Source organism: Paenibacillus sp. FSL P2-0089 (assembly GCF_038595095.1).
Taxonomy (GTDB): Bacteria; Bacillota; Bacilli; order Paenibacillales; family Paenibacillaceae; genus Paenibacillus_AQ; species Paenibacillus_AQ silagei.
In genome coordinates, this window is sequence record NZ_CP152006.1 from 7,667,454 (window position 1) to 7,725,124 (window position 57,671).

The 57,671-nt window shown below is 55.0% G+C and carries 45 protein-coding genes (1 of these 45 only partly in view); 31 read left to right on the forward strand and 14 right to left on the reverse strand.

The genetic code is table 11. The annotated features are described in order from the left end of the window. From NST69_RS32825 to NST69_RS32845, 5 genes are all read left to right on the forward strand, one after another. Positions 1-1,421, forward strand: partial view of an ABC transporter substrate-binding protein gene (locus NST69_RS32825; protein ID WP_339252957.1) — the 3' portion only. It extends 133 nt beyond the left edge of the window; only the last 1,421 of its 1,554 coding nucleotides appear in the window; the start codon falls outside the window, past its left edge; it ends in the stop codon at positions 1,419-1,421. Positions 1,422-1,554: 133 nt separating this feature from the next. Continuing rightward, on the forward strand, positions 1,555-5,085 hold the full coding sequence (locus tag NST69_RS32830; protein WP_342548135.1) for a carbohydrate-binding domain-containing protein: 3,531 nt from the start codon (positions 1,555-1,557) through the stop codon (positions 5,083-5,085). Between the two features lie 138 nt (positions 5,086-5,223). Continuing rightward, a complete protein-coding gene (locus tag NST69_RS32835) occupies positions 5,224-6,915 on the forward strand; it encodes a glycoside hydrolase family 3 N-terminal domain-containing protein (protein ID WP_342548136.1) in 1,692 nt (563 codons plus the stop codon). A 35-nt stretch (positions 6,916-6,950) separates the two neighbouring features. Further along, on the forward strand, positions 6,951-8,336 hold the full coding sequence (locus NST69_RS32840) for a glycoside hydrolase family 88 protein (protein ID WP_342548137.1): 1,386 nt from the start codon (positions 6,951-6,953) through the stop codon (positions 8,334-8,336). Beyond that, on the forward strand, positions 8,333-10,384 hold the full coding sequence (locus NST69_RS32845) for a hypothetical protein (protein ID WP_342548138.1): 2,052 nt from the start codon (positions 8,333-8,335) through the stop codon (positions 10,382-10,384). The genes NST69_RS32840 and NST69_RS32845 overlap by 4 nt, the downstream gene beginning before the upstream one ends. 648 nt (positions 10,385-11,032) lie before the next feature. Here NST69_RS32845 and NST69_RS32850 read toward each other — a convergent pair. Then, the gene (locus NST69_RS32850) at positions 11,033-12,532 is read right to left on the reverse strand and encodes a dienelactone hydrolase (protein WP_342548139.1); all 1,500 of its coding nucleotides are present in this window, start codon (positions 12,530-12,532) and stop codon (positions 11,033-11,035) included. A gap of 227 nt (positions 12,533-12,759) precedes the next feature. Further along, positions 12,760-14,031: a GTPase HflX gene (gene hflX / locus NST69_RS32855; RefSeq protein WP_036723729.1), complete on the reverse strand. Its 1,272-nt coding sequence runs from the start codon at positions 14,029-14,031 to the stop codon at positions 12,760-12,762. Between the two features lie 567 nt (positions 14,032-14,598). Between hflX and NST69_RS32860 the strand changes: the two genes are divergently transcribed. Continuing rightward, a complete protein-coding gene (locus NST69_RS32860; RefSeq protein ID WP_342548140.1) occupies positions 14,599-15,393 on the forward strand; it encodes a hypothetical protein in 795 nt (264 codons plus the stop codon). Between the two features lie 123 nt (positions 15,394-15,516). On the opposite strand, the gene NST69_RS32865 is transcribed toward NST69_RS32860, so the two are convergent. Both NST69_RS32865 and NST69_RS32870 read right to left on the reverse strand, forming a co-directional pair. Further along, a complete protein-coding gene (locus tag NST69_RS32865; protein ID WP_342548141.1) occupies positions 15,517-18,558 on the reverse strand; it encodes a DEAD/DEAH box helicase in 3,042 nt (1,013 codons plus the stop codon). Beyond that, the gene (locus tag NST69_RS32870) at positions 18,555-20,192 is read right to left on the reverse strand and encodes an SWIM zinc finger family protein (RefSeq protein WP_342548142.1); all 1,638 of its coding nucleotides are present in this window, start codon (positions 20,190-20,192) and stop codon (positions 18,555-18,557) included. The genes NST69_RS32865 and NST69_RS32870 overlap by 4 nt, the downstream gene beginning before the upstream one ends. 185 nt (positions 20,193-20,377) lie before the next feature. On the opposite strand from NST69_RS32870, the gene NST69_RS32875 reads away from it, so the two are divergent. The 4 genes from NST69_RS32875 (at position 20,378) to NST69_RS32890 (ending at position 26,035) form a co-directional block, all read left to right on the forward strand. After that, positions 20,378-22,696 carry a helix-turn-helix domain-containing protein gene (locus tag NST69_RS32875; RefSeq protein WP_342548143.1) on the forward strand — a complete coding sequence of 773 codons (2,319 nt, stop codon included), beginning with the start codon at positions 20,378-20,380 and terminating at the stop codon, positions 22,694-22,696. 241 nt (positions 22,697-22,937) lie between these two features. Next, positions 22,938-23,888, forward strand: a complete 951-nt coding sequence (locus NST69_RS32880; RefSeq protein ID WP_342550247.1) for a tripartite tricarboxylate transporter substrate binding protein — start codon at positions 22,938-22,940, stop codon at positions 23,886-23,888. Positions 23,889-23,931: 43 nt separating this feature from the next. Next, positions 23,932-24,936: a 2-keto-3-deoxygluconate transporter gene (kdgT, locus tag NST69_RS32885; RefSeq protein ID WP_342548144.1), complete on the forward strand. Its 1,005-nt coding sequence runs from the start codon at positions 23,932-23,934 to the stop codon at positions 24,934-24,936. Between the two features lie 466 nt (positions 24,937-25,402). After that, positions 25,403-26,035, forward strand: coding sequence for a copper amine oxidase N-terminal domain-containing protein (locus NST69_RS32890; protein ID WP_342548145.1), 633 nt, complete (start codon positions 25,403-25,405; stop codon positions 26,033-26,035). A 5-nt stretch (positions 26,036-26,040) separates the two neighbouring features. Here the strand turns inward: NST69_RS32890 and NST69_RS32895 are convergent, their stop codons facing one another. After that, positions 26,041-26,886 carry a copper amine oxidase N-terminal domain-containing protein gene (locus NST69_RS32895; RefSeq protein ID WP_342548146.1) on the reverse strand — a complete coding sequence of 282 codons (846 nt, stop codon included), beginning with the start codon at positions 26,884-26,886 and terminating at the stop codon, positions 26,041-26,043. A gap of 197 nt (positions 26,887-27,083) precedes the next feature. Then, positions 27,084-27,962 (reverse strand): AraC family transcriptional regulator, encoded by an 879-nt coding sequence (locus NST69_RS32900; protein ID WP_342548147.1) that lies wholly within the window; start codon positions 27,960-27,962, stop codon positions 27,084-27,086. A 268-nt stretch (positions 27,963-28,230) separates the two neighbouring features. Here NST69_RS32900 and NST69_RS32905 point away from each other — a divergent pair, with 268 nt between their 5' ends. Genes NST69_RS32905 through NST69_RS32915 form a run of 3 tightly spaced genes read left to right on the forward strand, consistent with a single transcriptional unit; the run spans position 28,231 to position 30,266 of the window. Further along, on the forward strand, positions 28,231-28,821 hold the full coding sequence (locus NST69_RS32905; protein WP_342548148.1) for an Ada metal-binding domain-containing protein: 591 nt from the start codon (positions 28,231-28,233) through the stop codon (positions 28,819-28,821). Then, positions 28,802-29,386, forward strand: coding sequence for a methylated-DNA--[protein]-cysteine S-methyltransferase (locus NST69_RS32910; RefSeq protein WP_342548149.1), 585 nt, complete (start codon positions 28,802-28,804; stop codon positions 29,384-29,386). The genes NST69_RS32905 and NST69_RS32910 overlap by 20 nt, the downstream gene beginning before the upstream one ends. After that, positions 29,367-30,266, forward strand: a complete 900-nt coding sequence (locus NST69_RS32915; protein WP_342548150.1) for a DNA-3-methyladenine glycosylase — start codon at positions 29,367-29,369, stop codon at positions 30,264-30,266. The genes NST69_RS32910 and NST69_RS32915 overlap by 20 nt, the downstream gene beginning before the upstream one ends. Before the next feature lie 328 nt (positions 30,267-30,594). Here NST69_RS32915 and NST69_RS32920 read toward each other — a convergent pair whose 3' ends face one another. Then, entirely contained in the window at positions 30,595-31,020 is a 426-nt protein-coding gene (locus tag NST69_RS32920) for a VOC family protein (protein ID WP_342548151.1), read from the reverse strand. 115 nt (positions 31,021-31,135) lie between these two features. Here NST69_RS32920 and NST69_RS32925 point away from each other — a divergent pair, with 115 nt between their 5' ends. Further along, positions 31,136-32,098, forward strand: coding sequence for a YafY family protein (locus NST69_RS32925; protein WP_342548152.1), 963 nt, complete (start codon positions 31,136-31,138; stop codon positions 32,096-32,098). A gap of 339 nt (positions 32,099-32,437) precedes the next feature. On the opposite strand, the gene NST69_RS32930 is transcribed toward NST69_RS32925, so the two are convergent. After that, positions 32,438-33,880: a PLP-dependent aminotransferase family protein gene (locus NST69_RS32930; protein WP_342548153.1), complete on the reverse strand. Its 1,443-nt coding sequence runs from the start codon at positions 33,878-33,880 to the stop codon at positions 32,438-32,440. Between the two features lie 106 nt (positions 33,881-33,986). On the opposite strand from NST69_RS32930, the gene NST69_RS32935 reads away from it, so the two are divergent. The 5 genes from NST69_RS32935 to NST69_RS32955 all read left to right on the forward strand — a co-directional run bounded on the left by NST69_RS32935 (position 33,987) and on the right by NST69_RS32955 (position 40,285). Next, positions 33,987-34,541: a GNAT family protein gene (locus tag NST69_RS32935; RefSeq protein ID WP_342548154.1), complete on the forward strand. Its 555-nt coding sequence runs from the start codon at positions 33,987-33,989 to the stop codon at positions 34,539-34,541. A gap of 213 nt (positions 34,542-34,754) precedes the next feature. Continuing rightward, complete coding sequence (locus NST69_RS32940; protein WP_342548155.1) at positions 34,755-35,231, forward strand: Hsp20/alpha crystallin family protein; 477 nt, start codon at positions 34,755-34,757, stop codon at positions 35,229-35,231. A gap of 248 nt (positions 35,232-35,479) precedes the next feature. Then, positions 35,480-36,472: a DnaJ C-terminal domain-containing protein gene (locus NST69_RS32945; RefSeq protein WP_342548156.1), complete on the forward strand. Its 993-nt coding sequence runs from the start codon at positions 35,480-35,482 to the stop codon at positions 36,470-36,472. Between the two features lie 76 nt (positions 36,473-36,548). Next, complete coding sequence (gene clpB / locus NST69_RS32950; RefSeq protein WP_342548157.1) at positions 36,549-39,191, forward strand: ATP-dependent chaperone ClpB; 2,643 nt, start codon at positions 36,549-36,551, stop codon at positions 39,189-39,191. A gap of 668 nt (positions 39,192-39,859) precedes the next feature. Beyond that, on the forward strand, positions 39,860-40,285 hold the full coding sequence (locus NST69_RS32955; protein WP_342548158.1) for a hypothetical protein: 426 nt from the start codon (positions 39,860-39,862) through the stop codon (positions 40,283-40,285). On the opposite strand, the gene NST69_RS32960 is transcribed toward NST69_RS32955, so the two are convergent. The 5 genes from NST69_RS32960 to NST69_RS32980 form a co-directional block, all read right to left on the reverse strand. Further along, the gene (locus NST69_RS32960; RefSeq protein ID WP_036723638.1) at positions 40,282-40,731 is read right to left on the reverse strand and encodes a GNAT family N-acetyltransferase; all 450 of its coding nucleotides are present in this window, start codon (positions 40,729-40,731) and stop codon (positions 40,282-40,284) included. The genes NST69_RS32955 and NST69_RS32960 overlap by 4 nt on opposite strands. Before the next feature lie 120 nt (positions 40,732-40,851). Further along, positions 40,852-41,556, reverse strand: a complete 705-nt coding sequence (locus NST69_RS32965) for an MBL fold metallo-hydrolase (protein WP_342548159.1) — start codon at positions 41,554-41,556, stop codon at positions 40,852-40,854. Positions 41,557-41,952: 396 nt separating this feature from the next. Next, positions 41,953-42,174: a hypothetical protein gene (locus NST69_RS32970; RefSeq protein WP_076077403.1), complete on the reverse strand. Its 222-nt coding sequence runs from the start codon at positions 42,172-42,174 to the stop codon at positions 41,953-41,955. Continuing rightward, positions 42,117-42,458, reverse strand: a complete 342-nt coding sequence (locus NST69_RS32975; RefSeq protein WP_036723635.1) for a sigma factor-like helix-turn-helix DNA-binding protein — start codon at positions 42,456-42,458, stop codon at positions 42,117-42,119. Before NST69_RS32975 ends, NST69_RS32970 begins: the two co-directional genes overlap by 58 nt. A 210-nt stretch (positions 42,459-42,668) precedes the next feature. Beyond that, on the reverse strand, positions 42,669-44,537 hold the full coding sequence (locus tag NST69_RS32980; protein WP_342548160.1) for a glycosyltransferase: 1,869 nt from the start codon (positions 44,535-44,537) through the stop codon (positions 42,669-42,671). A 231-nt stretch (positions 44,538-44,768) separates the two neighbouring features. Between NST69_RS32980 and NST69_RS32985 the strand changes: the two genes are divergently transcribed. The 8 genes from NST69_RS32985 to NST69_RS33020 all read left to right on the forward strand — a co-directional run bounded on the left by NST69_RS32985 (position 44,769) and on the right by NST69_RS33020 (position 51,444). Beyond that, positions 44,769-44,987: a hypothetical protein gene (locus tag NST69_RS32985; RefSeq protein WP_036723633.1), complete on the forward strand. Its 219-nt coding sequence runs from the start codon at positions 44,769-44,771 to the stop codon at positions 44,985-44,987. Next, positions 44,984-45,409, forward strand: a complete 426-nt coding sequence (locus NST69_RS32990; protein ID WP_036723630.1) for a peptidylprolyl isomerase — start codon at positions 44,984-44,986, stop codon at positions 45,407-45,409. Before NST69_RS32985 ends, NST69_RS32990 begins: the two co-directional genes overlap by 4 nt. Before the next feature lie 96 nt (positions 45,410-45,505). Further along, entirely contained in the window at positions 45,506-47,119 is a 1,614-nt protein-coding gene (locus tag NST69_RS32995; RefSeq protein ID WP_342548161.1) for an ABC transporter substrate-binding protein, read from the forward strand. 85 nt (positions 47,120-47,204) lie between these two features. Further along, a complete protein-coding gene (locus NST69_RS33000) occupies positions 47,205-48,155 on the forward strand; it encodes an ABC transporter permease (protein ID WP_036723626.1) in 951 nt (316 codons plus the stop codon). A 4-nt stretch (positions 48,156-48,159) separates the two neighbouring features. Next, positions 48,160-49,005: an ABC transporter permease gene (locus NST69_RS33005; protein ID WP_036723623.1), complete on the forward strand. Its 846-nt coding sequence runs from the start codon at positions 48,160-48,162 to the stop codon at positions 49,003-49,005. A gap of 14 nt (positions 49,006-49,019) precedes the next feature. Then, the gene (locus NST69_RS33010; protein WP_036723621.1) at positions 49,020-50,030 is read left to right on the forward strand and encodes an ABC transporter ATP-binding protein; all 1,011 of its coding nucleotides are present in this window, start codon (positions 49,020-49,022) and stop codon (positions 50,028-50,030) included. Then, positions 50,027-50,944, forward strand: a complete 918-nt coding sequence (locus NST69_RS33015) for an ATP-binding cassette domain-containing protein (RefSeq protein ID WP_339253020.1) — start codon at positions 50,027-50,029, stop codon at positions 50,942-50,944. The genes NST69_RS33010 and NST69_RS33015 overlap by 4 nt, the downstream gene beginning before the upstream one ends. A 53-nt stretch (positions 50,945-50,997) precedes the next feature. Beyond that, complete coding sequence (locus tag NST69_RS33020; protein ID WP_340956643.1) at positions 50,998-51,444, forward strand: hypothetical protein; 447 nt, start codon at positions 50,998-51,000, stop codon at positions 51,442-51,444. A 58-nt stretch (positions 51,445-51,502) separates the two neighbouring features. Here NST69_RS33020 and NST69_RS33025 read toward each other — a convergent pair whose 3' ends face one another. After that, complete coding sequence (locus tag NST69_RS33025) at positions 51,503-52,342, reverse strand: SDR family oxidoreductase (RefSeq protein ID WP_342548162.1); 840 nt, start codon at positions 52,340-52,342, stop codon at positions 51,503-51,505. Positions 52,343-52,577: 235 nt separating this feature from the next. Here NST69_RS33025 and NST69_RS33030 point away from each other — a divergent pair, with 235 nt between their 5' ends. The 4 genes from NST69_RS33030 to NST69_RS33045 all read left to right on the forward strand — a co-directional run bounded on the left by NST69_RS33030 (position 52,578) and on the right by NST69_RS33045 (position 57,623). Then, positions 52,578-53,612 (forward strand): AI-2E family transporter, encoded by a 1,035-nt coding sequence (locus NST69_RS33030; RefSeq protein WP_339253024.1) that lies wholly within the window; start codon positions 52,578-52,580, stop codon positions 53,610-53,612. Positions 53,613-53,783: 171 nt separating this feature from the next. Beyond that, positions 53,784-54,800 (forward strand): S66 peptidase family protein, encoded by a 1,017-nt coding sequence (locus NST69_RS33035; protein WP_342548163.1) that lies wholly within the window; start codon positions 53,784-53,786, stop codon positions 54,798-54,800. 121 nt (positions 54,801-54,921) lie between these two features. Further along, positions 54,922-55,485, forward strand: coding sequence for a DegV family protein (locus NST69_RS33040; RefSeq protein WP_342548164.1), 564 nt, complete (start codon positions 54,922-54,924; stop codon positions 55,483-55,485). A gap of 218 nt (positions 55,486-55,703) precedes the next feature. Further along, on the forward strand, positions 55,704-57,623 hold the full coding sequence (locus NST69_RS33045) for an AraC family transcriptional regulator (RefSeq protein ID WP_342548165.1): 1,920 nt from the start codon (positions 55,704-55,706) through the stop codon (positions 57,621-57,623). Positions 57,624-57,671: the final 48 nt, after the last annotated feature.

Consider the following 57,671-nt stretch of genomic DNA (forward strand, 5'->3'; position numbering starts at 1 on the left):
CGGCGGCAACGAAGGAAGCGACAGGAACGGAAGCGGCTGGAACGGAGGCGCCGGGTGCGCTTGCGCCGGTGGAGCTGTCCCTGTATCTGCCCGGCGGACCGGATAAGGATGTGGCGTCCGTAGAGCAGGAGATCAACGCCTACCTGAAGGATAAAATCAACGCCACCCTCAAGATCAACCAGCTAAGCTGGGATAAACCGGCCGACAAGGTCAATCTGATGATCCAGTCCGGCGAGGTGTTCGATATGGTCTATACCTGGAACTTCATGACCAACGCCGCGAAGGGGGCGTATCTGCCGCTGGAGGAGCTGCTGGACACCTATGCCAAGGAGACGAAGGCACAGATTAATCCGGCTTACCTGCAGGCAGCTACCGTCAACGGACATTTGTATGCGGTTCCAACTGAGAAGGAGTTGGGGCAGTCGGTCGGGTTTGCTTTTGACAAGGCGATTGTGGATAAATACGGCTTCGATGTGAACAGCCTCCAGAAGCTGGAGGATATTGAACCGATGCTGAAGACGATTAAGGAGAAGGAGCCAGCCCTCTCTCCGCTGTTCATGAACCATACCGACAGCCTGCACTGGTTCACCGCGTATCCTGACAGCGAGGATCTGGACGGCAGCAATGATATCCCGACCCTGCTTGATTACAAGACGATGAAGGTGTTCAACGAATACGACACACCGGCAATGACGGAGCGGCTGAAGCTGATCCGCAGCTGGTATGAAGCGGGCTATATCAACAAGAACGGCGCCACCGACAAGACCGAGCTGAAGGATGCGGTCAAAAGCGGCAAAGCCTGGTTCGTCTACGGTAACATGAATCCGACCTCCACCAATGACTGGACCCGGCTCGCCGAGAAGCCGATGATCATCAAGACGCTGCTGCCTGTTCAGGTCAGCACCAAGAGTCTGCAAGGCTCCATGCTCGCCATCTCCAGAACCTCGAAGAACCCCGAGCGGGCCATGATGTTCATGAACCTGCTCCACACCGATCCGGTGCTCTACAACCTGCTAACCTTCGGCATTGAGGGCAAGCACTACAAGAAGCTGGAGAACAACACTGTGGAGTTCATTGCGGACAGCGGCTACAACTCCGTATCCTCCTGGATGATCGGCAATGTACTGCTGAACTACCTGAATAAGGATGAGGATCCGAAGCGCGTGCAGCTCTATACGGACTGGAATAAGAACGCCACCGTGTCGCCGGTGATCGGATTTGTCTTCGATTCAACCAAGGTGCAGTCACAGATCGGGGCGCTGATCAATATCACGAAGCAGTATAAGAACACCCTGTTCTCCGGGGAAAAGGACCCTGAACCGGTCCTGAAGGAGATGAACAGCAAGCTGAAGGCCGCAGGCCTGGACGCTGTGATTACGGAAATTCAGAGTCAGCTCGACGCTTTTCTGGCCGCCAAATAAGCAGTAGAGGCCATAGCACGCCCGGTTCCCTGCCGCAAGCAGCCATAGCGGCCGCCTGCGGCAGGTACCGGGTATTCTCTTTCGCTAATCCAGCCTTTGGGGAGCCCCTATCTGATCAAGAGAGGGTGTTACTATGCGAATTCAGAGAATCACAGGCAAATTGCTCATTGCAGCTCTGGTATGGATGTCCGCCTCATTGCCCGGAGTACAGATCAGCTCCGCCGAAATGCCGCCTGCACAGGCGGTTATTGAAGACAGCGAATCCGCTGCGGTGTTCCCGCCTCCGGGGTCTGCGGCTGAACCGTTACATGAGAGTACACTCAGTGCAGCCAGTACAGTCACAGAGGATACCTACCAGCCGTCTCCGCTGCTCTGGCAGGTGGGCGAGCAGGATAACAGCTCCGCAGAATTTACAGTGTATCAGGATGTGTACAGTGAGAATATCACCCTCCCCGTCAATCCCCTGAACTGGAATACGATCTCCCGCGGCATGAAGCTGGACCGCAACGCTGCGATGGAGCTGAGCTTCAATCTTACGGAAATCCCCCTCTACGGTGTAGAGTTCAGCTTCAAGGTACTGGATGCAAGCACCGCAATTCCGCAGCTGGCCGTATTCACGAATGGCAGCTTCAGCGGGCTGATTCAGATTACCGGGCTGAACGATGGAGAGACCCCCCTTACGAACACATGGAAAGAAACCTATAGACTCTATATTCCCTCAGAACAGCTGAAGACCGGCAGCAATAAGCTGAAGCTGACCGTGGACCGCGGGCTATACGCTGATCCGCAGTCGCCAGGATATGACGGTGACAAGTATCTGTGGTTCGAATGGGATTATCTCAGGCTGGAATCATTGACTGAGCCGGCTGCCGAGCCTATCCACGGACGGTATGTCCACCTGGGAAGCACGATTGCCGCCTCGACCTTCCGGTATGACGAGCATGCGATCCGCCATCTGGCCCCGATGGCCAAGTGGCTGGGCATTGCCTACAGCGGCAACTGGATGCGCACCTCCTTCTGGTCCGATACCAGCGCAGGCTGGGACCCGCAGGGCCGCAAGTATCTGGAGACGCTGCGCGACCTCAATCTTGCGCCAATGGTTAATATCATCGGCGGCAACTGGAAGACTAACAGCGAGCTGGCTGCAGGGACGATCAGCTCTGCGCTGAGGAGCTATTACAGCGGCTTTGTCAGCAAATTCGGTGATCTGTACCAGTATGCCGAGACGGGCAATGAGCCGGGATTGTTCGGCTGGGCACAGAAGGCGGTGCTGGCGCTTCATGAAATGATGGACGAGGAGAGGCAGACGAACAGCCAGCCTTACTTGAAAATTGTTGCTCCCGGCTGGGCCTACTGGCCGTATAACGGAACCCCTGACGGCTGGGAACGGGATGCTGCCCAGCGTGCGCCGATTGAAGCGCTGTCGGATGTGACCAACGGACACAGCTATGGCGGGACCGGCGTCCAGCCGCTGCCGGGCGGAAGCCTGTATGAGAATCTGCGGGTGTATAGCGATTCGGAGGAAGGCTTCGGCAAAGAGATGGCCATGAGCGAGACCGGCAGCAACGACAATCATTCCGACAATACGAAATACGGGACGTATGCTTACCGTTTTGCTTCTGCTTTTGACCGGGAGCTGCGGGGGAATATCGGTTATGCCGACCATATTATGCAGCACGCGGCCTTCTTCAATGACGGGACGGAGTTTGGCCTGTTCAATTCAGCGATCAACTGGAACACACACCGTTATGAGGATACAGCAGCGGTACCGGCTAATATCAATGAATCCGGGGAGACCCGGCTGAAGACGTTCCGCAGATTGGCCGCCGCTTACGCCACCCATGGAAGCCCGCTGGGCTACGAGGTACTGAATGCAGCTGAACTGACCGGGCTGAAGGCGTATTTCCGCGCAGTGGATACCTCGGCGCTGGGCACTTCGGCCATCGGGGCTTCGTCCGATAAAATCCTGCTGAACTTCGTGAATTTCGAGAAGACGCCGGTCACGATGCAGGTCCGGGTTGCTATGCCGTCCAGCGGGGTGTATTCCGGGGAGCGGTTCGGTCCAGGGGAGACGTACGCCGCCGCCTACTCCCGGGTGGAGCTTACGGCAGATCCCTACCTTACCCTTACAGTGGCACTGGACGCGGGAGAGACGGTCCAGTATATCCTTGATGAGCAGGGCAACACGTTGCCTGCTTCTCCGGGCAATCCTGCGGCAACAGCCGTAAGCCATGAGCAGATCCGGCTAACTTGGACGGCTTCCACAGACAACGCTGCTGTCGTCAGTTATAACGTCTACCGTGACGGCGGAGCGGCTCCGGTGATGAATATTCCGGGACGGTTGACCTTCTGGAATGACTATACCGTAGCGCCGCAGACCACTTACAGCTACACAGTGCAGGCCGTGGATGACTCCGGCAATGCATCGCCTCTTAGCACAGCCGTATCAGCGACTACACCGGTCATGCCGATTACACCGCATGCCGCAGGAGATCCGGCCAAGTTCGAGGCCGAAGCTACCGCCTTTGCCTTGCCACTGAAGACCGGCAATAACAGCAGCGCCTCAGGCGGCAAGGTCGTGGAGCAGACGCACAGCGGAGGCTTAACGATCCAAGGCTTCCATTCCGAGAATGGTGGCAGCTACACCTTAACAATTGTATACGCTTCCAATGAGGAATCGAAGAAAAATATTCTCGTGAACGGCGTGAAACAGTCCACAATAACCCTGCCTTCAACGGGCAGCTGGACCGCGAATCTGACCGCACGGCAGTATGGGATTACCCTCCAGCCGGGCTATAACATGATCAGCTTCACCTCCGCCGGGAAGGGGGCAAATCTCGATTATTTCAGGCTGGAGGAAGGGCTGTATGTTCCGCTCTCCCACTGGTATCCGGCCGCACATGATCATCCTTACATTGACTATACCGGGTTCGAGACTGCACCGAATGGAGTTTCCCATGTGACCTATGAGGAGGATGCTACGGCTGCCTTCAGCTTCAATGGCATCGGTGTCCGCTGGAGATCGGATATCAAGAGCGATATGGGCAGTGCGGATGTCTACGTCGATGGTGAGTTTAAGGAGACTATAGTCATTCCGCAGGCAGGGCTGGAAGGCGATCACAAAATCGTCTACGAGCTGACGGGCCTAACATATGGGCTGCACCGGATAGAGATTGCAGGCAACGGCGGAAAGGTGATGGTCAGCGGGCTGGAGTACGAGAGCTACGAGTCTGTATTGCCCGTACCGGGACCGGATCTGACGGTGACGGATATCGGCTGGCATATTGTGAACAGCGACGGCAGCCCTTCCGCGCACAGCACACCGCAGCTGGGCGACTCCCTGATCTTCTGGGCCAAAGTGAAGAACATCGGCGTCCGTCCCACACCGCTGAATGCCTCAACCGGACTCGGACAGATTACCGGCGGCGCCTTCTCGGTTAACGGTGGAGTGGTCTCGTGGACGGACACGAATACCAGTGTGATTCAGCCGGGCGAGGAGATAACATTGACGGCTAACGCCAGTGCGCAGGGCACCCCCCGGTGGACGGTGCCGACCATCGGCGAGTTTACAGTCAGCTTTTTTGTGAATGATATCTGGCGGTATGCGGAGATGAACAAGGAGAATAACAAGCGGGCACGGGCGCTGGAGATCAGCCTGCACTGACGGGCTAATCAGCCGGTTGGCGGATCGGTGCAGGCAGTTTGTAGAATTTTGAACTTATATTATAGCTGGCTGTATGTAGAGCAGCTTCGTGATCCGGTACACTGGATTTAGAACAGAACCTGCCGGGAGGAGCCTTAAATGATGCAGAAGCCGTTAAGCAAGGAAGAACAGGAATGGGTGGAGGAGACGCTTGAAGCGATGAGCCTCCGTGAACTGATCGGGCAGACGATGCAGGACCATGCGGGCAGGCTGCCGTTCAAGGGGGATGATGAGGCCGCTCTCCGCCGGTATTTGGAGCAGTATCCGGTGGGCAGCTTCTTCATCGGCGGGGAGGTTATTCAGAAGGCCGCAGGCAAAGCGGAGGATTACCGGGACTGGGCGGGACTGCTGCAAGGTATCAGCAGGTTCCCGCTGCTGTTCTCCGGTGATCTGGAATTCGGGGCAGGCTCGGCCGTGAGAAGTCTCACGGCCTTCCCGCCGCTCCTTGCGCTTGCCGCCGCCGACGATGAAGACCTGGCTTACGAATACGGCAAATATACCGCGCTGGAAGGCCGGGCGGCCGGGTTCACCTGGGCGCTGGCCCCGGGCACCGATCTGCTGCTGAATTGGATGAATCCCGTCATTACGACCCGTTGCCTGGGAGATGACGCCGGGCGGGCGGCGCGCCTGTCCGCCGCTGTCATGCGGGGCATGCAGGAGCATGGCCTTGCGGCCTGCGCCAAGCATTTTCCCGGTGACGGGGTCGATTACAGGGATCAGCATATCATTACTACGGTGAACAGCTTATCGGAAGAGGAATGGTTCTCCACCTACGGGCAGGTGGCCGGGGAGATGATCAGCCAGGGGGTCATGTCCTATATGACCGGACATATTGCCCTCCCCTGGATCGAAGACGGGGCAGGCGGTGCTGGATCGGGGCCGGTCCCGGCAACCGTCTCGGAGCGGATTACAACAGGACTGCTGCGGGAGCGGCTTGGCTTCGACGGAGTGGTGTTGTCGGATGCGCTGGATATGGGCGGATTCTTATCCTGGGGAGACTATACGCAGCGCATCATAGACTGCTTCAATTGCGGTACGGATGTGCTGCTCTGGCCGGGAGTACGGTACTTCGCAGTGATGGAGCAGGCGGTGGAGGACGGACGCGTCAGCCGGGAACGGCTGAAGGCCAGTGTCCGGCGGATTCTGGAGCTGAAGGCACGGCTTGGTGTGCATGCTGCCTGCGATGGGAGAGAGGACGCAAGGGCCCAGCCGCTGCTGGACGACAAGCTGCCGCCCGGTCTCGACCGGCAGGTTAGACAATTCAGCCGCGAGCTGGCCGGGCGCTGCATTACCCTGGTGCGCAACCGCACCGGCCAGCTGCCGCTGAATCCGCAGGAGGTCCGCCGGGTGCTGGTCATCATGATGAACAAGGTGACGGAGGGGCGCAGATATGAGCGGATGAATCTTTTTGTGGAGCAGCTTAAGGCCAGGGGGCTGGAGGTCGATATTCTGGATGAATTCGAGCCGCTGACGACGCTGCGGCAATGGGAGCTATCCGGGGTCCGCTGGGATGCCGCCTTCGCCCCCTATTTCCTTCCGCTGCACGGAATGATGAATACCGCCCGTCCGGTGGGTGAAGCGGCCAAGGCCATCTGGGCCATGCAGCATGCGGAGACAGTCCGGCCGATCGGTATTTCGTTCGCTACGCCATATCTGCTGCAGGACATTCCCTTCTTAGATACCCTGGTGAATGCGTATTCTCTGCATGAAGATACAGTAGAGCTGACGGTTAAGGCGCTGTTCGGAGAGATTCCTTTTCAGGGAAGCTCCCCGGTGAAAGCGGAGATTTGAGAGGGCGATTACGGTTCGGGGAGGCTTCAGACGTCTTGAGTGCGAAACAGGAATCAGAGGCAAAACGGGCAGCGGGCAGGCAGCGGGAACTGGAGGCGAAGCTGCGCCAGATCTTTGAATATATGCGTCTTGAACGGCATCAAGGGAATTGGGGAATGGATATTAACCACTGGGACTGGGTGCCCGGTGTCGGGGTTATCTCTATGCTTGAATATGGCACAGGGACTGGTCAGGATGAGGTGACGGATTACCTGCTGCACTGGGTGAACCGGAATAAGCAGAAGGCCGAAGGGGTTCGGGTTATCAATTCCCTGGCTCCCTACGCGGTCTTTCCTGAGCTGTACCGGCTGACCGGGGACCCGTGGTTTCTCAGCCGGGCGCAGGAGGTTGCTGTATGGATGCTGGAGACTGCCCCCCGGACGCGGGAAGGGGCGCTGGAGCATACCGTGACAGAGGCCGTGGAATTCCCGGAACAGGTATGGGCCGATACGGTGTATATGGCCGTGCTGTTCCTGGCCCGGCTTGCCGGTCTGACCGGCGACCAGGAGCTTGCTGCCGCCGCCGTGCAGCAGACCTTGCAGCACCTTCGGCTGCTCCAGGACCCGGCGACGGGGCTGCTATTTCATGGCTGGAACAGCCGGGCAGGCAGCCATATGTCGGCAGCCCGCTGGGCCCGGGCCAATGCCTGGGTGGCACTTGCGGTCCCGGACATTGTGGCCGGGACCGGAAGCCTGACTGCTATTCCACAGGAGCTGTACAGCCGCTACCGCAGGCTTGCTTCTGCCCTGCGGCAGGCGCAGGGGGCCGGCGGCTTGTGGTATACGGTGCTCGACCGGCCGGATTATTACGAGGAGACCTCGGCCAGCGCCGGTATTGCCTGCGGCTTCCTGAAGGCGGTGAAGAGCGGACTGCTGGAGGATGCCTATCTGGAGAGCGCGGAGGCGGCACTTGCGGGGATTCTTCCGCTCATCCGCGAAGACGGTGAGGTGCAGGGGGTCTCGGGAGGCACTCCGGTTATGCCGTCGATAGCGGCCTATAACACCATTGAGAGATATCCGGCACTGTATGGGCAAGGGCTGGTGATGCAACTGCTGACAGAGGCATTGGATCTGGGGGAAATGAAGCATCGGCTTGAGAGGCAAGAGCATGAGGAGCGTCAGGAGCACCAGGGACGACAAGAGGACCAGGGGCGTGAAGAACATGAGGAGCGCCAGGGACGACAAGAGGACCAGGGGCGTGAAGAACATGAGGAGCATCAGGGAGGACAAGAGGACCAAGGACGTGAAGAACATGAGGAGCGTCAGGGAGGACAAGAGGACCAAGGGCGTGAAGAACATCCAGAGCGTCAAGGGGGCCAGCGACGTCAGGAGCAATCTGAGGGGATAGGTTCATTAATTGTTGAAGGGGAGGCAGGGGGATGACGGTGAAGGATAACGCAGAAGCTGCGGGTGGAGGGCTGGATCAGCGGCAACGGCTGATTCATAAGATGACCGGACTGGAATCCCGCTATGACTCGGCCATTTGCATGCTGCGCTCCCCGTTCAGCACCCCGGGGTATCATACGACGCTGAAGCAGGCGGAGTTCATCCACTCCACCAGAGACTCGCTCAGCTATGCGCTTGGACTGCTCGACACGGAGCTGGCCTGTTATGAAGAGCGGGCATTCGATATTATCCGGCAGGTCATCTCCTTGCAGGATACGGACCCGGCGCATGATACCTTCGGCATCTGGTCCTGGTTCTATGAGGAGCCGCTGGACCAGATGGCTCCGCCGGACTGGAATTGGGCGGACTTCTGCGGCAGCCGACTGGTGCAGGCCCTTTCGCGCCACGGCCACCGTTTCCCGCACGATCTGCGGGAAGCAGCCGTCTTGTCCATAGAGTGTGCCTGCGAAGCCATTATCCGGCGCAATGTCGGACCGGATTATACCAATATTGCAATTATTGGCGCGTTCGTGACCCGAATTGCCGGGGAGAAGCTGGGGCGTCAGGATTATGCGGACTATGGGCTGGAGCGGCTTAGGAGGCTGCATGCTCATACCCTGAAGCATGGGGCTTTTCAGGAATATAACAGCCCTGTCTACACCTACATTGCCATTCTGGAGCTGTCGAAGCTTCAGTCCGAGACCTCGGACAGCAGGGTTAAGGCATGGACCAGAGAGCTGCTAGAGCTGACCTGGAGGACCGTGGCCGGGTATTACCACCCCGCCACGGCCCAGTGGTCCGGCCCGCATTCCCGCTGTTACGGAGTGCTGCTGGAGGACCAGAGCAAGGCGTTTCTGCAACTGGCGACAGGAGGAGCCGTGATGTTCTTCCCATGGGAGGAGCTGCCCTACGAAGAGGAATGGTATATGAGCGGCATTCATTGTCCCCCTGCCTATCTGAAGGGCTTCAAGGTTCCTGAGACGAAGGAGATAAGGCAACGCTTGGAAGGGGAGGAGAAAGGGCAGGAGCAGGGGACAGGGAAAGAGCGGAAGCGGGAGTTGGGCCAGGAACAAGGGCGGGATCAGGAATGGGATCAGGAGCGGAATGGGGAGCAAGGTCGGGATCAGGTGCAAGGTCGGGATCAGGTGCAAAATCAGAATCAGAGGTATGACGGCAAGTGGGCGGTCACTTATATGACTCTGCAGTGGAGCATGGGCTCCTTCACCCATAGTGATCTGTGGAACCAAAGACGGCCGCTGCTGATCTATGCCAATAATAACGGACAGCCCTCATATCTCCGGCTCCGCTGCCTGCATGACGGCTATGACTACTGTTCCGCACGCTTTCAATCGCTGCAGGAAGCAGGCCATGTGCTGTTCGGGATCGATTTCATAACGGATGGCGGGGATACCCATCCGAATCTGGACCGGACCGGCGGTGTGATTGCGGCTTCGGACCTGCGGCTGCGGCTGGAGGTTGGCGGCGCTCTGGAGGGAGTTACAGCCGCATTAACAGAAGAAGGTACGGTTATCACCATTGCAGGAACGGAGTTTCGCCTGACAACCTGGTTCGCGGCATTCAGCGGGCAAGCGGATGCAGGCAACCGATTGGTGTGGGAACTTCATAAGGCAGACGGCCGGATGAATATCGATATGATTCTCTACGCCGGTCCGCGCAGGATGCTGGACTTCACCTCCATGCAGCAGGCTGCGCTGGTGTTCTCTCTGGCGGCTGGGGAGGAGGGGAGTTTGAACTCTGCCCCGCTTCTGGAGCTGACGGATGAGGGCGGCCTGCGGGTTAGCAGTGGAAGCGAGCACGAAGGGGGCAGAGCGCAGGGAGTTGCAGGAGGGAAGGCGGCTGGAGCGAATAAAGTCAACGAATGGAATGAAGTGAATGAAGTGAATGAAGCGAATGAAAATGATGAAACGAATGCTGCGAAGGGAGAGCGGGGTGTAAGAGTCGTGAACAGCATGAACAGCGCGAACAGCATGAATAGTATGAAGGGAGGTTTCGTACTTAACCTGCGGCCCGCTCCGGGAGAGTAGCTGATAACAACGGTCAAAGGCTGAATGTAATCGAAAAACCGACCACAATTGGACCGGGCGCGCCACGTAGGCCCAATGTAATCGAAAAACCGACCATAATTGGACCGGGCGCGCCACGTAGGCCCAATGTAATCGAAAAACCAACCACAATTGGACTGGGAGCGCCATGTAGACCCAATGTAATCGAAAAACCGACCACAATTGGACTGGGAGCGCCACGTAGGCCCAATGTAATCGAAAAACCGACCACAATTGGACCGGGCGCGCCACGTAGGCCCAATGTAATCGAAAAACCGACCACAATTGGACCGGGCGCGCCACGTAGGCCGAATGTAATCGAAAAACCGACCACAATTGGACCGGGCGCGCCACGTAGGCCCAATGTAATCGAAAAACCGACCATAATTGGACCGGGCGCGCCACGTAGGCCCAATGTAATCGAAAAACCGACCACAATTTGGACCGGGCGCGCCACGTAGGCCCAATGTAATCGAAAAACCGACCACAATGCGCAGGGTGGGCAGTCCATTATGAAAATGAGAGCAATAAACAATAATTCCTTGCAGATGCGGAGCGGATAACGGACAAAGCGATGGTACTGCTGATTTCCGCTCCGGCATCTCTACAGCCTGTACGGTCACCGCTCTGTCATAGGTCTGCGAACTTCACCTCAGGAAAACGGGGGTCCGGCTCGTTTAACAACTTACCGCCTTCCTTTTTCAAATATTTATTAAAAAAGTCCAGTATATATGCATTCGTGATGGCATCGGCTCTTTCGGGCGCAAGTTGTCCGATAGCACCAAGTATCTGAAAGATCGGAGAAATAAACTGTGCATTCGTAAAGTTCAAATGCTCTGTATTGTCAATGTAGAGCACTTGCCCTCCTGCTTCTATGGCTTCCCGCATCCGTTGAAGCTCTAACTTCTTGGCTTGGGCCGTTTGATTCTCCCATTCCCTAGTCGAACCCATCTCTTTAAGCTCTGCATCGGTATAGACCTTATTCTGCATCACCCTCTGGAACGACTTGGAATTGCTTTCCGAATTCATGAACATAAATGGTTTGTGCAGGCGGCCCCGGTCTTGCAGCCGATACAGTCCTCCATCCAGATCTATTCCAGCCGTAATGCGCGGATCATACGAAGCATCATAGGCGGTAGCCCCGCCGATCGAATGGCCGAATATGCCTACATGGGCCAGATCCATTTTCCCTTTGAAACGGCTTGCGGTCTGCCCGGATTGGAGAAGCTCGAACTGATCTAATACAAATGACACATCCTCAGTGAGAACTTTGCCCAGCATATCGCGGGTTTGGCTTTCGGTCATGTAATCATTCTGGGATGAAAATAGCTGATCGGTAGTATTGGCCACGACCCGTCCATCCGGGAATTCAGTAGCAAATGTATTATACGTGTGGTCTATCGCAGCTACAATATATCCATGACTCGCAAGCTCTTCAGCCTGAGTCGTATGAAGGAACCGGGAAGAGCCATTGCCCGGATTCACAATAATTAACGGATGCTGGTTACTTGCCGAAGCGATCTCTGCCCCCGGATAAGCGTGACTGGCCACAAACTTCAGATATTGAAAAGTAAACCCCGGAAGACCGTATTGCTCAGCCATATAGCTTAAGATGCCCGGACTTGAAATCCAAGGAGCATACGCACCGCCGGTACTGGTTTCAGCCGGATACCACACCTGTACCATCAATTCCCTGCTCCGCCCTCCAGTGCTGTCGAAGCTCTCTTTCTGGGCTGTATCTACAAAATGAAAAGCTTGTGTGCCGACCTTGAACGCACCTGCCGGTGCAGGCAGCTTGAATACAGGGAAAACATACATAAGTCCCGCCGTTGCAACAAGCATCATCACTATCGCCGTATACGCTAAGCCCCGGAGGAAGCGCGGGATTCGGGGCAGAGCGTTCTTTTTAACATAATGATACATTGAAACAGCCAACAACATCATCGTTACGCCGTACAGCAGCAATAGCTGAATCCGGTAGCCTTCTGCCGCCCAATGAATGAACATAATAAGTGTAGCGGTCCCGCTTGCGATGAGTAAGGGTATGATCCGGCGGTCCTTATGCAGCAAGAGTGTTAATACAAGCACAATAATATCCGAGAAAAAAAGCAACATTTCGAATAATCTCATGTTCAATCTCCTTTTGACTAATGTTCATTTTGGTTTCTTATCTGCTCAATATAAAGACGGTGTTGCCCGCTAAAATATATCAATCCCCTGTATGTTGCTATAAACGACAAAAAACCACTGGTATGCCCAGCGGTTTGGTTGTATCGTATTCAGGTCCCCGCTCAGGAACATAGCACAAGGAGCTGGCCCCGTAATGCGGGGACCAGCTCCTGTGACATTCAGCGATTTTATTGTGGCAGCTCTACAAAATCATCTCTAAACCGTTCGTAATCGGCGGCCCGGCATTCCAGCTTAAGGCGTGTGCCCTGCTCTTCGTAGCTGACGGACTGCACATCGGCATGTTCGTTGAAGTAGGAGACAATGCTGCCCCGGTCGAAGGGGACCAGGATCTCACACTGTACATAGTCGGTGAAGATACGGCTGCGGATCAGAGTGACCAGCTCGGCGATCCCGCGGTTTTTCTTAGCAGACAGGGTTACAGAGTTCTCCTCCACCTCCGGGTAAGGGTCCTCCCTCAGATCAGCCTTGTTGTAGGCGTACAGGGTAGGGATTCCGTCAGCGCCCAGCGCCTTCAAGGTCTCATTCGTTACCGCCATATGCTGCTCATGCTGCGGATCGGCAATATCGACGACATGAATCAGCAGATCGGCTTCCGTTACCTCCTCCAGGGTCGAGCGGAACGCCTTCACCAGATGATGAGGCAGCTGGCTGACGAAGCCTACGGTGTCGGTTAACAGGAAGGTCTTGTGATCGGGCAGCACAATGCTGCGCACTGAGGTCTCAAGCGTCGCGAACAGCATATCCTTGGCGAGCACGCCTTTGCCCGAACCGGGATGATAGGTCTCCACCAGGGTGTTCATTAAGCTGGACTTGCCGGTGTTGGTGTAGCCGACCAGACAGACCACAGGCACCTCATTCTTATGCCGCTGCTTACGCTGGATCTGACGCCTTGCGACCTGCGTCTGCAGCTCTAACTGAAGCGCCGAGATCCGCTCTTCAATCCGTCTGCGGTCCAGCTCCAGCTTCGTTTCCCCAGCTCCCCGGTTCTTCAAGCCGGCCCCGCCGCCCTGTCTGCCGAGAGATTCGCGCAGGCCGCTCAGGCGGGGAAGCATATATTGCAGCTGTGCGACCTCTACCTGCAGCTGAGCCTCCTTGGTCTTCGCCCGTGAGGCGAAGATATTCAGAATCAGAATGGTCCGGTCAATAACCTGGCGGTCCAGGGCGGACTCCAGATTGCGGATCTGGGAGGGGGACAGCTCATCGTTGAAAATAACGATCGGTGCTTCATGCTGCTCCATCAGCAGCGCAAGCTCCTGGATTTTGCCGGTTCCGATGTAATGCGAGGGGTTCACCCGGCTGGATTTCTGGCTAAGCTCAGCCACGACCTCAATCTCGCAGGCGGCTGCCAGATTGCGCAGCTCCTCCATCGAATAAGCGAAGTTCGTGTCGTTCTGCAGTTGCATGCCGACGATAACGGCTTTCTGTAGTATGGGTTCCATATATAGATCAACCTCCATAGTGTAATTTGAGCATCAAAAAAGCACAGGCAGTCTGCCTGTGCTAACAGTAGTTGGAGGAACAACAGAATAAAGTCTGGTATAGCCCGCTGCGCGGGAGCAGCTATACGGCCATGCTTGCCATAGACACCATGAAGGTTCAAGCGGCAAGGGCCCCGGCAACTTAAAAAGATATAGAGCTAATCCTCCCGGTAAACACAGAATCTGGCGGAGCGGATACAGGCCTTATTGGGCACAGGGTACCGGTTCCGGGAATCAGTGTACGGGTTGCGGATTAACAGGTGTATGCTATGGGTTACGTGTTATGGACAGACTTATCCTGAGTCCTCTGCACAAGGCAGAGCTTTCGCGCTATGGGAAAATAATTAGCCGCGCAAAGTGCGAATCCGGATATAGTCTATCACACGCAACCCTCCGTTCTAAAAAAGTTACATTGATTTTAGCACAGTGTCTGTGAATTGACAACTGCCATGGTCTGTCAATCGACCAGAAACTTCCAATTATATCTGCATATCCTATTGAATACAGCTCTAACGGAGGGTGATAACTATGCCTATACTGACAACCAATATGTTAACAAAGAACCCTACCCCGGGAGCAGGACTCATCAGTCAGGCAGTAGTGAAGGTAGTAAACAATGGGATTGCCCAGGGATCGGTCTATTTGAATGGTTACAACAATGATGTAAGTCCCTCAACGCTGTTCGCGCAGGAGTTGTTCGAGTCGAACTATCGGGAGGTTGTGACCAAAACGTATAATATTACGCAGAATTTTTTCCAATTCAATATCTCCTACTCCCAGGAGCAGGTACGGGTGCGGATCTTCCTTGTGGACAGCAGCGGGCTCTGGAGTCCCGTTACCCTGCAGCCCATGGCGCTTAGCCGGATTACCTCAGAGTTTCGTAACAATATCCCCGTAACGAGCAGCGACACTGCAGCCATTAGCTTCCGCAGAAGCACCACGATCGCCGTTCCTGAAGCAGTGGCCGCCGAGATCGTTCCAGACGGGCTGGAGATTCTGGCCTCTACCCCTATCCGCTATAAGGTGATAGCCGGGGGGACCGTGAATGGAACTTTTGTGAATTACCCTACGCCGACTACGGCTATTCCAGTCACTGAAACAGCGCTGCTGGTGAACTATACCTGTACAACAGTCACCGGCGGACGGGTGCTGACTCAAGGCATCGGCTCCGGCATATCCGGAGCCTATCAGAATGTGGCTGTGAATCTGCTGAATCAGCGGCTCGCCTACGATCTTCAGCAAGTGCCGGTCACGCTGGTGGTCAGCTCGCTTGCCGGTGAGGACAATGTGGCGGCTACCTTCAGAATGTCCGAGCAATGGTGAAGGCCGAGGGGTGAAGATCCAGTAATGCCACGCTGGCTGGCTGGTAATAGACCGATGACAGACTGATGCCAGACCTGTAGCAGATAAAAGATAGCCGGAACAGGCGGTATCCACAGCGGCGGGTTATCCCACCCATTCCCGGCGCAGCGTGAACAGATCCTTCAGCGCGTCTGTGGACAGCTCGGTGATCCAGCCCTCGGAGCCGGAGATGACGTCGTCGCTGAGCTGCTGCTTGCTCTCCAGCATCTCGTCAATCTTCTCCTCCAGCGTGCCGAGCGAGATGAACTTATGCACCTGTACATCCCGGGTCTGGCCCATGCGGTAAGCACGGTCTGTGGCCTGGTTCTCCACCGCCGGATTCCACCAGCGGTCGAAATGGAACACATGGTTGGCGGCCGTCAGGTTGAGGCCGACCCCGCCCGCTTTGAGCGAGAGGATGAATACATTCGGCTGATCGGACGTCTGCGCTCCGGCGGCTGCATCTGCAGCGGCTTCGCCCGCAGGCAGCGGGGGAGCCTGGAACCGCTCAATCATGCGGTCGCGCGTGCTCTTCGGCGTGCTGCCGTTCAGGTACAGCACCGGTTCCTGAAGCTCCTGCTGAAGTACGGCCTGGAGCATTTTACCCATGCCTACATACTGGGTGAAGATCAGGCAGCGCTCGTTCTCCTCGCGCAGCTCGCGCACCATCGCGAGCAACCGTTCCAGCTTGGCGGAGCGTTCGATCAAGGAGGTGGTGTCCAGAGCGCTGCCGTCTTCCGGCTCAGGCAGTGCCTCCTTGGTAAGCAGCATCGGATGGTCACAGAGCTGCTTCAGGCTGGTCAAGGCGGCGAGAATGGCCCCCTTGCGTTCGATGCCCTCCAGCTTCTGCATCCGTTCAAGCAGGCTGTTCACGTTCTGATCGTAGAGTGCGGCCTGCTCGGCCGTCAGGTTAATGTAGGTCTTCATCTCATTTTTATCCGGGAGATCAAGCTGGATCGCCGGGTCCTTCTTCTTGCGGCGCAGCATGAACGGCTTGACCAGCCGCTGCAAATCAGCGGTCCGCTCGGCATTGCGCTCCTTCTCAATGGCATTTGCGAACCGGTCCTGGAACCCCTTCGGGCTGCCGAGATAACCCGGTGTGATGAAATCGTAGATCGACCACAGCTCGGACAGCCTGTTCTCAATCGGCGTACCAGTCAGGGCGATCCGGTGCAAGGCCGGGAAGCTGCGCACGGCGGCTGACTGCTTCGTTCCGGCGTTTTTGATATTCTGTGCTTCATCCAGGCATACGGTTGCCCAGGTGAACTGCTTCAGCAGCTCCTGGTCCAGTGCAGCGGTAGCGTAAGAGGTAAGCACAACATCCGCCTGCGAAGCCGCGCCGTAGAAATATCCGGCATCCAGCCGCCGGCTTCCGTAATGAAGCATCACATTCAGGGAAGGCGCAAAGCGCTGCAGCTCCTTCTGCCAGTTGCCCAGCACGGAGGTCGGACAGATAATCAGCGAAGGCCAGCCGGCCGGCTCGGTCTGCCGCCGGGCCACGGGTGCGCCGGAAGCTGCGGCTTCCTCCTCCTGCTCCTTCAGATGGAGCAGGTAGGAGATCAGCTGCACCGTCTTGCCAAGCCCCATGTCATCGGCCAGGCAAGCGCCCAGCCCGAAGCGGCGGAGGAAGACCAGCCAGGCGAAGCCCTCATGCTGGTAGCTTCGAAGCTCGGCATGCAGACCGGCCGGCACCTCCGGCTTCGGCCACTGGCTACGCTGCCCGAGCTGTCCGATCAGCTTCAAGAGGTGCTCGTTCAGTTCGACCTCCAGCCTGACGCGAACCGCTTCTTCCTCGGCACGCTGCGCTTCCGCTTCCTCCGAATCGCCGTCTGCACCTTCGTTCAGCAGGTGCAGCTGCAATACATCCTGGAAGGACAAGCCGCGCGACTTGTCCATCCCGGCCATGGCCCGCTGAATCTGCGCCAGCAGCGCAGGGTCCAGCGGAATCCACTTGCCGCGGAACTGGACGAGGCGTTCCCCGCGCGCTACGAGGTCGGCGAACTCCGCCTCGGTCAGGTCGGCGTCGCCGATGGAGATGCGCCAGTCGAAATCGACGAGCGCATCCAGGCCGAACAGCGACTGCCCGCGGCTGCCCTCAGCCGTGCCGGAGCTGATCTTCGCGCGCAGGCGCGGCTTCCTGCGGCTGGCGGCTTCCCACCACGCTGGCAGCAGCACCTGCCAGCCCGCCTCCAGCAGGAGACGGCTGTCGGCTGTGAGGAACCGCCACGCGACCTCGTCGCCGAGCGGCTCTGCCAGCACATCGGCGCCGCGCCCGATGTGCTCCGGAAGGCTGTCACGCAGCCGTGACAGCCACCCTCCCGCGCGCTCGTGGACATGCGCTGTCCACGCTGCGGGCCAAGTTCCATGCGGCTCGCCGTCCCCGGTGAGCCGCAGCGGCACAAGCGCGGACTCGTCGCGCTTGTCCTGGAGGAGCAGCTGGAGCCGCCAGTGCGGCAGCTCATCGTCAGGCTCAAGCAGCTGCAGCACCGGCCGGAACGGCGCGGTGTCTGCCTTCCAGCCGATGGACATCAGCCAGCTGTCCTCGTCCATACCGGCTGCGCTTCTCCCGCCTGCGCTGAACAGCAGCGGGAATTCACTGCGCAGATCACCGGCCTGCGCCTCGGTGCTGTAGTGCCGCTGGAAGACCGCCGCCGAGAAGGCGGCCTGCAGCCCTTCGGCGAATCCGCTGCGCTCCTGAAGACGATGCAGCGCGGCCGCATCGTCCCAGTCTGCCTCGGCGGCTTCCGCCAGCACTTGCTCCGTCCAGGCCCAGCGGAGCTGGCCTTCACGGTAGGCTGCGAAGCTCGGGGCATACTGACGGGCCTCCAGCATTCCGGCCAGCAGCGGGGCCAGCCGGGTCAGCAGCTGGGCATCGCCCTGCCAGCTCCAGCCGACATGCCGGAGCAGCCGCAGGTCCGCAAAGAACGGCAGGACCTGCTCGGCAGGCAGCACCACCAGCTCGACATCATCGGCCTTTGAGGTGCTGAGCTCCGTACCGTAGAAGGATTCCTCATGCCAGGCGAACAGCTTCTGCTTGAGCTGGACACCGGGCATATAATCATCCCGGTCATCCACACCGTAGATCAGCGCATCGCCATACTGGGTAAGGGCGAGCTGGACAGTAATATTGCGCATCTTCATATTCATGGGATCAGTTTTCCTTTCCGCAGCTCCTCCTGTAGGGCGCGCAGGCGGCTGTGTCTATCTGTGAAGCCGTCCAGGAACACTTCCCAGCGTGCTTCGCGTTTCAGTTTTTTATACAGCTTGGCGAGCCGCTTCAGCAGCTTCACGGCCGCTTTGTAGCTGTGCCGGTTCTTCTCCAGCACGAAGCGCTCCACCGCCTGATGATAGAACGGCAGGAGCAGCTCCGGCGCATTCTTCTCAATTGGCTGCAGGTCGCTCACCCGGAAGTCGGAAGGCTGATGGCCGGAGGAGATCTGCATATCCATCCATTCCTGCCATTTGCCGTAGGCAAGCAGCTGGGCTTCATAGATCTCGCGGGACAGCGGCAGCATACCGGACAGCGTATCCCACATCTGCGGCTCCGCTTCGGGCAGGCGGCGCACCGCCTCATCCCAGTAGCCCGCATAATCCAGCAGATTGTACATTCGGCTGTTCAGCAGCGGGCCGAGCGCGGCCAGCCACAGGGCCAGGCGTCTCCACTGGCCGGCTTCGGCCAGCGGAGGCAGGAAGCTCATCAGCTCCTCCGGGTGCAGCCCGGGCCGTTCGGACGCTGTGTGCAGCTTCTCTATAGCCGCAGCATCCTCATGAAGCAGAGCGTACATCCGGCTCTCGGCCAGCAGCAGGGCGTGGCGGGGAGCAGCGGCGCTAAGCCCTTCTCCGGCTTGTTGCAGCTCCTTCAGCTCTTTGGTGTACAGCTCCGGTCCGCTTAGATTCGGGGTAATCCAGTTGATCCACAGCAGGCTGTAACAAGCAGAGAAATAAGGCTGTTCTCTGGCGCGGTCGCGGGCCTCCGTCAGCATCTCGCTCCGCAGATAGTCAATCGTATCGTAGACTCTCGGCCACTCCTCAGGGGCTTCTGCCAGCGGCAGCCCCCGCTGCATCAGGTCTGTAATATGCTTTTGCAGCTCGGAAATCGCAATAGAAGTATAGTAGCCCACAGAATAACCAAGGGAGGAGAGGTTGGCCGAGAGCGGCTGGCCGCCAGGCCGGATCAGGCTCTCCAGCACACAGAGATGAGCATGGAGCTTGAACAGCATGGCGGCAGCGGGAGGCAGCTTGGGCTGGCCCCCGGTGATGGCGGCGAGCGCCCGGTCGGCATACTGCGGGTTGCGCACCGTATGAGCAAGCGGCTCCACCAGCAGCGCCATGTATTCTCGCCACTGCTGCACCGTAGCCTCAGGAATCAGGGCGGCCAGCTTCTTCAGTTGTTCCCCGCGCCGTCCCGGAACAGCGGATGCCGGAGCAGAATGAAGCTTGGGCTGGTCAATCAGCGCCTTGGCGTTCGCGATGGAATGCACAGGCCGCTCCTGTTCCTCGGCGTATTGCATCAGCACAGCCGCCATATGCTTGCACATCCCGGATACAGGGCAATCGCAATGGCTCTCCTGCAGATCGTCCAGGTCAATGGAGACCGCATAATCCTCCCGCCCTTCGACCAGCGCCATGATTCTGTACGGCGTGACCATTCTGAAGGCCTGCACGCGCTGCTGCTTATAATATTGAAATCCCCGTTTCAGGGTCAGATCATCGAAAGAATGGGCAACCTCCGAGATGAGCTTATCCCACCCGGCAGCATCCATGATATAGTTTGACTGCATCGCTATCGTTCTCCTGTAGCAGATTGGGTGAATCCATCGTTCCATTATATCATTATTGTATAGCGTATCCCGCAAAAGTCTGAAATCCTGGCAGGTATGATATGCCCCATATTGAAAAATTAGGGGAACATGCTAATCTGAAATCTAAACCTATGAGCAACCGCTGGAAGGATGAAGCTTAAGCAATGCTGCGATTTAAAATGAAATATCTGCTGCACAACAAACAGAACCGTCTAATCCTGATGCTGACAGCCGGGGTATCCCTTCTGATTACTATGATTGGTCTATTCTCCTATAGAGAGTACCGTAATGCACTGGACACCGAGCTGAATACACCGAATATTGAACTGCTGCAGATTAATGTAGATGTTACGAACCGGGCCTTCCGGGAATCCGACAACAAGGCAGTGGATCTGTCCTTCCATCCCGCTGTACTGAGCTATATCAATGCGTCTGAGGCGGATAACCGGGGCAGAGCCGCAACGGCGCAGGAATACCTTAAGGCGCTGGCGACAGAGCCGGATGTACACGCGATCAGCGTGGTCAAATTCAAGGACCGGTCTGTGCTCTCCAGCCGCTACGGCTATGTTCCGTCCTGGGGGGAGGCGCCTGAGCATGAGTGGGAGTCCTGGATCGGGGGAATGAAGGAGAAGCCGCTTTTGATCAAAAGAAGGCTGTATACCGGCCCCGGTTCCCGCCCCGGTGATACTGAGCTGTTATCGCTCGCCCGGCCGGTGGTGGTGAACGGCGAAGTGGCCGGTGCCGTGCTGATTGATCTGGATTACGATACGCTGTTCTCCAAAATGTACACCCATCTCTCCAGCTACCAGCTCGTCTATAACCTGGAAGGAGAGCTGATCTACCCCAAGCTGAATCTTCCGTTCCCGCAGGCGGAGCTGGGAAAGGTGCTGGAGGACATCGATGTCAGTCCCTTTGCCCATGTCACCATCGGAGGCCAGGCCTACATGGCGAATCAGACCTTCTCCAATGTGACCGGCTGGCGCCTGCTCTCGCTCGTACCCATGGAGCAGCTGCTCAAAAATGTGAAGATTGCGCGGAATATGATGCTGATGCTGTCACTGATCTCCATCGCCGTAGGTCTCGCTGCCATGTATTATTACAATTTTGCCGCCTTCCGGCCGCTCAAACGGATTAACAAGCTGCTGCTTCCTGAGCAGAAGGCAGCCGGGCAGGGCGGACTGTACGATCTGGAGCCGGTCATCGGCAAGCTGGTCGGTGATTTCCGCAGTAAATCGCTGGTGGCGGACTGGAGTCTCCCGGAGCTGCGCTCCAAATTCCTGCAGGACCTGATCACGCGGAGTATCGGCACACAGGAGACACAGACCCGGTTTGAACACTACTTTACCGGCTGGAAGGAAGGTCCGTTCGAGCTGCTGGTCTTATCCATAGACCGGCATACCGAGTGGTCCGCGGGCTTTAAGGAAGAGGATCAAATGCTGCTCAAATACGCGATGATTAACATGGCCTATGAAATCTGCGAAGCTTCCTGGCGGACCGTGGTCGCTGCGCCGCAGCAGGACAGTCTCGTCATCCTGTTACAGGCGGCAGGCGGAGAGGAGCGGGAGCTGTATGCAGATGCCCGGCGGCTGGCGGCTGCCATGCTCGATGTGCTGAAGATTCCGGTGTCCGTTGGCATCGGTGAACAAGCAGGCTCAATTACCCATATCGCCCAGTCCTACTTAGAGGCGCAGACTGCGCTCTCCTACCGGTTATATGAAGGGTATTCCCATGTACGGGTCTATTCCCGCGCAGAGAACAAATATGAAGAGAGCAGCGGGGCGGCAGATGAGCTATGGAAGCAGGAAATGCTGAACGCCCTGAGAGTATCCGATGCCGCCGCTGCACAGGATTGGATACGCAGAGGGATTGCCGAGACCCGCAAGCGGGGAATTCAGCCGCAAAAAGTATTCCGCTCGCTAAGTGACCTGCTGGAGGAGATTCTGCATATGGCGGCTGCCGGGGGATACCCGGTGCCTGCGGAGCTGGCTGACTACACCTGGCATCAGGTGACAACGATGGAGCTTAATGAGATTGAGCAGATGCTGTGCAGCATAGCGGTTCAGCTATCGGACGCCTTTGGGGCGCACCGGCAATCGAAGGAGTTCCTGCTGGTTCAGAATCTTATAGAGTATATGAAGGAGAATCTGCAATTCAATATCGGGCTGTCTGATATCGCCTCCCATGTGAACATGGGGGTATCCTCGGTGAGCACCATCTTCAAGGAAGAGACCGGAACTACCGTCTATGACTATCTGACCAACTTGAGAATCAATAGAGCCTGCGAGCTGCTGCAGGACAGCAGTCTGAGAATTGCCGAGATTGCCCAGCAGGTGGGTTATCAGAATGAGAACAGCTTCATCCGGGTCTTCCGCAAGATTAAATCGACCACACCCGGCAAGTTCAGGGAGAGCAGCAAATCTTCCAAGGAGTATGCAGATCGGCCAAAAACGCGCCATTCCGGCGTTTCTGAGGATTCGGAATAAGATTATGCGATTGAAGGCATACCCCCGGTTGCGATAAAGTTCTATTTGAGAAAACTTTCACATCCTCCATGGCAGGCTGCTGATACTCAAATAAAACGGGGGTGAGGGCACGGGCGCAAGGCTAGGCATCAAGCATCTGCAGGCTGCCCGATTACTTCTATATTAGAGAAGAGGGATGGATTTGAAACGATCGACTCAAATAGGACTCTGGACAGCAGCTGTAGCAGCTCTGGTCCTGTTGATGCTTAGAATCGGGATTCCCGGGGGAGGCGGCCCGGGCCAGGAGACTGCCGGCACAGATTATCCCGGACGGCCAATCACACTGCTTGTGCCCTATGCCGCTGGCGGGGGAACGGACGCCACCGCGCGAGCACTCGCCACCGCGACAGAGAAGGTGCTGGGCCAGCCGGTAATTGTGGTTAACCGCACCGGGGGCGGTGGCTCCGTAGGACTGATGGAAGGCGCGAATGCCAAGGGAGACGGTTATACCGTGACTTTTTTGCCGGCCGAGCTGACCATTCTTCCGCATCTGGGATTATTGCCGATTACCTATGAGAGATTCAAACCGATCGCTCAGACGAATTTTGATCCTTCCGCCATCACCGTAAGACAGGACGCGCCATGGCAGGACGTCAATGAATTTCTCGACTTTGCGAAAGCGCATCCAGAGGAACTCAAAATGGGAAACGCAGGAACGGGGAGCATTTGGCACTTGGCCGCCGTAACCTTGGAACGGGAGACCGGTGTGAAGTTCGCGCATATTCCCTTTGAAGGTGCAGGGCCGGCCGTCTCCGCCTTAATGGACGGATTCGTGGATGCGGTACCGGTCAGTCCCGCCGAGGTGAAGAAGTATGTGGATGAAGGGAAGCTGCGGATTCTGGCAGTCAATGCCGACAAGCGCTCAGAGGCGCTGCCGGATGTGCCGACCCTGGAAGAGCAGACCGGAATTCATGTGAACTTCACAGGAACATGGAGGGGACTGGCTGTACCGAAGGATACGCCGGATGCGATTGCGGAGGTATTGGCCGGGGCATTTATCAAAGGGACCGAAGACAGGGAATTCCGCGAATATATGAATTCGAACGGGCTGGGGCTGCTGGTGAAGGACGGCAAAGCTTTTGCGAAGCAGCTCAAGGAGAGCGATGATCTGTTCGCCGCTATGATTCCCGAGCTTGGACTAAGCCGCAAGTAGAACATACACACTCATCACGAGTAAGAAAGGGTAGGGTAATCATATGAAAATCAAAAAGACACTGGATCGGATTCCCGGCGGAATGATGCTCATTCCACTGTTTCTGGGAGCGATCATTCACACTGCTTTTCCTGATGCGGGCGAATATTTTGGAGGGTTCACCAAAGGCCTGATGACGGGCACCGTGCCGATTCTGGCCGTGTGGTTCTTCTGTATGGGAGCCGCGATCGATGTCAGAGCTACCGGAACCGTATTGCGCAAATCCGGTACGCTGGTATTGACCAAGATTGCCGTGGCCTGGGTTGTTGCCCTGATCGCTATCCAGTTCCTGCCCGAGGGCGGGGTGCAAACCGGCTTCTTCGCCGGACTGTCGGTCCTCGCCATCATCTCCGCTATGGATATGACCAACGGCGGGCTATACGCTTCCATTATGCAGCAGTATGGGACCAAGGAAGAATCCGGTGCCTTCGTGCTGATGTCACTCGAATCCGGGCCGCTCGTAACCATGCTCATTCTGGGCAGCACCGGTGTGGCTGTATTTGAACCGCATCTCTTCGTTGGCGCTGTCCTGCCGTTCCTCGTCGGGTTCATCCTGGGGAACCTGGATCATGATCTGCGCGCCTACTTCGGCCGAGCTACTCAGACGCTCATTCCCTTCTTCGGCTTCGCTCTGGGCAGCTCGATCGACCTTGGCGTTATCGTTGACACTGGCCTGCTCGGTATTCTGCTTGGTATTGTCGTTATCATTATTACCGGTATCCCGCTGATTCTGGCTGACAAGTTCATTGGCCGCGGCAACGGAACTGCCGGACTGGCCGCTTCCAGTACCGCAGGTGCTGCGGTCGCCAACCCTATGCTGGTAGCGAACATGAAGCCCGAATTCCTGCCGGCCGCCCAGTCCGCTACAGCGCTGGTAGCCGCATCCGTGATCGTTACATCCATTCTCGTCCCGGTCATCACAGCTTACTATTCCGACTACATGAAGAAGAAGAATCCCCCGGCAGCAGAGGGACCTGTAGCTGCTAAAGTTCAGAAGGCAGCGGGCTAAACAGCGGATAACAACGTAATTAATTCATGTTAAGAGCGATTAAGTTCTATGTTAATTAGAACCTCCGGACAGCGTTAGGGCTGCTCCGGGGGCTTTTTTTAATCATCTGAATGAAGGAAGAGTAGATGGAGAAATCCTGCAAGAAGTGCAACAATACTGCCCCATAGAAGCGCCAGATGCTGAAATCCTGCATGAAATGCAACAAAGCCAGCGCTAACTTGCTTGAAACACCGGAATTCCTGCAAATGATGCAACAATGTAGCGCAGCCAGTAACATTTTCAGAAGAATCCTGCAAGAAGTGCAACAATGAAATCCATACAAGCGGTTGGTGAGTGGACCCGTTAGGGTGATTTTGTTCTTAGTTCAAGCAATCAAACGAATAAATACATAATCTTGATTTTATAGAAACAAATATGCTTGAGTGGCGTCTAAGATAGAAATCTATCATCCAGGGAGAGATCAAGAATGAACAAACTTTTGAAAATAGGCATATCAGGATTAGCCTTGACCCTAGTGTTTAGTGCAGGAGCCTTTGCCGCTACAGTCGCTCCCAAAATAATCGTAAATGGTAATCAAGTGAAAACTCAGACGCAGCCTAAGATTATTAATGGTACAGTATATATCCCGATACGGGCCGTTTCAGAAGGGTTTGACGCCAGTATTCAGTGGGATAATACAAGTAAAACCGTGTATGTGGATTCTGATCCGAATTTCGGAGTGGAGCGCGGCAGCGTGACTTATGTAGCGAACCGGAACCTGGCATACAGATGGATTATGGCGTATGATGAACGGGATCATCAGGGGGTGCTCGATGTAGTTACGCCGGATTTTAAGACCGACATCTATAACGAAAGCTTCCCGTTGGGAACGTATAATATGGGAACGATTATTGATATGAAGGCTGTTGCAAGTACAGACAGCAGCTTAACGGTGCGGATTGTCCAGAGAGTAACTGCGGAGGATGAGTACAAGGTGAAGGTGGAGCGGTGGAATTTTGTTTTTGGGCAGGGGAAAATCAAGTCCGTGAAAAGGGTACCGGACACTGCAAAATATCTGGACCGGTACACCCTTTTCCCGGGCGCTAACTTCGGCATATAGGTTCCTTACTCCGGGATGGCCAGGATCAGATCAGTGTAAGAGAGGCCGGGTAACTTAAAGGTTGTTACAGTACCGTCGCTAAGCCTGTGATAACCACTATATACACCTTTGTTGTAGCTAAAAGAATCCTGGAACAGATCGGAAATATACGCTGGCTGCACACCGCCGAATGTAGTAGCAGGATAACCGGGGATATCTGCCTCCGAAGCCTGCCATATGGCTGTGGCCGTTGTGCCTGTAATCTCAACTACAGTGGTTATTTCTCCATTGCTGTAGGCATAACGGGTGGCGTCCTTTGAGGCAAAGGCATACGAGTAGTAATGGGATTGATCACTTTGTACACTTGTACCGGGTTTAAAAGCGTAGCGCACCGGCAACGAAATGGCCGCCAGGCGCGCCTGCTTAAGATCTGCTGAATGGATGGCCTGGGTATCAGGAGTGAAATTCCGGGATTGAATGAAGATGACCTCCCTTATCTTTTCATAGTACACACTGTATCCAAATGCCTCACTGACAAACTTTGCGGGAACCATGATTCGTCCGTTGTAATTATTGGCTTCACTATCCATCTGTACAGGCTCGCCATTCTTATAAGCAATCGATTGCCCCTGAGTCATTTCAAAGTGGTCGTTGGAGGAATTCGTAATCGTTACCGTATGGCGGGTAGCGTCCCATGAATATTGGAGCCCCAGGGAAGCAAGCGTGCGGATGGGAATCATCGTTCGGCCAGACTGTATAAAAGGACTGCTATCAGCAGAGATAAAAGCACCATAGATGTTGACTTGTATAGGTCTTGTGGTTGGCCGGGCGGGGCTGGAAGCAGGGGCTGCCAGAATAACGTTGGGAAGCATAAGCATGAACAGCATAATGCAACAGGCAGGAAGCCACCTTTTTAATGAAAACATAGACCAATCGTTCCCTTCCAGTAATTTGTATATATTGATTATAACGTGAGTATTGAGAGGTTAACAATCCGTTACCCTGGCCCTCAAAAAAGCCCTCCAGATGCCTTTATGGCTGGTAGAGGGCTTATCAGAAATGCTGTATTTTATTTCTTTACCACAGGAATCCATACCTCGCAAATACATTCATCGTGCTCATCATTCGTCCAGAAGTATTTCTCAATGCACGGACCTTCTACTTGCTCAAAGCCTGACGATGGGAACCATTCCGCATAGATCCGCCGCCAGACGTTCTTAATGTCTGACCCCAGCTCCGGGTCATTTGGCACTTTATCCAGGCAATCGAATACAGCATACGTCTGGCCGGGTATAGTCAGGTTAACCAGCTCTTCTGATACCTTCTGACCTTCCGGCAGCTCGGTTCCCATCAGATAGCGTTTCGTCCCATCCTCACGGAAGTCATAGTAATAACCGAACAGCAGCGAACCGGAAGGCCTTCCGGCACATTCGTTAATAAGGTCATGCGTCCCATCGTTCCAGATTTTCTCTACGAATGCAGGGATTTCACTATAAGCATCCTGGTGGATAACAACCTCCTTACCCATGACGCCATAGCCCTTCTCTTCAACTATTCTGTAATTCATTTCGCCTTCCCCTTTGATCTGAATTTGAAAAGAGAGGCGGGGGAACGATTTGAGCTTCACGTTCTTTTTCTTCGCCATATTGGGGGTCACCCCATGCACCCGCTGAAACGCTCGGGCGAAGGCCTCAGGCGTCTCGTACCCGTACTTCAGCGCAATGTCGATCACCTTGCCGTCCGTCCCTGCCAGTTCTTCCGCCGCCAGTGTAAGCCTCCGGTTACGTACATATTCGGTAACAGTGAACCCTGTCAAGGCATGGAACATCCGCTGAAAATGGTACTTCGAGGTCATCGCCACTCCGGCAATATCCTCGACGCCGATGGCGTTATGCAGATTTTGCTCTACGTAATCAATCGCCTGTTGGAGCAGCCGTATCGTCTCCATTCCCTCACCTTCCTTTCATAATTCATTGTAGAGAAGCGGGCAGGGCGGGGCCTGACCGGGAATGCTCTGAGTTGTCCGGACTTTTTATCATATATTCTATTCTATGTTTTAATCCAAGTAGTCAATACTAACATTAATAGCTACTGTTTTTCCCCCTCTGCTTGGCGAGAAAAACCCTCTGCTTCACTGTCGTAATCTTGCTCTCCTATTGCAATAGGCTGCATATGTCAAAACGAATCGTTTATACTGGCGGTAAGAGGTGATGGGGATGGACCCGCAAATGTTCGAGCGTATCTATGAAACGGTGGTGCGGCGCGAGCCGACCTATGACGGGATCTACTATACGGCGGTGCTGACGACCCATATTGTCTGCCGTCCGTCCTGCCGGGCGAGAACGCCGAAGGCAGCAAATGTTGTATTCTATGGCTCCTTGCAGGAGGCTGTTTCGGCAGGCTTCCGTCCCTGCAAAAGATGCCGTCCCGAGGAAGGCGGCACCCTCCGTCCGGACGCAGTCCTGGCAGCGCAGGCAGATGCCATAATGGACGGAAGGTTCGGCAGCAAGCTGACTCTGAAGTCGATGGCTGAAGAGCTGAAGGTCAGCCCGTTCCACCTGCAGCGCACCTATAAGCGGGTAACCGGCCAGTCACCTGCTGCCAGGTTGGACATGCTGCGTATGGAAGAAGCCCGCAGGCTGCTGACGGAGACAGCGGCGGAGATGGGTGAAATCTGCCGGGCTGTGGGGTTCCGTACGCCCTCTCATTTTGCCGCCTGGTTCGTGAAGAAGACGGGGCTGTCCCCTACAGAGTACCGTAGCGAGCATCAAGAAGGAGGAGATTCGCATGAAGCCAAGCCGGAATAACAGCCGGAGTACAGATACTATAACGATTTATCATCATACCCTGAACCTCGGGAAAGGGGAGTGGACCCTGTGGGCCAGTGATAAAGGCCTGATCCGCGTATCCTTTCCGCAGGACGAGGGGCAATTACCGGCCTCGTGGTTGAAAACGTATGCGCCTGCATATGAGCTCCTGGAGGATGCCGGGAGATTTGAACAGCTTGGGGTGATCACGCTGCTGGAGCGGTATTTTGCCGGAGAGCCGGTGGATTTCAGAGGAGTGGAGCTGGATCTGTGGGGCACCCCGTTTCAGCAGGAGGTATGGCGGGGGCTGCTTACCATCCCGCATGGGGAGACGGCCAGCTACAAGCAATTGGCTGAGCGGATTGGCAGACCGCTGGCGGTTCGTGCTGTCGGTGCAGCTAACGGGCAGAATCCGGTGCCTGTCATTGTGCCTTGCCACCGGGTTATCGGAGCGAACGGTACCTTAACCGGCTTCCGGGGCGGACTCCAGATGAAGCAGGAGCTGCTCCAGTTGGAAGGGATTCTGAATGTGAAGGCGGCGGGTCATGAACGATTTGCTTTTTGAGCTGCCGCTGCCGGAGGATTTCGACCTGAGGGCTTGTCTGGAGTACATGAACCGCTCGCCGCTGGAATGCCTGTTCCGCACGGATGAAGCAGGTGTCAGCCGGATGTTCAGGCTGGAGGGTGGCCCAATCCTAATACGGATCAGTGTGTCTGAGGATCACAGGCTGAGTGTAACCCGGCTGCATGGAGCGGTTCCCGGTGCGCTGGAGCAGGAGCAGCTGGCCCGCTACATTGTGGAATGGTTTGATCTGGACCGTGACCTTGCCCCGTTCTACAGGCTGGCGGCAGCGGACCCGCTGCTCGGGCCGCTGGCCAGCCAGCACCGGGGACTGCGGATCATCGGCATCCCGGATCTGTTTGAGGCGCTATGCTGGGCGATTCTGGGCCAGCAGGTGAATCTGGCTTTTGCCTACAGGCTGAAGCAGCGGCTGACCGCTGAATACGGGGAAGCGCTGGAATGGGAAGGGCAGACCTACTACCGTTTCCCTGGACCTGAGGTGTTCACAGGGGTGCAGGTAGAGGAATTATGCGCCTTGCAGCTAACCCGCAGCAAAGCACAGACAGTGCTCACCGTAGCCTCGTTGATTACAAGCGGGGAGCTAAGCCGGGAGGAGCTGCTGGCGCTACCGTCCCCGGCTGCTGCCGAGCAGCGGCTGTTGCAGATCCGCGGGATCGGCCCGTGGACCTCGCAATATGTCCGTATGCGCTGCCTGCGCGATGCGTCCTCTTATCCGGTCGGCGATGTCGGCCTGCAGAACGTGATCAAGCATCTGACCGGCATGGACCGCAAGCCTACGCCAGCGGAGCTGCTGGAGCTGGCCCGGCCGTGGCAAGGCTGGGAAGCCTACGCCACCTTTTACTTGTGGCGGGCGTTATATTAGAACAAAGCCCTGTCCGCCGGTTATTTCGGGAGACAGGGCTTTTTAGGTGACATGTAGAGTGTTGTGGTGCCGAACGTAGCTGAAGGATCGCCGGGAGGAGCAGGAGTAGGTGCTTGGTTCCACTGGTCAAAGGCCGAATGTATGCGGAAAATCGAATACAATTCGAGCTGGGATGGTACATGGACCAAATGTAAGCGAACCGAACACAATCGCAGCCGTGCCCTATGATCAGCCAAAGGAGGGGGAAACAGGTGGATTCCTCCATCTGCTTGCCGCAAAGGCCAGCTCCTCCTTCCCCGCCAAGTCGCTCCCACTCTCCACCCCATTCCTACTTCCTATTATCCATAAAAATCTGGAAACATACGCCGAACTTATCGGTCACCATGCCGTAAGCGGGACTGTAGTAGGCTGGGGCCAGCTCGATATCGACAGTTCCGCCTGCCTTCAGTGAGTTAAATAGCTGCTGTGCTTCCGCCTCGGTCTCCACCGTGAGACAGATGTTGATGTTGTTGCCCCGGCTGCGCGGCATACCCGGCTCATAATCCGCCACAAAAAACTTCGTCTCTCCCGCCAGCAGCACCGCATGGGCAATCTGCGCCTTCTCCTGCTCCGTCATCGGGGCGTCCGAGTTCTGCGGACCTTCGCCCATCGTTTGCTTGAACAGCACCACAGCACCAAGCGCTTCCTGAAAAAAGGCTATCGCCTCCCCAGCAGATCCGTCCACCAGAATATAAGGGTTCATTTGCAGTTTCATGTCTTGTTCGCTCCTTGGAAGGTATATTTGCCTGTACTAACCGGCTATGGTTATAGTGTAGACTATAATAGTGACAGCTCTTGTCATAGTTAAAATAATAAATGGAGTGAACCCTGTGTCGAAATCCAAAAGGCTGCTGGACCTCATGATGACCGTCAACCGCAAGCGTAAATTCACCGTCAGGGAGCTGGCTGACGAATTCCAAGTTTCTTCACGCACAATCCTCAGGGATTTGCAGGAGCTGGGGGAGCTGGGCGTACCGCTCTATTCCGAAGTGGGGCCGCATGGAGGGTATCAGGTGCTGAGCGAGAGAATCCTGCCGCCGATTGCGTTCACGGAGGAAGAGGCGGTGGCGATATTTTTTGCCAGCCATGCCCTGCGCCATTATAAATATCTTCCCTTCAAGGAAGAATCCTTATCCGCCTTGTACAAATTCTATAATTACATGTCTGGCGATGTCCGTGACCGGATTGATGAGATGAAGAACAGGATTGATTTCCTGACCCCGTCGCGGCAGGCGGAATTCCCTTATCTTCCCCAACTGCTGGACGCGGCTACCGGGCAAAAAGTGCTGCTGATCGATTACCAATCGAAGGGCCGGCGGCAGCAAAGGTGGATTCAGCCCGTCGGCATCTATGCCAGTAACGGCCTGTGGTATTGTCCGGCGTATTGCTTCCTGCGGGGCGGCATCCGTACTTTCCGCTGCGACCGGATTCAGTCTGCCGGGTATGATGAAGCGGGACCGGCCGCGCTTGATCTGCGTCATATCCACTTGGACAATACGGAGCATTACGGCAGCCCGCCGCAGGAGCAGGCCGAACAAAGCCTTATCCGGCTGTACGTGGAGCTGGGGAATGAAGGGGTCCAGTCCTGCGAAGGGGAGGTATGGTCCCCGCAGCTGCTGCATATCCGTGCAGACGGCACAGGCTGGCTGGAGGGAGAGATTCCGGGAAGCGATCTGGGCTTCTTCGCGCGGTTTGTGATTAGCCTGTGCAGCGAGGCAACGGTGCTGGAGCCCCCGGAGCTGGTGGCTGAGGTGAAGCGGACGCTTGCGGATATGCTGGAGAAGTATAGTTGATTCAAAAGCCTGGGCATGAACATTGAGAAGATATTAGGCAGATCCTGCACCTGCCACTGGCCTCAACTCTGGAAATATAAGCAGCTGATTGTATTTCCTGCAATAGAAAACTTATATCTGAACGTGAAATGTTATTCTATTGTATTTCGTACATTGGAATATTGCATTTTGGGCGAAAGATGTCCTTTGTTCAACATTCAATTGTACCAAATACAATAGAACTTATTTGGAAGCTATTTTGACATCATTCCATTGTACAAAATACAGTTACTGCCGTTCCAGCGCCTACAGCATCCGAATGACTGCGCGGGAGTGAGGCGCTCTTAAACCGATGCTGTACTAGCCCAGCCATATCCCCGCCAATCTGCGGATGCCCTCATCGATCAGCTCCTCGGCGATCCCGCCGAAGCCCAGGATGAATTCCGGTTCATCGTAGTCCGGCTTGGCCCACCAGGTATAGGACATGGGGGTAACGCGAATGCCCTCGGCTTCCGCTACTGCAGCGAGCTCCCTGGCGCTGGTGCTATTGCTAACTCTGTTGCCAACTTCTGAGGGCGGCTTAAAGGTCAGCAGCAGATGAAATCCGGCATCCGTTCCGCTGAGCACTGCGGCATCGCCGAAATGCTGCCTGACCGAACGCAGCAGCAGGTCATGCTTACGCTGGTAGAGCAGGCGCATCCGGCGCAGGTGCTTCTCGAAATGACCCCGCTCCATGAAATAATGCAGCGCAATCTGATGAAGCCGTGAGGCTGAATGCTCCAGGTACAGCTCGCTTCTCAGGCTGTGATAGTCTGGCAGCAGCTCCTCCGGCAGCACCATATAGTGAATACACAACACAGGGGTTACCGACTGGGCGAAGCTGCACATATAGATCACCGGACTGCTCTCAGCAAGCCCTTGCAGCGCGGGGATCGGCCGCCCGTGATAGCGGAATTCCCCGTCATAATCGTCCTCGATGATATATCCGCCTGTGGACCGGGCCCACTCCAGCAATGCGAGGCGTTTGGTGATTGGCATGGTCATCCCCCGGGGAAACTGGTGGGACGGCGAGATGTACACAGCATCTGCCCCGCTGCTGTACAGCTTGTCTATCTGCAATCCATCCTCCTCCAGCGGAATGGGCAGGATGCTGTATCCGCTGCGCCGGAATGCCGCAGGCAGCAGGTGGTACCCCGGATCTTCGATACCCAGCCCGCTCACCCGTCCTTTCAGCAGCAGACACAGCAAAGAACACAGCGTATACTGGTCGCCGCCGACTACAATCTGCTTCTCCGTGCAGCGCAGCCCGCGGAATTGCCGCAGATGGGCGGCGATGCTCTCACGGAGGGCCGGCTCCCCCTGGGGATCGCCGTACTGGAGCAGGTCTGGATTCGCGAGCTGCTCCTGGTAGAGGCTGCGCCATATTTTGTGCGGGAACAGGGAGAAATCATTGCGCGACATATGGAAATCATATGTGTAGTGCCGTGGATCACGGGGCGTAATCGGGCGGGGTGCCGGACTGGGCCGTTCCCCGGCCGCAACAGGGCTGCCTTCCCGGCGGACGGGCAGGATGTAGTAGCCGCTGCGCGGCTTGCTGGCGATGAAGCCCTCTGCCAGAAGCTGCTGGTATGCAAGCTCCACCGGAGTGGCGCTGATTCCGCATAACGCCGCCAGGCGGCGGATAGAGGGCAGGCGCGTCCCGCTCTGGAGGGTGCCGCCCAGGATTGCTTTTGCCAGATAATTATAGAGCTGTATGTAGTACGGGACCTCGCTGTGTTCATTCAGATCAGGGACAAGCAGCATCCTTCACCTTCAATCTGTCCTTTGAAATTAGACGTTTTTGTATATTTTATAGTATGCAGTACTGCATTACCATAAGAGCTATAACAACAGGTGGGAGATGACGGGAATGAACAGGCATTCAGAACTTGTAACAGGGGAAAAGGTATATCTGCGCCCGCTCAACGGGGAAGATGCCGAAATGTATTACCATATGTTCTACGGCACGGAAGTCCGCAGGCTTACAGGAACGAAGAAGCATATTACCAAAGAGCAGATTGAGAATTATATCGCACGCAAATCCGGAGATGACAGTTCGGTACTGCTGCTGATTGCCTTGAGAGAGAACGATGAGGTTATCGGCGACATCGCTATTCAGGACATCGATGGGGATAACCGGAATGCCAATCTGCGGATCGCCATCGGGGACGAGCGGCATCAGGGACAAGGATATGGGCGTGAAGCGCTGCTGCTGATGCTGGATTATGGCTTCGGCATTCTGAATCTGCACAGGATTGAGCTGGAGGTCTACAGTTATAATGCCCGTGCTGTGCATGTATATGAGTCCATCGGGTTCGTGCAGGAGGGGGTGCGGCGTCAGACGCTGTTCTATAACCATGAGTATCATGATGTGATAATGATGGGCATGCTGGAGAGTGAATACCGGGAGCGTTATTTGAAGTAGAGCAGGAAGGTCAAATAAGGTCAAATCCTTAATAATGTTAAAATTTATTATAAAAAAAGAGCCGAAACGCCGGATTTTCCCGGATTTTCGGCTTATACCGGTTTTGTTTTCTCCGGAGGTGCAGGCTATAATAAAGCCATAGGTCAGACAAAGTCAAAGTCTTAGCAAGACCGAATTCAAAAAATCAAAAGTCAAATGAGAGGAGAATGAAAGATGTTTGATTTGGTTCCTTTTGGTAAACGCAGAGATGATGCTTTTGGTGTGCTGGCGAAGTCGCTGAACGAAGTGTTTAATGATGATTTTTTCGCACCGCTGACAAGTAACGCGCTGTCTTTCCGGACCGACATCCGGGAGAGTGAAGGGGCATATCTGATCGAGGCCGAGCTTCCGGGCTTCCGCAAAGAAGAAATCGACATTGATTATTCCAGCCCTTACTTGACGATCAAGGCGGTTCGCACAGAAGAGAGCAATGAGGAGAACAAGGAACATCAGATGGTGCGCCGCGAACGGCGGTATGGTGAATATGTACGCCGGTTCTATGTCCAGGATATTGACGATGCGGGCATCCGCGCTTCGCTGAGAGACGGGGTACTGAGCCTGGAGGTGCCGAAGCGGCAGAAGCCGCAGGGCAAACGGATCGAAATTCAGGATGGCGGAAACGATAATTCAGACCGGAAAGAGCTACAGTAAGCCGAAGGACAGCCTTATGAGGAAGATGGACATCCAAGTCCGGCTGAAGCTGCCGCTTCTGCAGGAACTCCGGGCTTAGCGGCTGTAGCCGCTGGCCTATCCGGTTCACCGGGCGGCAGCAGGATTTTACCGGGCTTTTCATATAGCACTTCATAATTAGACGCATTGTAGTGGGGGTTCCGGCTATAATGCGTCTTTTCCCGGAGGAAGGTAGAAGGTTCCCCATTACACGAAAGGAGGAGGTTCCGGTGGCGGCAAATTATTATGAGCGTCTTGGGGTAGACAAGAAGGCCTCGAAGCAGGAGATCAAGAAGGCCTATCAGAAGCTGGCCAAAAAGTGGCATCCCGATGTCAACAAAGCCCCGGAGGCAGAGGCGAAATTCAAGGAAGCAGCCGAGGCATATGAGGTGCTGGGCGATGAAGACAAGCGCAAAATCTATGATGAGGAGCTCCGCTATGGAGCCGCCGCAGGCTCACGGGGTCAGCGCAGCTACGGATCGGCCTCCTCTGCGTCATGGGAATCGCCGTTTGGCGCGGGCTGGAGCAGCGGAGCCGCTTCTTCCGGCGGTATACCGGAAGAGGATCTGTTCGGGATGTTCTTCGGCAGCCGGGGCGCGGCTGACCGTACCGGCTTCTTCTCGGGCAGCAGTGGTGCCCGTCCAGGCGGAAGCCCGTGGGGGGATGAGTTCAGTACGATGCAGGCCCAGCTTGAGATTACGCTGGAGCAGGCCTACAAAGGCGGCAATATCAGCGTTCAGGCGTCAGGCAAAGACCTGAACGTACAGATTCCGGCACGCTCGGCGGAAGGGACCGTCCTCCGGGTACCCGGCGGCGGAAGCGGAGCGGCGCAGGGCGGCGATCTGCTAATCTCGCTGCATCTCCTGCCGCATGAGATCTATGAGCCGGACGGCGGGGATCTGCTCGGCACGGTTGAGATCGCCCCTTGGCAGGCTGTGCTTGGCGGGGAAGCCAAGGTAGCGCTGCCGGATGGCAGCAGCGTGAAGCTGAAGATCCCTGCCGGAATAGCCAGCGGCGGAACGCTGCGCCTCTCCGGCAAGGGGCTGAGACGTCCGGACGGAACGAATGGTGACATCCTGTTCCGGATGGAGATGGTCATTCCGTCTGATACATCGGAGGCAGAGAAGAAGCTGTACCGTCAGCTGGCGGAGTCCGGCAGCTTCCAAGCCGGTGCGAAACGGCGTACCACAGGCGGAGCGCGGCGAAGAGCGGCAACCCGGTAAAGAACATTTAAGTTCAGCATATATAACAGCCGGGCATCCGGTTGATTAACCTATACATTAGAAAGGCGATGATTTTATGGATTTCAATAAGCTTACCCAGAAGCTGCAGGAAGCGGTAGCAGAGGCGCAGTCGCTGGCGGCTTCCGGCGGGCATCAGGAGATTGACAATCTTCATCTGCTGAAAGCCTTACTTCAGCAGAATGAGGGCCTGCTGCCCCGGCTGCTGCAGAAGATGAATGTTCCCGCAGCCGAACTGCTGCAGGGGACCGATGCGCAACTTCAGCGCAAGCCCAGCGTAAGCGGGAGCGGAGCGGGCACCATGCGGCGCTATGCATCGCCCGCGCTGATTGCCATGCTGGAACAGGCGGAGCAGGAAGCGGCCAAGATGCAGGACGAATTCGTCGCGGTGGAGCATGCCGTCCTGGCGATGGTCTCGGATGCGAGCAGCGGGAACCGCGAGCTGCGCGGGCTGTTCACCAGCCGGGGCGTTACCCGGGAGAAGCTGCTTGGAGTGTTAGCGGAGATTCGCGGACACCAGCGGGTGACCAGCCGGGAGCCGGAGGCCACTTATGAGGTGCTGGAGAAGTACGGCCGCGATCTCGTGGCTGAGGTGCGGGCCGGCAAGATCGATCCGGTCATCGGGCGCGATGCTGAGATTCGCCGGGTAATCCGTATTCTCTCCCGCAAGACCAAGAATAACCCTGTGCTGATCGGGGAGCCGGGTGTCGGCAAGACGGCGATTGTCGAAGGGCTGGCCCACCGGATTGTCCGCCGGGATGTGCCGGAGGGACTGAAGGACAAGACAATTTTCTCGCTGGATATGAGTGCGCTAATTGCCGGTGCGAAATACCGGGGAGAATTCGAGGAGCGGCTGCAGGCGGTGTTGAAGGAGATCCGCGAGAGTGACGGACGGATTATTCTGTTCATTGACGAGCTGCATACGATTGTCGGTGCGGGCAAGACGGAGGGGGCTATGGATGCGGGCAACATGCTGAAGCCGATGCTGGCCCGGGGTGAGCTGCACTGTATCGGGGCGACCACGCTGGATGAGTACCGCAAATATATCGAGAAGGACCCGGCGCTCGAACGCCGCTTCCAGCAGGTGCTGGTCAGCGAGCCGGATGTCGAGGATACCATTTCGATTCTGCGCGGCTTGAAGGAACGCTTCGAGGTGCATCACGGGGTCAAAATCTATGACAGCGCTCTGGTAGCAGCCGGTGTGCTGTCTAACCGTTATATCACGGACCGTTTCCTGCCGGATAAGGCGATTGACCTGGTCGATGAAGCCTGCGCAATGATCCGCACGGAGATTGACTCCATGCCCGGTGAGATGGATGAAGTAACCCGCCGCCTGATGCAGATGGAGATTGAAGAAGCCGCGCTCAAAAAAGAAACCGACGACGCGAGCGCCCGCCGCCTGGAGAACCTCCAGCGGGAGCTGGCCGACCTCAAGGAGAAGCATCTGGGGATGACGGCCCGCTGGGAGAAGGAGAAATCGGCCATTCAGGGCATCCGCGACCTGAAGAAGCGGCTGGAGCAGGCCCGCAAGGATCTGGTCGATGCGCAGGAGATCTATGATCTCAACAAATCGGCTGAATTAAGCTATGGCATTATTCCTGATCTGGAGCGGCAGCTTAAGGCGGCAGAGGAAGCGGCGCAGCAGGACCAGGAGACCCGGCTGCTGCGTGAAGCCGTGACGGAGGAGGAAATCGCCGATATTGTCTCACGCTGGACGGGAGTTCCCGTAAGCAGACTGGTGGAAGGCGAACGGGATAAGCTGCTGCGGCTGGAGGATACGCTGCATGAGCGGGTAGTCGGGCAGGATGAGGCGGTCCGGCTGGTAGCCGATGCGGTTCTTCGGGCTAGAGCCGGCATCAAGGACCCGAACCGTCCGATCGGCTCGTTCCTGTTCCTCGGGCCGACCGGGGTGGGGAAGACGGAGCTGGCCAAAGCACTGGCGGTCTCGCTGTTCGACCGCGAGGACGGCATGATCCGTATCGATATGTCGGAGTACATGGAGAAGCACAGTGTCTCCCGTCTCGTAGGTGCTCCTCCCGGATATGTCGGCTATGAAGAAGGGGGACAGCTGACCGAAGCGGTGCGCCGCCAGCCGTATACGGTAGTACTGCTCGATGAGGTGGAGAAGGCGCACCCTGATGTGTTCAACATCCTGCTGCAGCTGCTGGATGACGGGCGGCTGACCGATTCGCAGGGCCGGATGGTCGACTTCAAGAACACTATTGTCATCATGACCTCCAATATTGGCTCACCGCATCTGATTCAGGGCACGGATGATAACGGCGAGCTGACCGAAGCCGTCAAGGATCGGGTCATGAAGGAGCTGAGCGGGCACTTCCGTCCGGAGTTCCTCAATCGCGTAGATGATATCGTAATGTTCAAGCCGCTGACCCTGAATGAGACGGAGCAGATTGTTGTGAAGCTGGTCGATGGCCTGCGTCTGCGCCTCTCAGAGCGGAATATCGGTCTTAAGCTGAGTGACCAGGCGGTCCGCTTCATTGCCGAGGAAGGCTTCGATTCCATCTATGGGGCCAGACCGCTGAAGCGGTTCATCCAGCGCAGTCTGGAGACCCGGGTAGCGCGCGCGCTGATTGCCGGAGAAGCGGAGGAAGGCTCAGTGATGACGGTGGACGAAGCGGACGGCGAGCTGACTGTTGCAATAGCGAAATCAGAGTCTGCGAAGCCAGTAGGATCGATGTGAAATGTAATGGGCCCCGGCGTCACCTCTTAGTACAGTGTCAGATTTAAAAGGGTGGATAAGCTTGTGAAACTCAGGGGTTCGTGTAATGAAACCCTATCATCCCAAAAAATCTAACGGACCGAAGAGACCTTATCCCCACGAGAACGCCACCTTTTGCAACGTAACGGACTCAGTGGACCTTATCGTCTTTCTGCGAGACGTTTTGGAGCTGAATTGCAGGGGATAAGGTCCATGCGGTCCGCTAATCGCCTAAGTGACGACTTTCTTCCCGGATAAGAGCCCCTGTGTCCGTTACGCTAAGCCAAACGCCCCCAAATAACAACCATCTATTGAAAAAAATATGTAATTTGAAGGGTAATTTATTCTACTCCACTATTTTAAATCTGATGAGGTACTAGGATAAATCTTATGTCAAATAAGGTTCGTTAGAAAGAGACAAAAGCATATCTTTGTAGATGATATAAATATGGACTGGAACTGCCGTTGGAAGCGGTGCGGGGCAAAGCGAACATGGGCCTTTGGCGCTTTTACAGACCTCCCGGCTAGGTCTTTGGTATGGTCCAACCAGCATCCGATTGAGACTATGCGACGATTTTTTGTAAATATGTGGTTGAAATGTTGTCATGGCGGGAGCTGCCGGGTAATAGAAATGATTAGAACTTTCGAATATGGCTGGATTTGCAGCAGAAGCCAAGGAAACGGAGGGAGAGATCATGGCGGCACAGACGGTATCCGGTATCAGCCCGGTACAGGCCACTACAGCTTACGGCAGCACACAGAGCGATGTCAGTTCTCTGGAGAAGCAGCGCAACCGGCTGCTGATGGAGCTGGACAAGGTGAATGCGGCGCAGGGCGGAGAGATGCAGACTCCTTATCGCCGGGAGCAGCTGCAGCGGCAAATACGGCAGCTGGAGGCCCAGCTGGTGCAGAAAAGCGGGAGTACCGCTTCGGCTTCATTTGTACCTGCTCCCCCGCTTCAGGATCATACTCCGCCCTGGCGGACTGAGGGAAAGGGAGGCCTTAAGGGCATCGGTCTGACCGATCCCCGGACAGCGACGGTAGACGCAGAGGGCCATTTCGACGCGTTGATTTAGATAAGGGAGTAGTGAACCCAATCCTTCCCTTTGACCGCGTTCATGTTTTCAAAGAAGCTTTGAGCGCGTTTGTTGTTAGTAGAAGTAATCCAAGTCATGTTGGCATAGCCATGATTCTGTGAGTATTTTTGACATGCCAGGAATATTTGTGATTCCACTTCGGTATCTCTAAAGGGTTCTCTTACAAAGAGGTCGTTCATAACACTGATTTTATCTGCTTTCATAGTGCTGAATGTAAAGAATAGGGTAGCAAAGCCGACTAACTCTCCATTCTGCTCTGCCACGAACTGCACCCCCTGCTGCTGGTCAAAAAGGGTCTGGATTAAAGTGTTGATTTTATCGGCAGGAGGTTTAGGATTCTGATAAAAACCAACGATGTATTCATACATCAGCTCGGTCAGACTGTTTACATCATAAGGCTCAGCGTTTCTAATTATCAATGGCATAGGTATGCTCCTTTTTCGCGAATAATGAATAATAATACAACTATTAGAATAATAATTCAATGCGCGATAGACATATCCGTACAAAAAAGGCCATCCATAAAGGATGACCTTATCCAAAATCTAAAGGATTCTCACTATATTGTTAGAAACGGCCGGATAGTGTTCGAATATTTGCAGATCATGGAATGGGAGCGGAATTAATCCGCTGTGATGAGCCTCATTTAGAAACCGTTCGTTATTTTCTGTACTGGAAAAAACCCCGTTCGGCCGATTGCTTAGCAAATTATCGCACCAGTAGCATTCATCGCCGGTGATTATATAGTTGGTATGAACCGATTCAAAGTAAACCACCGATGAACCAGGGCTATGCCCGCCGATCACCTTGAATCTGAACTGGTTGTCGTAAATATATTCGTTGTCTACGGTGACAACCGGGCCTTGAAGCAGCTTCTCCTTGATGGTCGGCGAGCACTGCTGTAGCGCAGTTTCATAGTCGGTTTTTGAAATAATGATTTCAGGCTTATCAAACAAGTCAAGATTCTCAATATGGTCAAAGTGACTATGCGTAATGATGACTGTATCTACGGAGCTTAGATTGCCAATGATGCCTCTTAACTCGTCTGCAACGTCTGTTAGTGTAATCCCCCATTGCTGTGCCACATTCTCATCGCGAAAGCCTGTATCGATACAGATTGTTTTATTATTATGCTTGGCAATATAAAATGACCACGCAATCTGGACTAATTCCTCCGAATGATGCATATCGCGGTATACGTTGCTTAAGCGAAATGAAGATTCACCAAATTTTACGGCGTAGAGTTCCATGGATTGGTTCAACCCCTTCTCGTGGCATCCGAGTTATACAATGTACGATTCAATATTTAATGAGTTTACCCCATTTCGCCGTGCCCGGTCTAGAGTGTCGATGGAAGCCTCGATAATGATGCGGATATCTGTGCCGGTTCCGAACGGTCCGACCAGACCTCCGATGTAACATCCCATGGGCCTCAAGCTGCGAACTCTCCGATCTTCAACGCATGAACACCCTTTCATAAGTTATTCCGGCCGGAACTTCTTATAGTAACCATAAACCTTACCCTAGCAGGAATGTCAATACCTAGGGTGCAGGCGGCATGAATGCTGGTCTTGCCTGATAGATTAGCTATTCCTAATGAATGACAAGCGGGCAGCGCCACGATAGGTCGGCGTTTGCCCGCTTGTTCATGTGCTATCCCCCGCCTGTATGAAGTTAAGAATCTCCGTCACAATATGTGAAATGGCATCCTCCCGCGGGAGGAGGATGCATTGACTGACTATTTCGATGTCCTCCTGAAATAGCTCGATGATCTGGAGCATGGCCTCCGGCTGTTTCTGGCGGACACCTGTCAGAAGGTCTGCGAATTCGCTGTCTGTGATAGCTGCTGGAGCATTTTTTGCTTCCATTTGTTAACCCCCTGTTGACTCATATGCAGCTGTGCCGCGACCTCAGCCTCTGTCATTTCCTGCAGATAAATTTTTTGCAGAATCACCTTTCCTTTGGCTGGAAGGGTATCTAATAGCTGCTCAACGGACAACCGGTTAATCATCTCCTCCGCTTCATCCCGCTGAGCCGGGCGGATATCCATGAAGGTACATTCATGCCGGCGGGTTCGCTTGCTGCGGTATTGTAAGCGCCAGCCGATTCGATAGATTTCCTGCCGGTAACGCTGTATCATTTGCTGTTCCATTGCCGTTACGCCTCCTCTTCTATATATCTTTCTAATAATAGGGAAATATTAGGATGTATTTTACAACCAAAATACGAACTTATGTTCTGTTATTTTAGCATATTTGCCTGCGGACCTATAGTGATATATTTCCTGAAGCTTATTTGAAAAAAAAAGAAGAAGCTCCGATAAGGAGCTTCTTTCTCTCTTCTTATGACTTAACCCTCCGCCTTATTCGCTCCAACTCACCAGCCGGGGCTTCGGGTCAAGGATAGACTGATACTGCTCCTTCCAGCCGTACTCAGCATCCGGGTCCAGCAGCATATAACGCAGATACTTCTCCAGACGGAATTCCGGCTTCGACCAGCCAAGATGCTTCAGCCGCAGGTTGCTTAACTGATGGGGCAGCTCGAAGATATTCTCCGGCAGCCGCCCGCAGTGCTGCGGAAGATCATTCCAGGTATAGGTGAAGTCTTCCCGGTAACGGAGCAGGAACGGGCGGTAGCTCTGGTGGGCCTGCCAGTACATATCCTCGCGGTAGCTGGCCTCATCCCAGAAGTCGTAGAGCCGGAAGCAGAACAAGTCGCAATCCGCTGTCCGCAGCAGGGAGTCTACCTCCTCTGGAAAACAGGACTCGAACAGCTCATCCCCGTCCAGATTAAGAATCCACTCCGGACGGGTTGCAACCACCGCCTCCCACTGCTGCTTGCGCAGCTCTGATTCATTATGGAAGAGGGAGACAGGATTCTGTATCAGGTGGAGCGGAATCCCCTCAAGAGCCTCCCGGCAGATATCGGCTGTATCATCGGTGCTTGCGTCGTCGATAATGACGGCCTCATCAATATACTTGCGGTGCTCCTCGAGCACCTGGCGCAGGAATCTGGTGCCTTCATTCTTGACGATCATCGTGAGGGTCAGCTTGGGCCGGCGGGAAGTAGCTGCCGGAGTGACCGGGGACGCTGCAGAAGCGGATTGAGGCTTCTGCAGCCCTGCTCCTCCGTCCCCGCCTGTGCTGGCTCCTTCTGCCGTCTCGCCTGCGTCAGCAGGCAGAGGCTCCTTGGACAAGCGCTGCCGGGCTTCGGCTTCGGTCCACAGCACATCCCACTGCGCTGCTGCCTCTTGTACTCTTTTGTCAGCAGGGGACGGAGCCGTCTCTGCATGGCCCGGCAGATCAGCAGCGGCTGCTGTATCGCCGTCCTCCGGGACCGCTGCTTCAGTCCGGGCTCCGCATGCTTCATTGTCATCCCCGGTCCCGGGCTCCCCTTCTGCTATAGAAGCTGCTTCCGCGCCCGAGGTGTGCCGGATGAACTCCGCGACCAGATCCAGATCACTGTCTCTGTAGAGGTGCAGCGCAGGGAAGTGGGTATCCACGAAGAGCGGAAGGCCGAGGGCCGCTGCACGGATGCAGAAATGACGGTCCTCTCCCCAGTAGGAAATATTACGGACCCGGTCGTAGCTGATCCCGGAGCTGAGGGCTGAGCTGCTGATCAGCGTGCAGGCGCCAAGTCCGCCAACCTCATAGATTCCAGGCTGCTGCATCTTCAGCAAAAAAGCATAGAAACGGCGCTGAATCTCCTCCGGAGAGAGCTGCTCCCCCGGATGAATCTCCCACTGGTTGTATTCGTCATGCATCCATACCTGCGGCTGAAGCAGTGTATTCGGCTGCCACTGTGTCCAGAAAATCTCGGAGATAATATCCTTGCCTGTACCGATCAGATGCAGCAGCGTATCCGGGTGCAGAATGAGGTCCGAATCAATCAGGAACAGGTAGTCATAGCCGAAGGCCTCCGCCCGCCGGATCATCAGATTCTTGAATCCGGCCACCTTCCAGACCAGATTGGAATGCCAGACATGAGTATGCTCATCTCGGATATAGTCATCATGGTAGCCGGAGGATTGCAGGAAGACGGATCTGCCGTTCCGGGCGAACTGCTGCAGCAGCTGGCTTGCGGCTTCATCCGGGTTATCGTCAATCAGATAGAAATCAAGATCGATATCCTTCAGGTTCAGACGCAGCAGAGAGTTCAGGAATTGCTCCAGGATCGCCGGTTTTTGATGGATCGGGCTGCCCAGCAGCACCCGGGTTCTATTCGGATTCATAGCAGCCACTCCAGAATAAGGTCAACATGATAGAACATCCCCTTGGATTCGCAAATAGTTGATATAAATTATATGTATTCGATATTTTTAGAGAAGTACCGGACTTTCCCCATTTTCCCGAAATAATCACCTGCATGTATAGAAGAGAGCCGTATTGCCGTTTGCCCTGAGCTATTGTACAATACCGCTAATATATATAATCCCCGGAAGAGGGCTGGCAGGAGTGAGAGGATGGACAAGCCAACGTTAAAAGTACAGCAATTGATCAATGTCCTCCTGGCGATGAATCCGCGCGCTGAGGTGTTCCTGCATATGGAGGGCGGAGAGCTTAGGCCGCTCGTGGACGAGGATATCGAGGAGATTTATGCGCCGCTGCATGCTGCCAAGACGGCCGTCTATATCGGTGTACCGGCAGATACTGCAGCCCGTGTAGAGGAGGAGGCGCCATGAAGCAGGCTCTGATCCGTCTGGAGCAGGGACCGGAGGTTCGGCTGGAGCTGTTCGATCAGGAAGCGCCGGGAACCGTAGCCAATTTTGAAAAGCTTGCGAACAGCGGCTTTTACAACGGTCTGGCCTTTCAGCGTGTGGTTCGCGGCTTTGTTGCCCAGGGCGGATGCCCGGACGGCAACGGCAGAGGCGGCACAGATCCCATTCCCTGTGAGACGCAGGGGAATCCCCATAAGCATGTGCGCGGGGCGCTGTCTATGGCGCATTTTGGACCAGGCACGGGGTCCTGCCAGTTTTTTATCTGTTATGATACGTTCGATTATCTGGACGGCTGGCATACGGTATTCGGCAGGGTTACGGAAGGAATGGAGCATGTCGATGCCCTGCGGCGCGGAGCGGTCATGCAGGAGGTCCGCGTCTGGTAAAGCCCATGGTAAATTCATACATTGTAATTCCTAGTATTCCGATATATAATGACTCAACAACGAGCGGGAATGCTCATAGACATGGAGGAAGAGACAATGCGTAAAGGGATAACAGGGGTTGCTATTCTACTATTATTAACACTGATGATCAGTGCATGTTCGAGTGGGAATAACGCTTCATCTACCAATGCCGCACAGACACCGGCTGCATCACAAGAGCCTGCTGCCGGCGAACCGAAGGATGGAGGCAGTCTGATTATAGGGGTAGCTTCTGATCCGGTGGTACTGAATCCGAACTATGCGGGTGACCGTGTCAGTCTGACGATTGACCAGGCGCTGTATGCTCCGCTGTTCCAGGTGAACAACGGCAAGAAGACCTTCTACCTGGCCGATAGCCTGACACCGTCAAGCGATAATCTGACATATACATTGAAGCTTAAGGATGGACTGACCTGGCATGATGGAGAGAAGCTGACGGCGGATGATGTGGTATTCACCATCGACAGCATTCTTGATGAGAAGCAGAACAGCTTCCTGCGGGCCAACTTCCTTGTCGGCGACAAGGCGATCAAGGCCGTCAAGGTCGATGATCTGACTGTAGAGTTCAAGCTGCCTCAAGTCAGCCCGGCTTTTGAAGCCACGCTTGTACAGGTATTCCCGATTCCGAAGCATATCTACGAGAATGAGACCAACATTGAGAAGAGCACGAAGAACGCTTCTCCTGTCGGCTCCGGTCCCTTCAAATTCAAGGAATACAAGGCGGGCGAATATCTGACGCTGGAACGCTTCGACAACTACTTCGGCGGCAAGCCGCATCTGGATTCCGTCACCTACCGGATTGCCAAGGATACCAATGCTGCGAATCTGGCTCTGCAGAACGGCGAGATTAATGTACAGTATCTGGACCCGAAGGATGTTCCTACGATTCAAGCGACGAATAATTTTGAGATTCTCCCGTATAGCGAAGGCCGCCTCGCTTATCTGATGTTCAATGCGAACAGCGATACCGGTGCCCTCGCCAAAAAAGAAGTCCGGCAAGCCCTGTCTTTGGCCCTCAGCCGCGACGAGCTGATTCAGACGGCGTACACTTCCAGCGAATATGCTGATCCGGCAAAGTCCTTCCTGACTCCGGATGCACTGTACTTCACGAACGATGTCCCTGCCTTTGACAATGATGCTGCCAAGGCGAAGGAACTGCTGGCCACTGCCGGTGAGAGCAACCTGAAGCTCCGGTATATCGTACAGAGCGGTAACAAGGCGCAGGAAGCCATCTCGCTGTATGTGCAGCAGAAGCTGAAGGCAATCGGCGTAGAGGTTGAATTGCAGAACATGGATTCCTCGGCCTGGGTGCAGAAATTCATTGATCTGAAGGCGACCGACTATGAGCTGGCTCTGACCGGCTATATCATGGGCTATGATCCGGATGCGTACCGTATCCTGTTCACTACGGACAGCTCGTCCAACTACTCGCATTATTCCAACAGTGAAGTCGATAAGCTGATGAATGACGGTGCAGGCGAAGCAGATCCGGCCAAGCGTGCAGAGATCTACAAGAAAGCACAGGAGCTGGTAGCCGAGGATGCACCGATCTATCCGATCGCTTATACGAAGACTGTTGTAGCTGTCTCTAAGAACTACGGCGGAGTTGATGAGGCTGTCCTGAAGCCAGTCGTTATCTTCGAAGACCTGTCCAAGATCTACAAGAAATAATCTGCCTCACAAAATAAGCAAGGCAAAAAAATAAGCTGGTTCTCCCAGCTTATTTTTGCCTGTTAAGAGCTGGGAGAAGCTGCGTATGAGACAACTCATCGTCCGAAGGTTGCTGCAAACATTGCCGATGCTGTTTTTTGTATCGGTGGTCTGTTTTACCATGATTAAGCTGGCTCCGGGAGATCCGGTGCTGTCTTTCGTGACGCCCAATATGCACGCTGATGATATTGAGCGCATCCGTCATAATCTGGGGCTGGATAAGCCTGCTTATATCCAATATTTCATCTGGATCAAAGAGATGGTCCAGGGCAATTTCGGGTACTCGCTGGTCAATCACCAGCCTGTACTGGATCAGATTCTGGACCGCCTCCCCGCAACTGCGGGTCTGATGGGCAGCGCCATTGCCCTGGCCGTCCTTCTGGCCATTCCGCTGGGCCTCGTGGCCGGTGCGAACCGCAACCGCTGGGTAGACAAGCTAATCAATTTTATCGCTTATATCGGCATCTCCATCCCCTTATTCTGGCTGGCTATCCTGCTGATGTATCTGTTCGCGATCAAGCTGCACCTGCTTCCAAGCATGGGGATGCGCACCATTGGTGTGGAATCGCCGCTGGATGTGCTGAAGCACGGGATATTGCCTTGTACGGTGCTGGCTTTCAGTTTCCTGTCCGGGTATGTGCGCTATATCCGCTCCAGCACTATCGGACAGCTGAAGGAGGAGTATGTGCAGATCCAGTACGCTTTTGGTTCGAAGAAATCCACCATCCTGTTCCGGCATGTGCTGAAGCATGTGCTGCTGCCCGTGATCACGCTGATCGGTATGTCGATGGGAGATCTGGTGGCCGGGGCGATTGTTACGGAAACGGTGTTCTCTTGGCCGGGGATCGGCTCCCTGGGGATGACGGCGGTGAAGGGGATGGATTATCCTGTCATTATGGGGATTACCCTGTTCTCTTCCTTAATGCTGATCTTCGGTAATCTGGTAGCAGATATTCTCTACAGCGTTGTCGATCCAAGAATCAAACTGAAGGGGTGACCTCATGAATCGCAGTAAATGGAAAAATCTGCAGTCCGAGCTGTTTACGAACGGTCTGGGTGTCGCTGCTCTTGTCATATTGATGGTGTTTACACTGGGGGCGGTCTTTGCCTTCCTGTCCGGTCATGATCCGAATGCCATGGATGCCATGGCCCGCCTGACGAAGCCCGGCGCCGCGCATCTGTTCGGCACCGATGATTATGGCCGCGACTATCTGTCCAGAGCCTTATACGGAGGCCGGGTTTCGCTGCTGGTCGGGTTTGCCTCCATGGTCGTAGCAACCTTTGTGGGCGTACTGGTTGGGGTGATCAGCGGATATTTCGGCGGCTGGATCGATAATCTGCTGATGCGGATGCTGGATATTATCATGTCGATCCCGTCCTTCCTGATCCTGCTGCTGCTCAGCGTCTATCTGAAGCCGAGCATCGGCAATCTGATCATTATTATTGCTCTCTTGATGTGGATGAATGTGGCACGTGTCGTCCGCGCGGAGACCCTGACGATCAAGGAACGGGAGTACGTGTTATATGCCAAAGCCTCGGGACAGAGTGCCTTCGGTATGATCTGGCGGCATATCCTTCCGGGGCTGATACCGGTGATTATTGTAGGGGCGACGAATAATATTGCCTCGGCCATTATGATGGAATCGTCGCTCAGCTTCCTCGGCTTCGGGGTACAGCCGCCGAATGCCACGTGGGGGAGTATGCTGAACAGCGCACAGGGGTATATTGCCCAGGCACCTTATCTGGCGCTGTTCCCCGGGCTGATGATCCTGTTTACGGTGCTGAGCTTTAATGTGCTGGGAGATATTTTGCGGGTCGGCTTTGAACCTAAGCTGATCCGAAGATAGGAGGGCTTAACATCATGACTGAACGGCTGCTGACTGTTGAGAATTTACAGGTTTCCTTCGCTACCCGGGACGGGGAGAATCAGGCCGTCCGTGGCGTTAGCTTCCATATTGATGCGGGTGAGACCGTAGGCATTGTCGGGGAATCCGGCAGCGGCAAAAGCGTTACAGCCAAGGCGGTCATGTCACTGATCACACCGCCGGGGCATATGACTGCCGGGAAGCTGGAGTTCCGCGGCAAGAGCCTGAAGGGGCTTACGGAGAAGCAGTGGCGGTCCTTGCGGGGCAACCGGATTGCGATGGTCTTCCAGGACCCGATGACCTCGCTGAATCCGGTCAAGCGAATCGGCCAGCAATTGACAGAGGTTATCCGCAGACACCGCGGACTGGATAAAGCGGCGGCGTATACCGAAGCGGCGGAGCTTCTCCGCCAGGTCGGCATCCGTGATCCGGAGCAGCGGCTGAAGCAATATCCCCATGAATTCAGCGGAGGGATGCGCCAGCGGGTGATGATCGCGATGGCGCTCTCCTGCCGCCCGGAGCTGCTGATTGCCGATGAGCCTACCACCGCGCTGGATGCGACCATCCAGGCGCAGATCCTCGATCTGTTCAAAGAGCTGAAGGAACGGGGAGATACAGCTGTTGCGCTTATTACTCATGATCTGGGAGTGGTAGCCCAGGTCTGCACGCGCGTCATTGTCATGTATGGCGGACTGGTGATGGAGGAGGGGACGGTGCAGGATATCTTCTACCGGCCTCAGCATCCGTATACGCAGGGCTTGCTGCGTTCCATACCGAAGCGCGGCGGCGGTGAACGTGAGCGGCTGATTCCGATCGAGGGCACACCGCCCGATCTGCTGAATCCCCCGCCCGGCTGCCCGTTCATGGACCGTTGTCCGCATGCCTTCGCCCGCTGCAGTGAACGTCCTCCGGTAGTCGAGTTTGCACCGGGGCACCGCTCGATGTGCTGGCTGACCGAAGGTACAGAAGAGAAGACGGCAGTTACAGCGGGGAGGGATTTCACTTGAGTGAGCGCAAGGTGCTTGTGGAGGTTAGCAATCTGAAGAAGCATTTCCCGAAGGGCAAGGATTTGCGCGGACGGGATAAGGGCGTACTTAAGGCTGTGGATGGGGTCAGCTTCCAGATCCGTCAGGGCGAGACCTTCGGACTGGTTGGTGAATCCGGGAGCGGCAAGTCCACGGTCGGACGCTGTCTGCTCCGTCTGTACGATTATACAGACGGCGAGGTGTTCTACGACGGGAAGCCGCTTGGCAAGCTGGGCGAGAAAGGGCTGAAGCCCTTCCGCAGGCGGATTCAATCGATTTTCCAGGACCCGTATTCCTCGCTTAATCCAAGCCTGAACGTACTGGAGCTGATCAGTGAGCCGATGCGGATTCACGGTCTCTATCCGGGCGAAGAGCGCAAGGAAGCGGTGGCAGAGCTGCTGGAGAAGGTGGGGCTGAAGCGGGAGCATCTGTACCGCTTCCCCCATGAATTCAGCGGCGGGCAACGCCAGCGGATCTCCATTGCACGGGCGCTGTCGGTCCGGCCTGAGTTCGTCGTCTGCGATGAGCCCATCTCTGCGCTGGATGTCTCTGTCCAGGCTCAGGTCGTTAATATGCTGGAGGATCTGCAAGCCGAGTTCGGACTGACCTATCTGTTCATCGCCCATGATCTGTCGATGGTCCGCCATATTGCTGACCGGATCGGCGTGATGTACGGCGGCCGGCTGGTGGAGGTTGCTCCAAGCGATGAGCTGTACGATAATCCGCTCCACCCCTACACCAGAGCCCTGCTGTCCTCCATTCTGGAGACAGACCCGATGAAGGCCAGCCGCAGAATCCAGCTGGAGGCTTACCCGGCTACGCGCGGGACAGAGGAAGCCGCTGCACTGCGGGAAGTGAGTCCCGGACATTATGTGGCCGGGGAATATGCAGACTAATATTATGAACGAATCTTAGAAGATACACATCTGTGAATCAAGGAGGAGATACAATGACAATACCGACTAGCAAGGTCAAGCTATCACAATGGGATGCCCTTCTGCTGGAATCGCTGCGCGCGCTGTCCGGATCTGACGAAGAGCTGCTGCGCAGAGTCAGCGAAGGGGATCTGCCGGCCGATGAGAGTAAATACGAGTTCGATTACGGGCAGTTGTCTGCCCTTGCAGAGGAACAGCCGGAGGGATTCCGCCGGGCCGTTCTGGAAGGCTACCAGATTAAATACAATACCATCCGCGGAATCCGCAGCTGGATAGAGGTTGCGCTGGGTATTGAAGCGAAGCTGGAGCTTGCGGAGGGGCAGGAAGCGGTGGAAGCGGAATTAACGGAGGCTGAACGCGAACGGTTAGAGGATGTATTGTCTTACGGCTGGGCGGTCACTGGCGGGCCTGCTGGAGACGGCAGTACCGGAACGTACCGGATTGAGCCGATTCAGCGCTAGCATCTGATAAGGGAAAGCCAAAGACAGCCGCTCCTGGAATGGGAGCGGCTGTTTACATTTACATATTCAACTGAATTCTGCGCGTGCTTAGTACGCCTTCCAGTCCGGTAGGGTCAGTGCTGACCTTGCGGGCAACGAAGGCTTCGGCCCGCTCCGAGGTGCGCAGGCGCAGCGGCTTGGTCTCAAGCTGTACCAGCTCCCACATCACATCCGCAACAGAGTCTGCCGTCTGCGGCTCCACATTGCGCTCCAGGAAGGCCGCTCTATAAGCATCCAGAATTGGCTTGTACTCGTCTTCCAGAACGCCGCCGGTGCTGGCGACATGCCCCATGACGGTTGAATTGAACTCCGTAGCAATCGCTCCTGGCTCCAGCAGGGTGATATCGATATTGAACTGCGGCTTGTAATAGGTGGACAGACTCTCCAGCAGCCCTTCCACTGCGAATTTGCTGGCGCAGTAGACCTCATTCATCGGTTGCCCGACCAGTCCGCCGACACTGGAGGTAGCCACAATATGGGCGTAGCCAGTCTTTTGCAGCAGCGGCAGTGCAGCCCGGATCGTATGCATGACCCCGTACACGTTGGTATTGAAGACATCCTCGATCTCAGGGAACGGTGCCTGCCCAAGCGCTCTCAGATATCCGAATCCGGCATTACAGAATAATAGATCCAGCTTGCCTTGCTCCGCTTCTATCCGGTCTATAACCTGCTGAATACTCTCCGGCTGTGTCACCTCCAGCTCTACGAACTGCAGACCCTCCACATTCTGGTACAGCTCCTGTTCACGCTTCAGATGGCGGGTTCCGGCATAGACCGTCCAGCCCTCATGGGCGAACTTCAGTGCAGTGGCAAGGCCGATGCCGGAGGATGCTCCGGTGATACAGATTACTTTGTTCATACCAGCTTTCGCCTCCATTAGTTTGAACTTCATTGATTTGGACCTGTTGAAAAAGGTATATATGTTCCAGTTTTGCCCACATTATAGCATATAGCAATAGAGCTTCCTGTAAATCGACATAAAGTTCGCGGTTTCGCGGGAATTGGGCGATGCCAAAGTTGCTATATTTGTTTTCAGTACGGTACACTATAATAAAAATCTTATCTGCCAGCGAATGGAGAGGAACAAGGGAACAATGGAAGTATTTAAGCGTTATGTCGCCAATTTAACAGTCCGGCGCTTCTTGATTCTGGGATTGATTGGACTGCTGCTGTACAGTATCAGGGATATGCTGAATCTGGTGCTGCTGACCTTCCTGATCGCTTATGTGATGAACAGCTTTCAGGTGCTATTAAGCAAGCGGATCGGCAAATTTGTGAAGGTGAACAGCAAGGTCATCATCATTATACTGTATGTGGCGCTGATCAGCATGATCGTCATGGCACTCGTCAAATATATGCCCAAGGTATTCTCACAGATCAAGCAGTTAACCACTTTTCTCGGCACGCTGACCTCCGATGATATTCCGCAGAATGAAATTATGCAGTACTTGTTCCGAAAGGTCAGGGAGCTCAATTATCAGAGCTATTTGAATCAGGGGATCGAATATGTCTTCAAAATCAGCAACTGGGGCACCACCTTCGTCCTGTCCACGATTCTAAGCCTTGTCTTCATTCTGGAGAAGAACCGGATCGTCAGCTTCACCTCCCGTTTGAGAGACAGCAAGATCTCCTGGTTCTATGTGGAGCTGGAGTATTTCGGCAGAAAATTCATCTCCTCCTTCGGCAAGGTCATTGAAGCACAGATTCTGATTGCGCTGTTCAATACTTTGTTTACCGTGGTCGGGCTGTGGGTGCTTGGTTTCTTTTTCGAGCCATTCCCGTATCTGTTCGCCCTCTCCATTATGATCTTCATGCTCAGCTTGATTCCGGTCGTCGGCTTTGTCATTTCGCTGATTCCGCTGTGCATTATCGGTTATAACACGGGTGGACTGATGCTGACGGTCAACATTCTGGTGATGATTGCCCTGTTACATGTCATAGAGGGCTACTTCCTCAACCCGAAGCTGATGTCCTCCAAAATGAACCTGCCGATGTTCTACACGCTCGTAGTGCTTTTGTTCTCCGAGCATTATATCGGGGTATGGGGACTGATTCTCGGGATTCCAATCTTCGTCTTTTTCCTGGATATTCTGGATATCAGCCGGGACAATAAGCCTTCACTGGAATGACGCAGCCAATGATATAATCCGTAGTACGCATAGGGCGATATTCAACCTGCTCAAGGTTCGGGTATCGCCTTTTTTATAGAATTTATATGTTTTGGGGTCCCCGCAAAGTACCTGAGTCATCATCGAAGCTAAAGCCCCACTTGGTGGGGTTACCTTAGGAGGAATAACCGGATGATCAGATATCCCGTATTAGAAGCAGAAGCTGTTATTGGTGTAACTGCACCCTCATCAGGAGTGGGGGAGGAGCTTCGTGAACTGCTTGAGCTGGCTGTAGAACGGCTGCAAAAAAGAGGGTACGGCGTAGTCTGCGGACCCACAGCATGGACACAGGAAAAGGCTAAATCGGCTCCGGCTGCTGTACGTGCCGCTGAATTCAACGCGATGATGGCCGATGAGTCCATCGGACTCGTCGTGCCTCCCTGGGGCGGGGAGCTGCTGATTGAGATGCTGGAGCAGGTGGATTTCAGCAAGATGAAGTGTAAATGGATTCTCGGGTATTCCGATATCAGTGTGCTGCTGCTGGCTGTCACGCTGAAGACGGGGATTGCCACTGCTCATGGCACGAACTTCATTGATCTCCGGGGAGAAGAGACAGACCCGACAACCGCCATGTGGGACAAGGTGTTGTTTACGTCAAGCGGTGGTTCTGTACTCCAGCAATCCTCACAGCAGTATCAGCTGGAATGGGGAGGAGGCGAGCCGTCGCCCCATGTGTTCAACCTTACAGAAGCCACTAGCTGGAAGACGGTGGGCAATCAGGCCCTCGCCATGCAGGGCCGCCTGCTGGGCGGCTGCATTGACGTTATCCGTCATCTGATCGGCACGCCGTATGGAGATGTGCGGCATTTCCAGCAGCACTATATCCATAATGAGCCTATTCTGTGGTACTTAGAGAACTGTGAGCTGTCCGTGGCCGACCTGCGCCGCTCCCTGGTGCAGATGAAGCTGGCGGGCTGGTTCGAGCATTGCAGCGGCCTTATGTTCGGCCGCAGCGCGGCTAACCGCCCTATGGACGGGTACACAGTAGAGGATGTCTACCAGGAGCTAGCCGATGAGCTGGGCCTGCCGGTCGCATACGATATCGACTGCGGACATCTGCCGCCGCAGGTTACTTTGGTGAACGGTGCTTTTGCAGAGGTGGTGGTTGGTGCAGGTAAGGGAAAGGTGACGCAGTACTTCCGGAAGTAGAGGAACTTAGTAGGATGCTCGTACGAACTCTATTTTCCGCCTTTTCTCATACCATAATCAAACCTCTCTTAAACAGGTATATTCGTCATATATAATGTGAATTTATGTCGAATTTGCTGGAGTGAACGTAATTGGTATCGATTCCAAAGTAGGCGCATACCCCATCCGTGAGATGCTACTGCGCGGTATTCACTGGCAGCAGGCAGGCTGCTCTGCACAGGAGATCAAGAACAGAATTGATAATATAATCGAGGAAATGTCCTTCTATATTATCCCTGCCAGCCTGAGCCAGCTGCACCGCAGCGGACGGCTCTCCGGCTCTCAGTTCCTGCTGGGCCAGCTGATGCGGATTCATCTGCTTCTGCGGTTCGATGAGGGCAAAATTGTCGTCGCCGATAAAATTCGCACCTTCAAGAAGACGAAGCAAAAGCTGCTGGAGACCATCCAGCAGGAAATCGGCCGCTTCCAGGATGTATGTATTATGCACGCCAACAATAAAGAAGAGGCGCTGAGCCTGGAGTGGGCCATTAAGGCCATGTCCCCTTCGGTGCGTACAGAGATTATGACCTTTGTCCCGGTGGTAGGTGCTCATATGGGCGAGGGAACACTGGCGCTGTCTTGGATTAACCGTACGGCCCTGAATAGTATTGAAGCTGAGGATGAAGTGCTGGAGTCTGTGCTCTAGGCTGATATGCGCCAGGTTTAACTGCCGCTCCCGTCCCTAATGAACCTGATAGACGCTTGGACTTCCGCATGTGGGAGGCAAGCGTCTTTTTGCTTTTGAGAAGACTCCGGTCAACCCGTGTTGACAGTACGAATCCTATTCGTTATGGTGATTAAAAACAGGATTCAATTGAGAATGATTATCTGTTAGATCATTTAGGGGGAGCTTGCGAATCAGCTATGGATGCTCTGAGAATTATACAATTATGGAATCAGGTGACGGTGCGCGTGCTTGATGTGCGGCTGAAGCAGGCCGGAACCGGCGGGGATTTGAAGCAGTACCGCTTACCGGCGAGCGCATTTTTATTTGTTTTCCAAGGACAGGGTGAGTTGTGGGTTGATGAGGAGGTATGGCTATGCGACCGTTTTTACGTGCTGCACGCCGGTAAAGGTGCTCAGGTGACGATCCGGAGCCAGGAAGCACTAAGCGTATATATCGTACTGTACAAAGCTTCGCTGCCCGCTTCGGCCTCGTATGAATTTCATAGGATGATGCATGAATCCGAACCGTTTCTGGACAACTGGGGCTTCCCGCCCGTTGAACCGCTGGCTATGTTAGAGCTGCTTCAGACAATATGCGGCAGTTGGCTTCAATTGGATGACGGATTGACCCGGCTGTCGGTCAAGGGAGATTTCATCCGCTTCGTCCACGCAGTTCTAAGCGAGCGCTTGTTCAGACCCGGTGAGCTATCCTTGTCAGAACAGGTCATCCGGTATTTGTCCAGAAATTACCGTAAGCACATCTCGCTAGAGGAGCTAGCGCGGCAACTGAATTACAGCCAGCAGTACATTTCGAGAAAATGTAAAGAACAGACAGGACTCAGTCCGCTGGATTATGTAATCCGTTTCCGGATGGAGGAAGCGAAGAATCTGCTGGCCGGTACGATGGCAACACAACAGGAGATTGCAACCCATGTCGGTTATCCAGATCTTATGTATTTCAACCGCATGTTCAAGAAATATACCGGCATAACGCCAGGCCAATATCGTAAACGATACGGACAGTCCGTTTCAGATTATGCAAGGAATAGGTCACAATCGTCCGTTGTTCCCAGCCGGTCATTACGCTATCCTTTTCATGTGAGTGATATTGATTATCAATTTCAATGGAATGAGGCGAATAGAATGACCAGAGCAACCAGAAGCTTGTATGCAGTGATGCTGTTATGCTTAACCGTGATGTTAACGGCTTGCGGTGGGCCGGTGAACAACGGGAGTGCAACGCACAGCCAGGTTGCCGTCAGCGCTTCTCCAACCGTAACCGGGGCTAAGGCCTCTTCGGGGACCAAGATGGTTAGTACCGCTTTTGGCGATGTCGAGGTTCCTGAACACCCTCAGCGCATAGCGGCAATCTCTTATCTCGGTACTGTACTTGCGCTGGATGTTCAGCCGGTTGCAGCCGAATCGTTCCTGATGTCGAGCCCGTACCTGGAGGGAATGCTGGATGTTGTGACGGATGTCGGCGACTCGCTTGAGAAGCTGCTGGAGCTGAATCCGGATTTGATCATAACGCATAATCCACAGCCTGAGGTAGTTGAGAAATATCAGAAGATTGCGCCAACGGTATCTGTGCCTTACAATCAGTTCGCATCCATACAGGATGAGATGCTGTATTTCGGCAATTTGCTGGACCGGCGCGAGGCCGCGGAGCAATGGAACGAACAATTCGAGAAGGAAATTGCAGACATTCGGGCGAAGGTTAAACAAGCGGTTCCTGAAGGGAAGACGCTTTCGATTATGCAGGAGTATGACGGAAACGTGAGCCTGTTTGGTCCGAAGTCGGGCCGAGGCGGCCGGCTGATGTATGAAATCATGGGGCTGAAGCCGCCGGCTGCCGTTCCCGGATATATGCTGGAGGAATCCTATTACGAATTTTCACTGGAGAAGCTTTCAGAGTACATGGGGGATTATTTAATTCTGACTACAGAGTCCAGTTTAGAATCGTTGCAGGCTGATCCGATATGGGGGTCGCTGGGGCCCGTTGCCCACAATCGGGTGTTTATATGGACGGAGAACCAATCCTGGTACCGTGACCCGATCGCTGTGAAGAGTCAAATCAACGAACTGACTGACTGGATCATCGAGGTAGCTAGCCGGTAAGGATTTAGAGTTGGGTTGACATAAGCTACGCTGGGAGGGAGCGGAACG

Coding starts and splice junctions, on each gene's coding strand:
- NST69_RS33025 (WP_342548162.1), bottom strand. CDS start 52,342: ATGAACAAAGTAATCTGTATCACCGGAGCATCCTCCGGCATCGGCCTT.
- NST69_RS32850 (WP_342548139.1), bottom strand. CDS start 12,532: ATGAGATTATTCGAAATGTTGCTTTTTTTCTCGGATATTATTGTGCTT.
- NST69_RS33010 (WP_036723621.1), top strand. CDS start 49,020: ATGACTGAACGGCTGCTGACTGTTGAGAATTTACAGGTTTCCTTCGCT.
- NST69_RS32905 (WP_342548148.1), top strand. CDS start 28,231: ATGGACCCGCAAATGTTCGAGCGTATCTATGAAACGGTGGTGCGGCGC.
- NST69_RS32940 (WP_342548155.1), top strand. CDS start 34,755: ATGTTTGATTTGGTTCCTTTTGGTAAACGCAGAGATGATGCTTTTGGT.
- NST69_RS32955 (WP_342548158.1), top strand. CDS start 39,860: ATGGCTGGATTTGCAGCAGAAGCCAAGGAAACGGAGGGAGAGATCATG.
- NST69_RS32985 (WP_036723633.1), top strand. CDS start 44,769: ATGGACAAGCCAACGTTAAAAGTACAGCAATTGATCAATGTCCTCCTG.
- NST69_RS32975 (WP_036723635.1), bottom strand. CDS start 42,458: ATGGAACAGCAAATGATACAGCGTTACCGGCAGGAAATCTATCGAATC.
- NST69_RS32965 (WP_342548159.1), bottom strand. CDS start 41,556: ATGGAACTCTACGCCGTAAAATTTGGTGAATCTTCATTTCGCTTAAGC.
- NST69_RS32835 (WP_342548136.1), top strand. CDS start 5,224: ATGATGCAGAAGCCGTTAAGCAAGGAAGAACAGGAATGGGTGGAGGAG.
- NST69_RS32995 (WP_342548161.1), top strand. CDS start 45,506: ATGCGTAAAGGGATAACAGGGGTTGCTATTCTACTATTATTAACACTG.
- NST69_RS32910 (WP_342548149.1), top strand. CDS start 28,802: ATGAAGCCAAGCCGGAATAACAGCCGGAGTACAGATACTATAACGATT.
- NST69_RS33035 (WP_342548163.1), top strand. CDS start 53,784: ATGATCAGATATCCCGTATTAGAAGCAGAAGCTGTTATTGGTGTAACT.
- NST69_RS33000 (WP_036723626.1), top strand. CDS start 47,205: ATGAGACAACTCATCGTCCGAAGGTTGCTGCAAACATTGCCGATGCTG.
- NST69_RS32920 (WP_342548151.1), bottom strand. CDS start 31,020: ATGAAACTGCAAATGAACCCTTATATTCTGGTGGACGGATCTGCTGGG.
- NST69_RS32980 (WP_342548160.1), bottom strand. CDS start 44,537: ATGAATCCGAATAGAACCCGGGTGCTGCTGGGCAGCCCGATCCATCAA.
- NST69_RS32890 (WP_342548145.1), top strand. CDS start 25,403: ATGAACAAACTTTTGAAAATAGGCATATCAGGATTAGCCTTGACCCTA.
- NST69_RS33020 (WP_340956643.1), top strand. CDS start 50,998: ATGACAATACCGACTAGCAAGGTCAAGCTATCACAATGGGATGCCCTT.
- clpB (WP_342548157.1), top strand. CDS start 36,549: ATGGATTTCAATAAGCTTACCCAGAAGCTGCAGGAAGCGGTAGCAGAG.
- NST69_RS33030 (WP_339253024.1), top strand. CDS start 52,578: ATGGAAGTATTTAAGCGTTATGTCGCCAATTTAACAGTCCGGCGCTTC.
- NST69_RS32870 (WP_342548142.1), bottom strand. CDS start 20,192: ATGCAGTCAAACTATATCATGGATGCTGCCGGGTGGGATAAGCTCATC.
- NST69_RS33045 (WP_342548165.1), top strand. CDS start 55,704: ATGGATGCTCTGAGAATTATACAATTATGGAATCAGGTGACGGTGCGC.
- NST69_RS32875 (WP_342548143.1), top strand. CDS start 20,378: ATGCTGCGATTTAAAATGAAATATCTGCTGCACAACAAACAGAACCGT.
- NST69_RS32915 (WP_342548150.1), top strand. CDS start 29,367: ATGAACGATTTGCTTTTTGAGCTGCCGCTGCCGGAGGATTTCGACCTG.
- NST69_RS32930 (WP_342548153.1), bottom strand. CDS start 33,880: ATGCTGCTTGTCCCTGATCTGAATGAACACAGCGAGGTCCCGTACTAC.
- NST69_RS32895 (WP_342548146.1), bottom strand. CDS start 26,886: ATGCTTCCCAACGTTATTCTGGCAGCCCCTGCTTCCAGCCCCGCCCGG.
- NST69_RS32960 (WP_036723638.1), bottom strand. CDS start 40,731: ATGCCATTGATAATTAGAAACGCTGAGCCTTATGATGTAAACAGTCTG.
- NST69_RS32990 (WP_036723630.1), top strand. CDS start 44,984: ATGAAGCAGGCTCTGATCCGTCTGGAGCAGGGACCGGAGGTTCGGCTG.
- NST69_RS33005 (WP_036723623.1), top strand. CDS start 48,160: ATGAATCGCAGTAAATGGAAAAATCTGCAGTCCGAGCTGTTTACGAAC.
- NST69_RS32830 (WP_342548135.1), top strand. CDS start 1,555: ATGCGAATTCAGAGAATCACAGGCAAATTGCTCATTGCAGCTCTGGTA.
- NST69_RS32845 (WP_342548138.1), top strand. CDS start 8,333: ATGACGGTGAAGGATAACGCAGAAGCTGCGGGTGGAGGGCTGGATCAG.
- NST69_RS32880 (WP_342550247.1), top strand. CDS start 22,938: ATGCTTAGAATCGGGATTCCCGGGGGAGGCGGCCCGGGCCAGGAGACT.
- NST69_RS32935 (WP_342548154.1), top strand. CDS start 33,987: ATGAACAGGCATTCAGAACTTGTAACAGGGGAAAAGGTATATCTGCGC.
- hflX (WP_036723729.1), bottom strand. CDS start 14,031: ATGGAACCCATACTACAGAAAGCCGTTATCGTCGGCATGCAACTGCAG.
- NST69_RS32900 (WP_342548147.1), bottom strand. CDS start 27,962: ATGGAGACGATACGGCTGCTCCAACAGGCGATTGATTACGTAGAGCAA.
- NST69_RS32865 (WP_342548141.1), bottom strand. CDS start 18,558: ATGAATATGAAGATGCGCAATATTACTGTCCAGCTCGCCCTTACCCAG.
- NST69_RS32860 (WP_342548140.1), top strand. CDS start 14,599: ATGCCTATACTGACAACCAATATGTTAACAAAGAACCCTACCCCGGGA.
- kdgT (WP_342548144.1), top strand. CDS start 23,932: ATGAAAATCAAAAAGACACTGGATCGGATTCCCGGCGGAATGATGCTC.
- NST69_RS32970 (WP_076077403.1), bottom strand. CDS start 42,174: ATGGAAGCAAAAAATGCTCCAGCAGCTATCACAGACAGCGAATTCGCA.